We start from the raw sequence: 56,560 nt of genomic DNA on the forward strand, positions 1-56,560 counted from the left end.
GTCGAGGATGATCTGCCGTGCCYTGTGAATCACGAGAGCCGCACCGTGCTACAAGAGTTGGTGCACCGTGCGGCTCTCGTGATTCACARGGCACGGCAGATCATCCTCGACTTCGGGCAGGATATCGGGCGCATGACGGTGCTCAAGACGCTGCGGAGCCGACTGCGTTATCCACGAGGGACGCCATGCTGACCGTCAATCGGCGACACTCTATCCACAAGCAGTTCCAAGCGACACGCGATCGCCAGATATGTCGTGCCTGGCGGGTGGAAAGGCATGACAAAACGGGCCGTCAGCACCGATCAGCACGGTGGGTTTTGGCAATAACGGGCTTGCGAAAGCCAACTTGCACGGGGCGAATGATCAAAAAGTGCTCGCTGGCGGTGATAGGGAAAGTGTCGGCGCCGGCTTCACGGATTCAGGATATAGTGCATCATGGAAGATTAGCACTCATATGATCGGTCATGCTACTGATCGGGGGGGAGCTGAAACTCTATTAATCCGGGTAATAGAAAAGGTAATGCACAGTGATTAACACCAAAATTTACAAGGCGGTTTACGAACTGGCGGAAAAGCTGATGAAGGCTGCCGCCAAGGATGACAGAGAAACATTTGATGCGCTGTATGCCGAGTTGCAGGCAATCTGCATCGATAACGAGAACACCGATAAAGACCACCCGGAACAATGGGAAACCCTGGCGGATTTTACCGAAGAGCTGGAAGACGCGCTTGCGGGATACGAAAAAGCTCTGGAAAAAGCCAACGCCATTGATTCCAACGACCATTGCGCTTCCATTGGTTTTTCCATGGCGATGTTGCAAGCTGAGGCAGGCCAGACCGACGCAGCTATCGCCAGTTTACGACAGGCAGAAATCAGCGCGCAGGGCATTGAAGATGACGAGCTGAAAGCCGACATCGATGAACTGCTTGAGAAACTAACTACCGGCCAGGAACCCCATTTTGACCAATAACGATATTTTTCGCCGCATCCGCTACACCTTCGATTTAAAAGACAGCACCATTGTGGATATCTTCGCGCTGGCAGAAGTGCCCGTTACCCAGCCGCAGGTGACGGCCTGGCTGAAAAAGGATGACGACGATGCCTTTGTCACGATGAGGAACAAGGAGCTGGCGGCGTTCTTGAACGGGTTTATCAGCTTCAAGCGTGGCAAGCGCGAAGGCCCGCAACCCGAGCTAGAAGCGCAACTGAACAATAATATGGTGTTCCAGAAACTGCGCATTGCGCTGAACATGAAAGCGGATGATGTGCTGGACGTTTTTGAGTTGGTCGGACTGCCGTTGAGCCACCATGAACTCAGCGCCTTTTTCCGCAAGCCAAGCCACAAGAATTACCGTGAATGCAAGGACCAGATGCTGCGCAATTTCCTGCTCGGCATTCAGCGCCAGTTACGGCCAGCCCAGGAAGGCTCAGGCTCAAACGCCTGAAGGGCAGGTGGCGCGGAGAGCCAGCCCAGGCACTGGGCTTTGTTCCACTTCGTCACGATAGCTTGTGCTTTCAGGCCTATCCTTGCGGGAGGACTTGTGGGAGGAATAAGTGAGACAACGCATGATGATTGCCGTTATGGGGGCGTTGCTGGCGATGTCGACAGGTGCAAACGCGAACAGCCTTGATTTTGAAGCGCTGGCCTCTGCGCAAGCATCACGCCCGCTGCCCGCGCTGCAAACGTATGAAGCGCGGGACGGAACATCGCTCGCGTATCGCCACTATCCAAGTGACGCTCGTACTGCACTGATCCTCGTGCATGGCTCTGGAACCGACAGCAGGTACCTGGCAACGCTCGCTCATGAATTAGCCGCGTCAGGTGCTGCCAGTGTTTACACGCCGGATGTGCGCGGGCATGGTCCTTCGCCGGTGCGCCGTGGCGATATCGACTACATTGAGCAGCTTGAAGGTGACCTGGCGGACCTCATTGCCCATATCAAAGACACCAACACCGATGTCTCAAGGGTGGTCGTTGGCGGTCATTCATCCGGGGGCGGGCTCGCGGTACGCTTTGCCGGTGGGCAGCATGGTCACCTTGCCTCGGCGTATCTGCTGCTGGCGCCTTACCTTGGGCACGATGCGCCCACTGTGCGGGATAATTCCGGTGGTTGGGCCGAGCCAAGTGTCGCCAGGATTGTGGCGATCTCGATGCTCAACGCGATTGGCATCACGCATTTCAACGGGACGGATGTATTGCGGTTCAACTTGCCACCTGAATACTGCGATGGCTCAGAGACGCTCGCCTATTCATACCGGTTGATGAGCGGTTTTAGTCCGGCTGATTTTCGTCAGGCGCTGGGCTCAGTGCAGGTGCCCGTTCTGGTGGTCACCGGTGCTGAGGACGAGGCGTTGTATGCGGCTCAATTTGAGCCCGTGCTACGTCCGCTTGTGCCCCATGCGGACATCACCACGGTGGAAGGCGCATCGCACCTGGGACTAGTGGTCAGTGAAGAGGGTATCGCGACCGTTCGCCAGTGGCTTCAGGGATTATAGTGGGCAACAACAAGTGCGGGCGCTGCCCATAGATATTGGCGGATCTTTCAAATCCCCTAAAGAAACCTCGCCAGTTTCCGATATCTCTTTATATCGGACGAACGTTATCGAACCAATTTGTTCGACCGTCCTCAATGTATCGAGAATCAGCCATGCCCAAAAAACTCAGTTGCATCATCACGGCGGCACTGCTGTCTTTCAGTGCGCATGCCATGGCCCATACTGCCAATGAGGCGGAGGCCGCTGCGCTTGCCTGGTTGAACGCGATTGATAACGGTGACTACGAGCAAGCCTGGGAGACCTCATCGCCTATACTAAAAGCGCCGCTGTCACAGGGAATGCTGGCCCGCACCATTGAGCTTGTGCGCCGGGACTTTGGCGAAGTGGCCTCGCGCAAGCGCGTTCGTACCAGCCACCAGACGTCCATGCCGGGTGCGCCGAGCGGCGACTATATCGTCTTCACCTTCCAAACCGGCTTCGAGAACAGCGGACGTCGGCTCGAAACCGTTACCCCCCACCTTGAAAACGGCACCTGGCGGGTGAGCAGCTATTACGTGGAAACGCCATGATTTGCCCGCTACCAGCGCTGCATGCCTGGCGCATCAGCTTGCCCAGGTTTATTTCCCGATAGGGATAAAAATGCCAGGTTGGCACTAAATCGAGTCAATTTTTCCCGGTAAGGAAGTAAACGCTCCGCACCATCACCAATCCCGCCACAACTGCTATGTTGAAAGTACACCAACGCGGCAATATTACTTGTTCAGTAAATATACAGGGTGTAGCTTCTGTATATGTTGATTCCGATAGTGGATGTGCTGACATAACGGCTGCTTAACTAGGTAGCCAGGTAATGTTTCAGGACGCGAGGCGCGGGGAGAGTTGATATGCGAAGCCTTTCTCACAAATCCCCTTGGCTGTGGTTATCGCTGGCAGGTGTGCTGATGCTAGCGCTGTCGTTCGCCTGGCAGGCCACGGCGCAGACCTCATCGCCTAACGCCCTGGTCATGAACATTGAAGGGCCCATTGGCCCCGCCACCAAAGATTATCTTGAGCGCGGTCTGCGCAAGGCCCGCGAGCAGAACAGTGAGGTGATTGTCGTTGAGCTGGATACGCCAGGCGGCCTGGTCGACACGACGCGCGACATGATCCGTGAAATGCTGAATACCGACATTCCTGTGGCGATGTATGTCTCCCCCAGTGGCGCTCGGGCGGCCAGTGCGGGCACTTACCTGCTGTATGGCAGCCACGTTGCTGCCATGGCGCCAGCGACCCATCTGGGGTCTGCCACGCCGGTGCAGGTGGGCGGTTCCGGCTTTCCCGGCAGCGCTGATGAAGCGGATGACAACGCCGAAGGCCAACCGGAAGGCGAGAGTGAAGGCGCCTCTGGAGGCGAGAGCAGCGCCATGGAACGCAAGGTCATGGAAGACGCAGTGAGCTTTATCCGCAGCTTGGCCGAGCGTCACGACCGGAACGCTGATTGGGCCGAAGCGGCGGTGCGCGAGGCGGTCAACCTCACTGCCAATGAGGCACTGGAGCAGAACGTCATCGACGTGATTGCGCGGGACCTGAATGATCTGCTTTCGCAAATAGACGGCATGTCGGTGGTCATGGAGCGGGGTGACCGGACGCTGGAGACAGCCGACCTTGCCGTTGAACGCTTTGATCCGGATTGGCGCACTGAGCTGCTTTCGCTGATTACGAACCCCAATATTGCTTACTTCCTGCTGATCATCGGCTTTTACGGGCTGATCTTCGAGCTTTCGAGCCCCGGCAGCCTGTTCCCTGGCACCATCGGGGTTATTTCGCTGCTGTTGGCGCTCTTTGCCTTTCAGATGCTGCCGATCAATTACGCGGGCCTGGCGCTGATCATCGTCGGTTTGGCGCTGATGGTGGGCGAAGCGTTAATGCCCAGTTTCGGCGTGCTGGGGGTCGGCGGTATTGTGGCCTTTGTGCTGGGGTCGGTCATGCTGATGGATGCCGAGTACCTGGCCATTTCGTTGCCGTTGATTGGCGGCGTGGCGCTGGTATCCGGCGGGCTGATGCTGTGGACCTTGACGCGTTTTGCAACGCTGCGCCGACGCCCGGCCCATACAGGCGTGGAGCAGTTGATTGGCGCAAGCGCCATTGCCCTGGAAGATTTTGAGACTCGCGGCCATGTGCAACTGCACGGCGAGCGCTGGAACGCGGTGAGTAACGTGCCAATCAAGCAGGGAGACGAGGTGAAAGTGGAGCGCCTTGACGGCTTGACGGTTTACGTATCACCCCCGTAACGCCTGGCTGACCCTGCGTTACTCATCAATCACTGATCAATCGCTAGACGAGGTGTCCCATGTTGCTATCGTATTTAGTGCCTGTCGTGCTGGTGGTGCTGCTGATCGCCGCCTCCATTCGCATTTTGCCGGAATATAAACGGGGTGTGGTGTTCTTCCTGGGCCGTTTCCAGACAGTGAAGGGTCCGGGTCTGGTGATCGTGATCCCCGCCATTCAAAAGATGCAGGTGGTCGATCTGCGCGTTATCACCATGGACGTGCCCGAGCAGGACGTCATCTCTCAGGACAACGTCACGGTGAAGGTCAACGCCGTGCTTTACTTCCGCGTGATCGACCCGGAAAAGGCGATTATTCAGGTCGAGAACTTCTCACAGGCCACCAGCCAGCTTGCTCAGACCACGCTGCGTTCGGTGCTGGGTAAGCATGACCTTGATGAAATGCTTTCCGAACGCGATAAGCTCAACGACGACATCCAGGAAATCATCGATGCTCAGACCGATGCCTGGGGTATCAAGGTGGCAAATGTTGAGATCAAGCACGTGGATCTTGATGAGAGCATGATCCGCGCCATTGCCCGTCAGGCCGAGGCAGAACGCGAGCGGCGCGCCAAGGTGATTCATGCCGAGGGCGAGCTGCAGGCCTCGAGGAAGCTGGTCGAGGCCGCCAACGTGATGCAGGAAAACTCCGCCGCGTTGCAGCTACGCTACCTGCAGACCATGAGCGACATGAGCAACAAGAACGCCTCGACGATCGTCTTCCCGCTACCCATGGACATCATGGAGGCCTTCAAGGACATGAAAGCCAAGCATATGCCGCCTGCATCGGGTACGCCAAAAGACGACGCTTAAACGTCCCAGCTGGTGCTATAGAGAAGGGTCGACGCGGCGGTAAACGGCGGCAAGTACGCTATAGCACCCAAACGCTAGCAGGCCGGTGGCGACAAACCCAAAAAGCCATTGCCCGAAGGCCTGGCGCCGCAAGGTGTTAAACGCTTCCGCCGTGCCGCCTGCGGCGTTGGGGTCGAACTGGTAAGCGGCGATCATGAATAAACTACCCACGATCACAAAGACGAGCCCGCGGACCACCAGGCCGAAACGGCATATCGGGTAGGCCCAGGCTTGGGTGCGCGAAGGCATGGCGAAGTGTTTGTCAAATTTTGCCTTGTAGCCTTTGACGGCGTGGGCGATACCCGCACCGATGATGGCGATGCCGACAGCAGCCACCAACCAGCGGCCAAAGGGTTGCTGAATCAGCCAACTGACCATGCCTTCCGAGCCACCGCTTGAGCCACTGGAGGAACCGGACGAGAGAAAACGGAAGACAAGGCTGGCGGCAAAAAATGCCAGCAAGGTGTGGGTAATCGCACTGACAAACAAGCCTGCGCGAATCACCAGCCCTTTGGCACTGGTGCCGTGACGGTCGGGGTCCTTGAAAACTTGTATACAGCGCCACATGGCGTATCCAAGCAGCCCTACGGCGATAATGCCCAGCATCACCTTACCAAACGGCGCACCCAGCACGGCTTCCAGCGCGCCGCGGCTGCCTTCCGCCTGGCCGCCCTGATCTATGGCGGTGAGCGCCGCCAATCCCCCCACCAACACGTAAACCACGCCGCGTGCGGCATAGCCCATGCGGGCGAAGGCGCTGATGGCGTCGCGGTGGTCTGGCGTGGGCGTAGAGCTTGCCATGGTGTCCTCCTGACCGATAAGGCTGTTGCCAATTATCCATAAGCAACTTGAATGAGCGGCATCTATACTGTGTCTGCACTGTGTGATTGTCCAGCGTAGGCGCATCAGACCTTGGTGACCAGTTGAGCGGGGAGGCCTACCTATTTGCTTTTTTCATTGTTTGAGTAGCGCATGAATCCATCGTCTTCTCCAGTTTTCTGGCGCGATCAACGTATGCCCCATGTGGAACTGCGTAAAATCAGCGATGCGCGGCAAGTTTGCTATGCGCCTCACAGTCACGTGCACTGGTCGCTGGGCGCCGTTACGGAAGGCAGAAGTACCTTTAGTTACCGCGATACGACGTATCAGATTAACGCGGGTGACCTGGTGATGATGAACCCGCATTGGGTACATGCCTGTAACCCCATCGAGGATCAGCCCTGGGCGTACCTGATGCTCTACGTCGATACTGCGTGGCTGAGTAACTTGCGCTATCAGTTGGGGCTGCTTGAAGCGCCTAATTGGCAAGATATTGCCACCGCTGTGCTTACCCAACCTGCGCTTTTTGCAGCGTATTGCGATATGACGTCCTGCCTGCTGGATGAGCGGCAAGCGATTGACGATAAGCAAGCAGTACTAACTGAATACCTGTCTAGACTTATGCAGGTTCTTGCCCAATCGCCTCCAGCGGCATTGCCGGAAGCGCCCAGCACGCTAGAGCAGGTTGCCGCCTATTTACGAAGTCATTGCACCGCCGACATTTCGCTTGAAAGCTTATGCCAGCAGTCTGGCTACAGTGCGGGTCATCTAATCCGCGCGTTCAAACAGCAGTACGGGCTAACGCCCCATGCCTACTTGATTAATCAACGCATCCAGATCGGGCAAGAGGCACTAAAGCAAGGGCAACCGATTGTCGAGGCGGCGCTGAACGCTGGCTTTAATGACCAACCCCACTTTCAGCGGACCTTTAAGCGGCTGGTGGCAGCAACACCCAACCAGTACCGCTCTCCGCTAATCGATTAATAAGTAGATAGCGCTGGCGGCTAAACATCCTGCCAACAAGCGGTTAGCCGATAACAGAATGATAGGGCGGTGAACATAGCGTTTGAGGAAAGCGCCTGCGTATACCCAACTGGCAAGCGATAGCCAACAAATGGGTAGATAGAGCCCCGCGAATAGCCAAAGTTGGTAGGGGTCGTTACCGCTGGTATAGGCACCAATGCCAGCGGCAGACGCCAGCCATGCCTTGGGATTAAGCCACTGCATCATCGCGCCGGACATGAATCCTGGCGCTTTCTCGGCGCCTTGCTCATGCAAGCGTCCATCGTGCTGGAAAAGTTGATAGCTGAGGTAAAGCAAAAACAGGATGCCCGCCCAGCGTAAAATATCCTCCAGCAGCGGCACCACTTGCAGCAGCGAGTAAAGCCCTGCACCAATCCCTAAAAACAGGGCGATGAAACCTAGTGTGGCACCCGTTACAAAGACAAGGCCCTGGCGAATGGGGTGGTTCGTGCCGCTACTCAAGCAAACGATATTGACCGGCCCTGGCGAAATGGAGGCGGCAAGGGCAAATGCGGACATGGGTAGCAGCAAGGGCAGTAGTGAAGCGTTCATTATCGTCCTCCTTGGTAGTACAAGGAGTTTGCAGTGGCGTATGGCGAGTATATTGAACAAAATTGATCTGCAAATAGCTTTTTAGCTATTGTTAAGTATCTTTAAAGCTGGCAAGGGCGCTTTAAATTTATCGAAGGGAGGCAAAAACCATCGGCTTGCTGGGGGGCATGAGCTGGGAGTCCACGCAGACCTATTACCGTATGCTCAATCAAGGCGTGGCGGAGAAGCTGGGGGGCTTTCACTCGGCGAAAATAGTGCTCTATAGCGTGGATTTTGCCGAGATCGAAACGCTTCAACGCCAGGGCGACTGGGAGGCGATGGCGGACATCCTGGCGAATGCGGCTTGTTCGCTGGCGGCAGCGGGGGCGGATTTTCTGGTGATCGGCACGAATACCATGCATAAAGTAGCTGCCGAGGTGGAGGCCGCGTCAGGCCTGCCCCTTTTGCATATTGCCGAGGCAACCGCCGATATTCTGGCCCAGCAGGGGATAGACCGCGTTGGCCTTCTAGGTACCCAGTTCACCATGGAGCAGCCTTTTTACCGGCAGCGACTGGAGGCGCGGGGGATCGAAGTTATCGCGCCTGAGCCCGAGCAGCGTGAGGTCATTCATCGCGTGATTTACCAGGAACTCTGCCGGGGGACGATTAACCCCGCCTCGAAAGAGGCTTATCTGGACGTGGTGGCGACGCTTTCAGCGCGGGGCGCGCAAGGCGTGATTCTAGGCTGCACCGAGATTGGTTTGCTGATTAACCAGAGCGATACCCCGGTTGCGCTTTTTGACACCACCGAGATTCACGCCCAGCGTGCGGTGGCCTGGGCACTGGGTGATGGGGTGGCCTCCTGAACGCTTGCCGTTAGTGGCCAAACATCGACCAGCCGGTTTTCTGGACAAACATTTCGAGTGCCTGGGTGCCTAGCAGACTATTGCCGTAGGCATCGAGCCCCGGTGACCAGACGGCGATCGCCCCGTGGCCTGGCGCGATGGCCAAAATACCGCCCCCTACGCCGCTTTTTCCGGGGAGCCCGACGCGGAAGGCGAATTCCCCCGAGGCGTCGTAATGGCCGCACATCATCATCAACGAGTTGATCCGGCGGGCTCGCTGGGGGGCCACCACCCGAATACCGCTGGGTTTGTTGATACCATCTGACGCCAGAAATAGCCCCGCATGAGCGAGCTGCTCGCAGCTCATGGCAATGGCGCACTGGTGGAAGTAGGTGCCCAGCACTTTATCGACGTCATGGCGTAGATGCCCAAAGGCTTTCATGAAATGCGCGAGTGAGGCGTTGCGGTCACGGTGGGCCATCTCTGAGGCAGCTACCGCGTGGTCGAAGTAGATGCTGTCGTCATCGGCGATATAGCGCACAAAGCTGAGAATCTCGCCCAGGGTCTCTTTGGGTTCGTGCCCCATCATGATCGCATCGACCACTGCAATGGCGCCGGCATTGATGAACGGGTTACGCGGCTTGCCGCTTTCATGCTCTAACTGGACGATGGAGTTGAACGGATCGCCCGATGGCTCGCGGCCCACTTTCGACCACAGCGAATCACCCTCTTGCCCCAGCGCAATGGTCAGCGTGAATACCTTGGAGATACTCTGGATGGAAAAGGGCGTGGTCGCGCACCCCGCCGAGTACACCTTGCCGTCCACAGTGGCTAGCGAAATGGCAAACTGCTGCGGGTCGACGTGGCTAAGCTCGGGGATATAATCCGCTACTTTGCCACGCTCCTGTGCTTTCGCCATGGTGGCGGCAATGTCGTCGATCAAGGCTTGCATGGGCGTATCGTGACCGTCAGTTGAGGCGGGCAATAACCCTAGCGAAAAATCCCGGCGCTGTCTGCTGTTGCAGTCAGCAAGATTCGGGTCGGCAACTCGCCTGTGAGCGCTTAGGCTGTGAAGGTAACGTTTAGCGGTTGATCATAAGACAACGTGAGAGACGACAATGAACGACTATGAGCGTATCGAGAAAGCCATGGATTACATGGTGGCCCATGCGGCAACGCAGCCCAAGCTGGAAGCGGTGGCCGCCCACGTTCATTTGAGCGCCTTTCACTTTCAGCGGTTGTTCTGCCGTTATGCCGGGATCAGTCCCAAGCGCTTTTTGCAGGCACTTACGCTGGAGCGCGGCAAGCAACTGATGCAGTCTTCTACCTCGCTGCTGGATATTGCTCATACGTTGGGGCTTAGCGGCGGCTCGCGGCTTTATGATCACTTTGTGCAGCTGGACGCGGTCACACCGGGAGAGCACAAGCGCCAGGGGCAGGGCGTCGAGATTGCTTACGGCGTTCATGCCACGCCGCTGGGCAGCCTGTTCGTAGCGGTCACGCCGCGGGGTATCTGCCGTATGGGGTTTGTGGATGCCACCAGTGCCGACGAGTTACGGGCACGGCTTGCCAAAGAGTGGCCACTTTCCACGCTTCATCACGATCCTGACGCCACGCGTTTTGCGGTGGAAGCGCTTTTCAACAGGTCAGGCGATGTCTCTGCCACGTTGTCGCTGCATGTGACCGGTACCAACTTTCAAATCGCCGTATGGCGGGCGCTGCTGACCATTCCCGAGGGCCAGCTGGCCAGCTATTCGCACATTGCACATGCGCTGGGCACGCCCAAGTCGTCGCGGGCGGTAGGCAATGCCGTGGGCGCCAACCCCATCGCGCTATGGATACCCTGTCACCGGGTGATCCAACAAAGCGGCGCGCTAGGCGGCTACCGCTGGGGCCCCACGAAAAAGCAGATGGTGCAGGCCTGGGAGTTGGCGCAGCTGAATACGGCGGCGCATGAGTTTGAAGTGAGTTAACCAACCCCTTCGTTGCTTGGCCCCGTTGCGCTAGCTAACCCCTCCCGCTACAGTTTCGCTCTTATCCAACTGGGCGAGACATCTGCTATGGCCACATTGATGATCCAGGGCACCACCTCGGATGCTGGGAAGAGTACCGTGGTGGCCGGGCTGTGCCGTGCGCTGAAGCGCCGCGGTATCTCGGTGGCGCCATTCAAGCCCCAGAACATGGCGCTCAATAGCGCCGTTACCGAAGATGGTGGCGAAATTGGCCGTTCCACCGCGTTGCAGGCACAGGCCGCTGGCGTTAAGCCACACAGTGATATGAACCCGGTGTTGCTCAAGCCGGAAACCGACCGTGGCGCCCAGGTGATTTTACGCGGCAAGGTGCATGGGCATATGGATGCCATGGATTACCATGCCTTCAAGCGCACCGCCAAAGAGAGCGTGATGGCCGCGTGGCAGGCGCTGGAAACCCGCTTCGATGTGATTATCGCTGAAGGCGCGGGCAGCCCTGCCGAAATCAACCTGCGCCAGGGTGACATCGCCAATATGGGCTTTGCCGAAGCGGCTGACTGCCCGGTGATACTGGTGGGCGATATTGAGCGAGGCGGGGTGTTTGCTCAGTTGGTGGGGACGCTTGCACTGCTGAGCGAAAGCGAGCAGGCGCGTATGAAAGGGTTTGTGATCAACCGCTTTCGTGGCGACATGAGCTTGTTAACCCCAGGCATTGACTGGCTGACGGCACACACCGGCAAGCCGGTATTGGGCACCTTGCCCTACCTTCAAGGGTTGCTGCTGGATGCCGAAGACAGCATCGGCCTGACCCACGCGCCCACCCAGGGAGAATCGCTCAACGTGGTGGTGCCTGCGTTGCCCCGCATCAGCAATCACACCGATTTTGATCCATTGCGTTTGCACCCTCAGGTCAATCTCACCTTTGTCGGCGCAGACGAGCCGATTCCTGCGGCCGATGTGATTATCCTGCCGGGCAGTAAAAGTACGGCGAGTGATCTGGCATGGTTAAAGCGCCAGGGGTGGGATAGGGCAATTCAGCGCCACCTGCGCTACGGCGGCAAGGTGCTGGGTATTTGCGGTGGTTTTCAAATGCTCGGCGAATGGGTGGAGGACCCTGACGGCCTGGAAGGCAAGGCCGAGCGTGTCATGGGATTGGGGCTACTATCGCTCACCACGCGCATGGTGGCGGGCAAACAGCTACGCAATGTGGGTGGTGTAACAGTGGCTGAAGGGGCGAGCGTCACGGGCTACGAGATCCACAATGGCGTTAGCGAGGGCGCTGCGCTGGCGCAGCCGCTTTTTGATCTAGGCACCCACCTTGATGGCGCCGTCAGTGACGATGGGCAGGTGATGGGGACTTACCTGCACGGCCTGTTTGATCATTCCGAGGCTTGCCAGGCGCTATTAGCGCGCCTGGGCTTGTCAGCAGCCCAGCGTCTGGATTATCGCGCCCATCGCGAGCGAGAATTGGACCGTTTGGCCGATACGTTAGAGGCGCACCTGGATATCGAGGCGCTCATTGCTCTTTTGGGAGCTGGCGCGTCGCCATTACGGTAATCTCGACGTGGCAGCCACCACAGATATTGGGCGATTCGGTACAGGTTCTCGCAGGGTAGCGGCCCGGCTCGAAGAACTCGGCATAGACGCTGTCCATATCGTTGATAGTCATCAGGTCAGTCAGGTGAACGTCCACGCGTAGCGCGTCTGCCAGGCTGCCGCCTTCCATTTCCAGCATGCGTGAAATGGCGCGCATCACTAACCGGGTTTCTTCCTTGACGTCGCCCTTGGCCGCATGGCCGTTCGATAGGTCAGAAACCGTTAGCCCTGAAATAAACACATAGCGATCATCCATCACCATATGACTACCGGGGAAGCTCGGCGTTGGCATGGTGGGGTCGTTCATAAATTTCGTCATAATCATCCTTCTATGGTGCCTGGTAAACAATCCGACACGTTAACACTTGCTAGGTTCATGTTGCGTGGCGCTGTTAAAATAGCCGTGTTTACACTAGGCTTGCCGCTTTTGGCGAGCGGGGGACCTCATGAAAGTAATCCAAATAGACCAGGCAGCACAGCAGGATGCCTGCCTGGCACGGCTGTGTGCAGAGGTTTATGGCCAATCCGCCGGGCTGACGCCGCTCGTGGTATTTACCGGTACACGCAATGTACTTCTGGCCGAAGAAGCCGCGCGCTTGGTGGCGGCGGTCGACGGCGAAGGCAAGCCCCAGGCTCTCGCGCTGCTCGTGTTGGACGAAGAGGGCGAAGGGATGGCGCTTACCCACGCCTGCGATCTGGAGGCTCACCAGGCAAAGGCGTGGCTGGTAAATGAGTTGGCGCTAAAAGCGCCGCTGCGTGTTGATGCTAGCGACGCTGCACAGGAAGCGTTTTATCAGCAGTGCGGCATTAAGCGCTGGCTGGACGGTGCCGAGGGTCAGCGGATCGGGTTAGGCGCTCGTCACCCGGCCAATACCATCGAGCAGCTCACCGCGACGGTCACCCTCGACGAGGCGCTGATTTTACGCCGCTTCAAGCATGACCCGACAGCGTTTGAGCAGGCTAAACAGTTATTTGTCGATGGCCTGGCCCATTTCCCCGAAGCCTTTTAAAGGCCAATCACGCAGTGACCAGGCGGCTACTTTTTCGCCAGCTCGCGCATGGCGGTTTCCAGCCCTTCCATGGTCATGGGGTACATGCGGTCATCAATGATTTCGCGGATTAGTTGGGTCGAGTAGGTGTACTCCCATGCCCGGGGTGGCATCGGGTTAAGCCACGCCAGGCGCGGAAACGTTTCGCATAAACGCTTCAGCCACACGCCGCCCGCTTCGTCGTTAAAGTGCTCTACGCTACCGCCGGGGTGGGTGACCTCATAGGGCGACATGGCCGCGTCACCGACAATCACGACCTGGTAATCCGCGCCGTAGGTGTGCAAAACATCCATGGTCGGAATCCGCTCGTTACCCCGACGCATGTTGTTTCGCCAAACCCCTTCGTAAAGGCAGTTATGAAAGTAGTAGTGCTCCAGGTGCTTGAACTCTGAACGGGCGGCAGAGAAGAGTTCTTCGCAGACGCGAATATGATCATCCATCGAGCCGCCCACATCCAGAAACAGCAGCACCTTCACCGCGTTATGACGTTCTGGGCGCATCTGGACGTTGAGTAGCCCGGCGTCCTTGGCGGTTTCGCGAATGGTGCTATCCACGTCGAATTCTTCAAGCGCTCCCTGGCGGGCAAACTTGCGCAATCGACGCAGCGCCATTTTGATATTGCGCGTGCCCAGCTCCAGCGAGTCATCGTAGTCGCGAAAGCGCCGCTCGTCCCATACCTTGGTGGCGCGCCGGTGGCGTGAACCGTCCTGACCGATGCGAATGCCTTCGGGGTTATAGCCGTAGGCGCCAAATGGGCTGGTGCCGCCGGTGCCAATCCATTTGTTACCGCCCGCGTGGCGTTCTTTCTGCTCTTCCAGGCGTTTTTTAAATGTCTCAATCAGCTCTTCGAGGCCGCCCAGGGATTCGATCTTGGCTTTCTCTTCGTCCGTCAGTTGCTTCTCGAACTCACGGCGCAGCCAATCGTCGGGGATCAGCGCTTCAATGGCGGCGTCCATGTCCTCAAGGCCTTTAAACCAGGCGGCAAAGGCACGGTCAAAGCGGTCGAAGTAGCGCTCGTCCTTGACCATCACCGTACGGGCCACCTGATAAAACGCTTCCATATCGGCAAATACCACGCCGCGCTCTACCACGGCGTGAAGGTCGAGCAGCTCGCGCAGCGAGACCGGCACGCCTGAGCGTTTTAATGTTTCAAACAAGCCGATAAACATGGCTTAGCGGCCTCTGCCTTTCTGGCGACGGATCATGAACGCCAGGCGTTCAAGCAACTGAGTATCCTGCTCGTTCTTGACCAGCGCACCGGCCATGGGCGGCAGCGCTTTTGCCGGGTCGCGGTTATAAAGCGCTTCCTGAGCCAGCTCATCAGCCATCAGCAGTTTCAGCCAGTCCACCAGTTCCGAGGTTGAGGGCTTTTTCTTCAGTCCCGAAGCATCACGCAGGTCGAAAAAGACTTCCAGGGCTTCGCTGACCAGCCGGGGAGCGATGTCCGGAAAGTGCACATCGACAATTGCCTGCATGGTCTCGCGGTCGGGGAATTCGATATAGTGAAAAAAGCAGCGGCGCAGGAACGCATCCGGCAGCTCTTTTTCGTTGTTGGAGGTGATAACGATGATCGGGCGATACTCGGCGCGGATGGTTTCGCCGGTCTCGTAAACGTGAAACTCCATCCGATCCAGCTCCTGGAGCAGGTCGTTGGGGAATTCGATATCGGCCTTGTCGATCTCGTCGATCAGCAACACCACCCGCTCACCAGTGCTGAACGCTTCCCAAAGCTTGCCGGGCTTGATGTAGTTGGCGACGTTCTCGACCCCTTCCACACCCAGCTGTGAATCGCGCAGGCGGCTGACGGCATCGTACTCATAAAGCCCCTGGGCTGCCTTGGTGCTGGATTTGATGTGCCATGTGATCAACTGGGTACCGAGCGACTCTGCCAGTTCTTCGGCCAGCAGGGTTTTGCCGGTGCCCGGTTCGCCCTTGATCAACAGCGGACGCTCTAGCACCACGGCAGCATTGACTGCCTGCTTGAGCGCATCAGTGGCAATATAGGAAGAGGTGGAATCAAACGCCATGGAAGGAGCCTCGGCTTGTCGAATGCGTGTTAAAGGATTCAAACAAGTGTACGTGAGGGCTATCCCAAGGCCAACAGCCTTCTCTGGCGTGTTTTTGTTTACCCTTGCCAATTCGGCGGCACGATGCCTTGGCGCTGCATTTGCCGGTAGATCGTGGGCCGAGAAACCCCTAGCGCGCGAGCCACGGCGCTTATGTTCCAGTGCTGCTCCTTGAGAGTTGTCAGCAACGTGGGATCGGTGTCGTGATTCATTTCCGAAGCCGGGGGAGATGCCTGCCGTGTTATGCGTTGGCTAAGGCACTGATCGGGCAGATCATGAACGGTGATTTCGTCGCTTTCCGAGGTGGCCAGGGCAAACGCCAGTGCATTTTTTAGCTGGCGGATATTGCCCGGCCAGGCGTAGGCGAGCAGGGCGCTGATGGCATCGGCCCTTAGCCTGGGTGAGGCGTTGCCGCCGCGTTCGCTGACCACGTCGTTAAACACCTGGCGAATCACGTAGAGCTTATCGGCACGTTCACGCAGCGCGGGCAGGCGCAGTTGAGCCCCGTTTAGGCGGTAGTAGAGGTCTTCGCGGAACTCGCCCTGCTGAATCATTGACTCGATATTGCGGTGGGTGGCGGTAATGACCCGAATATCCACCTTCACAGGGGTATTGGCACCCAGCGGCATGACCTCCCGTTCTGCCAGTACGCGCAGCAGCCGGGTTTGTAGGGCCAGCGGCATATCGCCGATTTCATCCAGAAACAGTGTGCCGCCGTGGGCCTGGGGAATCAGCCCGCGCATTCCCTTGGCGCGCCCGCCGGTAAAGGCGCCGGGTTCGTAACCAAACAGCTCGCTTTCGATGAGCGCTTCCGGGATTGCGGCGCAGTTCACCGCAATAAACGGATAGTTGGCGCGGTTACCGCTTTCGTGGAGGGCGCGGGCGATGACCTCTTTGCCGGTGCCGGTTTCTCCGCTAATCAGTACATTGACACTGGTTTCATTACGCAAACGTTCAGCGAGCTTCTGTACCTTGCGCATGGCAGGGTCATCCGCGCCTAAGCGTGCCAGCGATTCTGGCAGTGAGGCACTGGCCGGTTTGGCCGGCTGACTCGAGCGGGGGCGCTTGGGTTCCAGCAGGCTAATAAAGTATATGGTGTTGCTGGCGCGGGCCCGAAAAGCGCGGAGCTGGTCGTCGGTGGCGCTGTTGATGCTCAAGACATCGGTAATTTCGCACTCGAATAATTCGCCTAGCATGGGCGTAGGGTTTGTCGACCAGGGTGGCCAGCGACGCTGGTGTTCGGCGATCAACTCACGGCCTATCGCATTGGCGGCAATCACTTGCCCGTTCTCTTCAATGGCGATGAGCCCGCGTCCGTTAACGTGCACAAATTCCCGCGACGTATCCAGACGCACCATCAGACAGTCTCGATAGCGCTGTAAAAAGTAAGCGTCTTCAATCATGCGTGCGTAGAGCGTCACCAGCGAAAGGCTGAAATTCTGGCTCTCACGCTGAGTAGGCGATTGCAGTGCGGATATATCCAGCACGGCCATTACATTGCCCTGGGGGTCGGCAATGGGCGCGGCGGTGCAGGTGAGCGAAATATGCGAGGCGTCGAAGTGTTCCTGGCGGTGACAGATGATCGCCTGGCGGTCGTGCAGGCAGGTGCCTACGGCGCAGGTGCCTGCAAAGCGCTCGTCCCAGTCAGCGCCCAAGTAGAGCCCGGCCTTGCGCAATTGCTGATCCTGGCGTGGGTCGCCGCGAAACTCGACCGTGATACCGCGTTGGTCGGTTAGCAGCAGGACATAGCCAAGCTGGGAAATTTGTCCATAAAGCTGTTCAACGCCCGCCCGGGCCACGTGCAGCAATTCATCCACCGATTCACGATGTTCCAGCAATGTCTGTTGTGGCACGACGCGCGCGGGTCGTGGTTGAGTCGGGTCCAACTGGTATTCGTTCAAGCAGCGCAGCCAAGAATGGCGAATCATTTCCTGGGCGGGTGTATGGGGCGAATCCAGGCCTTCGCCGAGCTGAAACACATGCTCAATATGCTGGCGCTGAACGGATCGTAGCTGCGCAGGCAGGGGCGAGTTGGTCGGCATGGTATTCCTCACGTCGCGCTTTGTTGTTGTCCTTCCAGACTATGCGCTTTGGGTAAGGTGTCAACGCGGCTGAATTACACCGTTAGTCGCTAGTTACACCTGTAACGCCCGGGTGTAAAGGGTGTGACAGGTGTACACCTCTGCGGTGTTTTATAACTGCCTTTTATTTCTCGATTTATCAGTGTCTTAGGTGGTCTGTAAGGGACTTGGCACGGCGGGTGCTTAGGAATTGTTGAATCATGGCTGATTCAACAATAACAAACCTGACCTGGAGTACCGATATGACACAGCCAACCGCCACGGCCATTGTACAAGCATGGCTGACCAACGTTGACGCCGCTCTGCAAGCCAAGAATATTCAGCAGGTAGTCTCTCTATTTGGCGATGAGTGCTATTGGCGCGATTTCCTTACCTTTACCTGGAATTTAAAAACCTGTGAAGGTAAAGACGAGATTCAGGCCATGCTGAACGCAACGTTGGATAATGCGCGTCCGTCCAACTGGCAGCTTGAAGGCGAAGCAACCCAAAATGGCGATATCGCCGAGGCGTGGTTCACCTTTGAGACCGCGGTCGCCAGCGGCAAAGGCTACCTGCGGCTGAAAGAGGGGAAGTGCTGGACACTGCTCACCACGATGCAGTCCCTGCACGACTTCCCTGAACCCCGCAATCACAACCGCCCCAAAGGCACTGAGCACGGCGCCAATAAGCAGCGTGAAACCTGGCTGGAAGCACGACAGCGCGAAGAAGCGGAACTTGGCTACACACAGCAGCCTTACTGCGTGATTATTGGCGGCGGCCAGGGCGGTATCGGCTTGGGCGCGCGACTGAAGCAGATGGGCGTGCCGACCATTATTATCGAGCGCAACGAACGTGCCGGGGACTCCTGGCGAAATCGCTATAAGTCGCTCTGCCTGCATGATCCCGTCTGGTACGACCACCTTCCCTATATTCCTTTTCCTGAAAACTGGCCGGTGTTTGCGCCCAAAGACAAGGTGGGTGATTGGCTGGAGATGTACACAAAGGTGATGGAGCTCAATTATTGGAGTTCCACCGAGTGTCAGAATGCACACTTCGACGAAACCGCAGGCGAGTGGGTGGTAAACGTGAAGCGCAACGGCGAAGCGATCACTTTGCGACCCAAACAGCTCGTCATGGCCACCGGGATGTCGGGGATGCCCAATGTGCCGACATTTACCGGTGCAGAAAGCTTTAAAGGCGAGCAGCAGCACTCCAGCCAGCATCCGGGGCCAGACGCTTACACTGGTAAAAAGTGCGTCATTGTGGGGTCGAATAACTCCGCCCACGATATTGCCGCGGCACTTTGGGAGCACGACGCCGATGTGACCATGCTGCAACGCTCATCCACCCATATTGTGAAGTCGGATTCGCTGATGGAGGAAGTGCTGGGGCCGCTCTACTCCGAAGAGGCGGTGGCGAGTGGCTTAACCCATGACAAGGCTGATCTGATTTTTGCTTCGATTCCCTACAAGGTGCTGCCGGACTTTCAGCGCCCGGCGTTTGAGGCGATCAAACAGCGCGACGCCGAGTTCTATCAGAAACTCGAAGATGCGGGCTTTATGCTCGATTTTGGTGACGACGACTCGGGTCTGTTCTTGAAGTACCTGCGCCGGGGCTCGGGTTACTACATCGATGTGGGCGCCTGTGATCTGGTCGCCAGTGGCGATATCAAACTGCGCAGCGGCGTAGGGATAGAGCGCATCAACCCGCACTCCATCACGCTTACCGATGGCAGTGAGCTAGCAGCAGATTTGATCGTTTATGCCACCGGCTATGGCTCCATGAACGGCTGGGCAGCCAGACTTATCTCCCAGGAGGTGGCGGATAAAGTCGGCAAGTGCTGGGGCTTGGGCTCCGACACCACCAAAGACCCCGGCCCCTGGGAGGGTGAGCTGCGCAACATGTGGAAACCCACCCAGCAGGAGGCGCTGTGGTTCCACGGCGGCAATCTGCACCAGTCGCGGCACTACTCACACTATCTGGCGCTGCAGTTGAAAGCCCGCATGGAGGGGCTGGCAACGCCTGTCTACGGCCTGCAGCCGGTGCATCACACGTCTTAACAGGAAGGGAAAGCCATGCGCCAGTCAAGCATGCAAGCAGCATTTCAGAGCAAGAGTGTGCACTGCATCATCATGACTCGCTTGACGGAAAAATTGATCGTTAGTGGTGCGCATAAGTTCTGGAAAAAAGGTGAGCGACAGAGGATAGTAGAGCTTTTATTTTATAACTAATTGATTGTTAATGATTTTTAAAATAGTGGCACGCTTGTCGCTATATAGTTGGGTGTAAGGCAATTGAAAAGAGTCGAGCACGATTGACGTTGTGATTGAAACCGACTTTCCCTTCATTGCCTATATCGCAGCCGTTTGGCTTGCGATACACCGAGTGAGCTGGCGTGCTCCACCTGGGTCCCCTTCGGGGGACTTTTTTTTGCGTGTAATTCAGCCCTCTCTCTTCTCTGCATATTTTGTGCTTAATATTATAACAAAATGTTACGTGACGTTTAGAAACAGTGTTCGTATACTCATTACTGTACAAGTTATCGAAGCGTCGCCGATGGTATGAACGTAGACGTTGTAGACGTGAGTGATATGTGACGCTTGATAACGGACTCCAAGCGAAAGTTGAGAGGATGACCCTGATGAGCCAATTCAAAATTGTAACAGCCGCTGTGATTACCGCTGGCTTTGCCATGGCAAGCCAAGCCGCGCTTGCGTACACCGCGGGTGATGTTTTTGTTCGCGGTGGGGTCGCTAAAACGGACATCGCTTCCGACGACACCAATGCAGGGGGAGCAGACTTCGACGTTGAAAGTGAAAACGGCTATAGCTACGGCGTTGGTTATCTGTTCCATGACAAGTTCGGCATCGAGCTTAACAGCGGTGAAGGCTTTGAGCATGACCTGACGACGGCCGCCGGTAATGCCGGTAGCGTCGAGCGTCTTCCGGTTAATGCGCTGTTCAACTACTACCCGATGGGCGGTGTCGATTCGCGTATTCAGCCTTACGTAGGTGTGGGTCTTAACTACACCAACTTCTACAGCGAAGACATTGGCCCCGGTGTCAAAGTCGACGACAGCTTTGGTGCCATTGGCCAGGCGGGTCTTGATCTGGCCGTGACCAACAACATCATGCTTAATGGCTATGTCAGCTATGCTGATGTGGACGCCGACATTACATCCAACGGTAACAACGTTGGTGCTGTTGACATTGATCCGGTGACCGTTGGTGGTGGTGTTACCTACCGCTTCTAATCGGCCATATCGAACGCCCATCGTTGCGTTAGCCTAGCTAGAACAAACGCCCAGCTCAGCTGGGCGTTTTTGTATCGGGCGTATACGAGTATTGGCTAAGGGGTCAAGTTATCCGGCCCCTGGTCGGTCACGGCAATATTGTCTTCAATACGAATACCACCGCAGGGCATGCAGTGATCCACCAGCGTCCAGTTGATGGGCAGCGATGTCTCTCGCAGAGGGGCTAACAGCATGGGAATGAAATAAAGCCCGGGCTCGATGGTCACGACCATGCCGCTGGAAAGCGTACGCGTGAGACGAAGCGCCGGATGTCCGTTGGGCGCCGGAGCTGCAGTGCCGTCTGGATGGCGTAAACCGGCCACGTCATGCACCTGTAATCCCAGCGAGTGGCCCAACCCATGCGGGCAGAACGCGCGCGTCACGCCTTCATCGATAGCCTGTTCGCGGCTGCCTCGGAAGAGGTCATGGGTAATGAGAATATCGCCCAGCCGCTGGTGCATTTGCTCGTGCAGCGCGATGAAATCCGTACCCGCTGTAACACCTTGAACTAGCTCGTCTTTAAGGTCGTGCACGGCGCCCACCAGCTCGCCGAATAGCGCCGGGGCATCTGGTCCGGCGTGGGTGCGGGTAATATCCGCGCAGTAACCACGAAAGCGTCTTCCGGCATCGACGAGCAGGCTATGGCGTCGCCTGGGCGGGCTTGTGTCGTAGTGTTGGTAGTGGAGGACGCCCGCGTGGTCGTTCAGGCCGATAATATTCTGGTAGGGAACCGCCGACTCGCGCTGGCGGCTAGCTGCCAGGTAGGCAAGTTGGATATCCAGCTCGCCGGACGCGCCCAGGAAGGCTGCCTGGGCGGCCTCGTGTCCGGCGATCGCGAGCCGGTTGGCTTCACGTAGGCAGGCGATTTCATAGTCAGACTTGACGATGCGAAGCTCGTCCAGGCGATTCAACAAGGTGGCAGGGTTCAGTTGCGCCTTCAGGCTGGCGCTGGGTAACTGTGCCACATCGCCAATAATTGCGGCGTGGCCATCCAGCGCGGGGCTGACGTGGTCGCTGCAGAGGTGGATATCGAATTCGTCGACCCAGGGTTCTTCGGGAAGCCGGGTCGGCAGGTGCCAAAAGTCCGCCGGGGCATAGAGGTAAAGTTGTGGCCGCTGATGAGGGCGTATCACCAGCCAGCTATGTTGCACGTCGGCCAGTGGCACCCAGTGCATGAAATGACCGTAGGTCTGGAAGGGGGGTGCCTGATCGTCGGCAAAGTAGGCGTTGGTGTGCCCGCTGTATATGGCCAGGCTGTCGAGCTGGTGCTCGTCAAGCAAGGCAGTATAGTCGCGCTGCAGGCGTGTCAGGTGCTCTTGCTGTAACCGATGTAGTTGCGATGACATGCAGGGTCTCTAGTAAGTGCGAAAGTGTGGGAGTTCACTCCAGAAGGCGTCCAGCTCTCCATGGTGCTGGCCCTGATGGCGGTAGAGGCGAAGCTCCATGGGGACATCCCAGCGGCTGTCGCCGGCGCGGACCAGACTGCCCTGGCGAAGCTCAGCCTCGACGTTGCGTTCGGGCAGCCAACTCATTCCGTAGCCGAGCAGCACCAGTTCCTTGATACCTGCCGCATAGAGGTTTTCGCTCTGGGCATTTAAATAGCTGCTCTGGGGTAATCGCGCCAGGTGGGCGGTCACCGCTGAGCCTAGCAGGCCTCGTTGTGGGTAGGCGAGCCAGGGAAGTGGCTGCTGGCGGCTGCCTGGCAATAACGCTCTTGGCGCCGAGTGATCGTCAACACCGGTCACCGGAATCAGGCGTTCATGGCCGATCACACGGTAGGTGCAGGAACTGGTGTCGATGTCCAGGTCGCAGCGCCCAATCGGCCAGTAGCAAATCGCCAGGTCGCATTCGCCGCGCTGTAGCGCCTGGAAATAGTCGCTGGCCACCCAGCCGGTGGCGCGCAGATAGGGTTGAACACGCTCCTGCCAGCCGGTTGTGGCCAGCCACTCGGGTAGAAATTGCCCCAACAGGCTCTGTGGAGCAGCCACCATGATGCGTCGTTTCTGCCCCGCGCTGATTTCCCGAACGCGGTCTCGCGTCAGGCGAACGCGGTCAGTTACCTGCTCGCACAGCAGCAAGAACTCGTCTCCCGCCGGGGTCAAGGAAAGCGGCAGTGTTTGCCGGTTGATCAGCGTCACACCCATTTCCTCTTCCAGCAGCTTGATACGCCGGGAAAAAGTAGGTTGGGTGACGTTCTGTTCATCAGCAGCTCGGGAGAAGTGTCGCGTTCTGGCCAGGGCGATAAAGTCTTCTAGCCAGCGAATTTCCATGCTTTACCTCTCCATGCATAGCGCCATCTAAGGTTCGACGACCGCCTCATAGGCGGCCTTCTTCAACAGCGTGGCACGCAACCCGCGTGCCGTCATCCTGTGTCTGCAGGACAGGGATTTCCTGTTTACAGCGCGCATTGGCATGGGGGCAACGGCCATGAAACACGCAGCCGGTGGGCAGGTTAACCGGTGTAGGTACTTCGCCGGAGAGCCGGATGTGCTGGGGACGGTCGTCTTCAAGCCGTGGAATCGCCGACAGCAACGCCTGAGTATAAGGATGGCGAGGCTTGGCGAATAATGTCGAGGTGGTAGCAATTTCACATACCGTGCCCAGGTACATGACGGCAACACGGGTCCCGAAATGCTCGACGACTGCCAGGTCGTGGGTGATAAACAGATAGGTCAGGTTGCGCTCTTGCTGAGCTTCCATGAGCAGATTGAGTACCTGCGCCTGAATGGAGACGTCCAGCGCGGAAATGGGCTCATCGGCGACGATAAACTCGGGGTCAACGGCCAGGGCGCGGGCAATGGCAATACGCTGGCGCTGGCCGCCGGAAAATTCGTGGCCGAAGCGCTTGCCCCAGTCCGGGTCAATGCCCACCGACCGCATTACATCTTCGACCTTCTGTTCAATTTTTTCACGGTCCCAGTCGGTGTGGTGAAGACGCAGCGGCTCCTCCAGCGTTTGCTGGATGGTCATGCGGGGGTTGAGCGACGCATAGGGGTTCTGAAAAATCATCTGCATGCGCTTGCGGTAGGGCAGCAGTTGCCGCGAACTCAGGTTGTCAATGCGCTCGCCTGCGTAGCGAATCTCGCCTTCCGAAGGGGTAATCAGCCCCATTACCATGCGTGCAACGGTGGATTTGCCGCAGCCGGACTCGCCCACTACGCAAAGCGCTTCGCCGCGTTTTATGTCGAGATCGACGCCGTTGATGGCGTGCACATATTCCTGGTGGCGAACCAGCTTGCCACCCTTGAAGCGTAATTGTTCAAGAAAATCGCCCGACAAAGAAAAGCGCTTGTTCAAGCCTCGAATCTGCAACAGCGAGTCGTCACTTTTCTCGTTCTGGGTCGGCGTCGGGTGGGCCGCCTTGGCCTCAGCGGGCGCGGTCATGAGGTTTCCTCCTTCAAGCGGCGGTCTTCAATCATTTCAGCGACCATGTGGCACGCCACGCGGCAGTTGCCGGACTCGACAAAGCCTGGAACCTGCTCGGTGCAGGCGGGGCGGGGCTTTCCGTCTGCGCGATTGATAAAGTTACAGCGCGGGTGAAACGCGCAGCCGCTGGGCAGGTTTGAAAGCGATGGCATGCTGCCGCGGATTTGATTGAGCTTTTCGCCGGGGGTGGCCATCTGCGGCAGGGCGTTAATCAGCCCTTGGGTGTAGGGGTGCTGCGGGTCGTTTATGATTTCCCGCGTGGGCCCTTGTTCGATCACACGGCCGGCGTACATGACCAGCATGCGCTGAGTCACCTGGCTGACCACACCCAGGTCGTGGGTGATCAGAATCAAGCCGACGTTGTGCTGCTCGCAGAGTTCCAGAAGCAACGCCATGATTTCGGCCTGAATGGTCACGTCCAACGCCGTGGTGGGCTCGTCGGCAATGATGATATCCGGGTCCAGCAGTAGTGCGATGGCAATGATCACCCGCTGGCGCATGCCACCGGAAAGCTCGTGGGGGTACTGATCCAGGCGGGTTTCCGGCGATGGGATCTGTACCTGGCGCAGTTTATCCAGACAAATCGCGCGTGCCTCCTTGCCGGAAATACGCCGGTGAGCCTTCAGGCACTCGACCATCTGTTCACCGATGGAGAGCACCGGGTTCAGCGTCATCATCGGGTCCTGGAAAATCATCGAGATGCGGTTGCCACGTACCTTGCGCAGGCCACGCTCGGACATGGTGTTGAGCGTCTTGCCCTCGAAGTTGATGCTGCCCCCGGCAATAAAGCCGGGCTTGGCAATCAGGTTGAGCAGTGAAAACGCGGCCACGGATTTACCGGCGCCAGATTCGCCGACAATGCCTAAGCGCTCGCCACGTTCAAGGGTAAAATTGACGTCGCGCAGTGCGCGCACTTCGCCCTGGCGCAGGCCGAAGCGCACGTCCAGATTTGTCACTTCCAGTAGTGCCATGGTGTCCTCAGCCTTTGTAGAGTCGCGGGTTCATAACGTCACGGAGCCAGTCGCCCAGCAGGTTGATGGACAAGACCAGTACCACCAGTAACGCCCCGGGAATGAGCGTGATCCACCACGAACCCGACTGGATATAGTCGAACCCGGATTTGATCAGCGAGCCAAGCGACGGGTGGGTTTCGGGCATACCCAGGCCGAGAAACGACAGGGCGGCTTCTGAAATGATGGCGTTGGCAATCTGTACCGTCGAAATGACGAAGATCGGCGACAGGGTGTTGGGCAGCACATGGCGGAACATGATGCGTTTGCTTCTGAGCCCCATGACGCGGGCGGCGTCGACGTATTCCTTGTTCTTCTCGGCGAGCACCGAAGCGCGCACGGTACGCGCATATTGGGGCCACTCGGCAAGGCCGATAATCAGCACCAGCAGCGGCACGGCGTAGGCGCTGAACGTCTCGCCGCCAAAAATCGCCTTGACCAGCGCGCCGACGATAATCGCGACCATCAGGGTCGAGAATGACAGCTGGATATCGGCGAGACGCATCAGGAAAGCATCGATACGACCACCCAGATAGCCGGCGAGCAGGCCAAAACAGACGCCGATCAGCGCCTGAAGAGCCACGGCGCCAAAACCGATAATCAGCGACACGCGCGCGCCGTACAGAATCGTCGAGAGCATATCCCGGCCCTGGGCGTCGGTGCCCAGCAGGTACTGGGCGTCGCTACCCTCGACCCAGAACGGCGGCAGTTCCGAAGCGAGAATATCGATTTGTGCCAGGTCATAGGGGTTCATGGGCGAAAGCCACGGCGCGAGTACGGCGACGGCGACCAGCGCGATGAATACCACCAGACTGACCTGAGCGACCATGTCGCGTTTGAAGCTGTAAAACAGATACGAGTCGCGGAAGCGTTCCCAGCGGCTGGGAAGCGCGGAAGAAGATGCATTCATGCGGGCTTTCCGGTGAGTTTGATAGTGGGGTTAACCAGGCCATAAATCAGGTCGACGATCGTATTGGTGATCACGAATATCAGGCCCACGATCATGAGATAGGTCACGATGAGCGGAATATCAGAACGCTCGATGGCATCCAGGAACATCAGCCCCATGCCGGGCCACTGGAAGACGGTTTCGGTCAGGATGGTGTAGGCGACCAGCGTACCAATCTGCACGCCGCCGACGGTGATGACCGGCAGCATGGTATTTTTCAAGGCGTGCAGAAAATAGATGCGACGCATGGAAATGCCCTTGGCCCGCGCAAACTTGACGTAGTCCGACTGCATCACCTCGAGCATTTCGGCACGGATCAGGCGAATAAACAGCGGCAGCATGATGGAGGCCAGTGAAACGGCGGGGAGTACCAGGTAGGTCAGCCCCTCCAGGCTTGCAAAGTTGGTTTCCCAGGTGCCAAACACGGGGACCGGATCACCTCGGCCGTAAGCAGGCATGCCACCCTCGGTGGATATCACGCCGTTGAGCCAACTGCCCCAGGCGGTATCGACGGGAAAAGGGGTCCAACTGACGCCGATGGCAAACAGTTGAATCAGCATGATCGCGGTAAGAAATACCGGGATCGAGATGCCGACAATCGAGACGCCCATAAAAAAGCGGGAAAGCCAGGCGCGAGGTTTGATGGCGCTATAAACGCCAATCGGCACCGACAGGGTGATGATTAAAAAGGTAGCCGCGGCCACGAGCTCCAGCGTCGCCGGTAGGTGGCGCGCAATGACCTCGGTGGTGGGCTGGTTGAAAACGTATGAATAGCCGAAATCAAACTGCGCTGCATTAACTGCAAAGCGCGCGTACTGCACCAGGAAAGGATCGTTGAGCCCAAGCTCTTCACGAAGTTCGGCACGTTCGCTCTCCGGTACCGACTGGCCGACCATCTGTTGAATCGGGTCGCCCAGGTTATCTTGTATAGCGAAGGCAATGATGCTGATGACAAACATCACCAGCAGCGCATGGAAGAGGCGCTTAACCAAAAAGGCGATCATGAAAACGTTTCCGTCAGTAAAACAGGTAGGGCTCGCCCCGAAGCGGATAACCTCGGGGCGAGCTTTTCGAATGACGCTGGGTTAATTCACTGGCGCCTTATTCGGCGTCCATGACCAGGTCACCCAGGTAGGGGAAGTTCATCACGTTGACCACCGGCTCGATGTTGACGTGATTGGCCGACGCCCAGGCCAGGTCCTGCCAGTGCAGCGGTATAATCGCAGCTTCGTCGTAAAGAGTTTGCTCGACTTCCTGAAGCATGGCCGCCCGCTTGGCGCGATCCACTTCCACGTTGGCCTCGGCCACCAGTGCATCAAGCTCTGGATTGCAGTAGTTACCTGCATTGTACTGTCCGGCGCCGGTGTCCGGATCCGGGCAGGCCGTCAAGTATTCGTGGAAATTGGCGCTGTCTTCGGTGTCTGCGTGCCAGCCGATCAGCATCATGTCGGCGGCGCGGTCATCGTACTCGCCCCAGTATTGTGCTTTGGGAAGCGTGCTCAGATCCACGTTGACGTTGATGCGAGCCAGCATCGCTGCCACGGCCTGGGCAATCTTGGCATCGTTCACGTAGCGATTGTTGGGCGCCATCATCGTGATGTCAAAGCCGTCTTCATAGCCTGCTTCGGCCATCAGTTCCTTGGCACGCTCCAGGTCGTGGCGAAGCTCAAGGCTTTCGATATGACCAGCGTAACCTTCCGGAGAAAACTGCGCGGCAGGCGTGGCAAAGCCTTTCATCAACCGGTCAGCAATTGCTTCCTGATTAACGGCGTAGGCAAAGGCTTGACGTACGCGTGGATCCTGGAACGCCTCGACACGCTCCTGGTTCATGTGGAAGAAGATGATTCGCGTGCCCGACATCGTTACGAGCTGGGCGTCTTCGCTTTCGCGAACGCGTTCCAGGTCATTGGGCGGTACCGGGGCGATGAAATCAACGTCGCCGGAAAGCAGTGCCGCCACGCGGGTCGCGTTTTCACTGATGGGCGTGAGGATGATGTTATCGACATTGCCCGGTGATTCGGTGTCCCAATAGTTAGGGTTGCGCTCGAACTCGGTACGAACACCCTGCTGACGATCGGCGACGGTATAAGGGCCGGTGCCTGACACGTTACGTGAGGCAAAGGAGTTGCCGTTTTTGACGATTTCGTCTTTCGGGTCACCGTCCTCGGCTTCTCCTGAATAGAAGGCGCTATCCATGGGGAAGACGTAAGTCGCCAGGTTCAACAGCAGCGGGTAGGGTGTCTTGGTGGTGATTTCTACCGTGTAGTCGTCAACGGCAGTGACGCTTTCGATGGGGTCAAAAATCGCTTTGAAGTCAGGACTGCGCTGGAGACGCTCGATAGTCCAGACGACATCGTCGGCAGTGAAGGCGTTTCCGCTGTGAAATTCAACCCCTTCGCGCAGCGACATACGCATGGTGGTGTCGTCGATGCGTTCCCAGTCAGAGGCCAGGCGCGGCTCGAATTCAAGCGCATCATTCCAGCGCACGAGCGGGTCGTGGGTCATGTGCGACAGCTGCAGGATCCCGCCCGACAGCTGTTCGTGAATATCCAGCGATACCGGGTCGGCATCGTAGGCCATACGCAGCGTGTTTTCGGCCTGTGCGGCAGTGGACAGGAGGGCTGTGCTGGCAAGCGTTGCGCCAATCACGGAAGCTAGTAGCGTTTTTTTAAACGTCATCATTATTCCTAATCGTTGTTCCCAAGAAGGATTATTGTTTGTTCGCTTTGCTGCTCTGCCACGCACCCTTGATGCTTCAGGGGGCGCATAACGGCAACAAAACAGACACGGTCAGCTCGAAAGCTATGCGTCTAACATAGTGAGAGGCGAGGGTTCTCTACAATCGAAATAATGACTGACCTCATTCAGCATATGAATGAGGCAGGCGGTGGCGAGCGTTACGGAGAGGAATTGAGACGAAAGGAGTAGTTGGAAACGTCACCCAGGCAGGCTTTCAAATTATCCAAACCGTTGATGTAGCCAGCGATTGATCTCATCAGATTCATACAGCCATTCTTCGCGTCCATCATCGTGGGCAATTTTCAAGCACGGCACTTTGACGCGGCCGCCACCTTCCTGCAGTGCCTTTTTGTGGTCAGGGTCCAACTGGGCATCACGTTTTTCAATCGTCAGCCCCAGGCGGGCCATTTCCTTGCGCACCTTGATACAAAACGGGCAGGTGCGGAACTGATACAACGCCAGGCTGTTACATGCTTCGTCTACCCTGGCCTGTTCCTCAGGCGAGCGCTTTACTGCCTGGGGTGTCGAAAGTTTCTCGGATATCAGCATGATAGGTGCAAGCAATACGCGTAGACCGCGGAAAAAATAGCGTACCAGTATGCGCATAAAGTAACCCTCATCGTAATCATGCTTGCCGTCTCGATTAGAGTAGCGGGAAGCGTAGGCGTATGGACTGACCGGGCATCGTGCAATATCTGAGAGACGTTGTCACTGGAGGATGGTTCCCTTGTGGTATGGCCACCGCTCAAGACAGGTGAGCCCAAAGGCTGGGCGTGCTAGGCTTGCGGGCTGTTTAGGGGTTGTTTAGAGGCGTAGCGATGCATCTGCATATTATCGGAATTTGCGGCACTTTTATGGGCAGTTTGGCGCTGCTCGCCCGGGAGTTGGGTCATCAGGTGAGTGGTTCTGACGCCAATGTCTATCCGCCGATGAGCACCCAGCTGGAAGAAGCGGGAATCAGCCTGATGGAAGGCTACCGGGCCGCGCACCTGCAGCCAGCCCCCGACATGGTGGTGGTAGGCAATGCGCTTTCCCGGGGCAATGAGGAAGTCGAAGCCTTGCTGAACAGCGGCCTCCCGTATACGTCCGGCGCCCAGTGGCTGGCAGAGCACGTGTTGCCGGGGCGGCGGGTAATCGCCGTGGCGGGCACACATGGTAAAACCACCACCGCCAGCCTGTTAGCCTGGTTACTGGAAAGTGCAGGGCTATCGCCGGGGTTTCTGATTGGTGGCCTGCCACGCAACTTTAACGTCTCGGCCCGGCTGGGGGCACTGGATGCGCCTTTCGTGGTGGAGGCCGACGAGTACGACACGGCGTTTTTCGATAAGCGATCCAAGTTTGTTCACTATCGCCCTGATATTGCGGTACTGCATAACCTGGAATACGACCACGCGGATATTTTTCCAGACCTGGCCGCCATCGAGCGTCAATTCCATCATCTGGTGCGAACCGTGCCCAGCCAGGGGCGTCTCTTGGTTGCCGATGGGCAGCCAGCGCTTGAGCGGGTGCTGGAGCAGGGCGTTTGGACGCCCGTTGACTATGTGGGCGACCACCCGGATAGCGCTTGGCAGTTGCGCAGCGAGCGCGCCGATGCAAGCCGTTTCCAGGTCATCTACCGCGATCCTGAAAGTACGATTGAAGAAGATGGCGTGGTGGAGTGGGCCTTGACCGGCGAACACAATGCACGCAATGCCTTGGCCGCATTGGCCGCTGCCTGGCAGTGTGGCGTCGACCTGGCGCGAGGCTGCGCAGCCCTGGCGCGCTTTGAAACCCCACGCCGTCGTCAGGAGGTGCGCGGGGAGGTCAGTGGTATTCAGGTCATCGATGATTTTGCCCATCACCCCACCGCCATTGCGGCGACGCTGCAGGGCCTCAGGGCGGCAACCCCGAAGGGGCGCCTGCTGGCGGTTATCGAGCCGCGTTCCAATACCATGCGATTGGGGGCAATGCGTGAACGCCTGATGGAAAGCGTAGCGGAAGCCGATGCGATTTTCTGGTTTCAGCCGCCCAGTGTGGCCTGGTCGATGGAGGCGCTAGTAGACGCTCAGGCGCATTCGACGCTTTACGATGATATTGACGTGCTGGTGAGCGCCGTCGTCACCCAGGCATCACCTCAGGATCGTATTGTGGTGATGTCGAACGGCAGCTTTGAGGGCGTTCACGAGCGCTTGATAAGCGCATTAGCCGCCAGGAAGGAGGCGTAATGGCAAACCCGATGACAGCGACTTTCAAACCACCGGTCACCGTCGCGCTGACCGGTGCCTCGGGGGCACAGTACGGGCTTCGGCTGATTGAGGTGCTGGTGGCCGCCAACCATGAAGTCTGGGTGATGATCTCCAAGGCCGCCCATATGGTGATCGCCACCGAAACCGAGATTACCCTGCCCGCACAGCCAGAAAGGCTTGCCGCGGCGCTGAGCGAGCGCAGCGGCGCGGCTGACGGGCAAGTTCGCTGTTTTGGTCGTGAAGACTGGATGGCGCCTGTGGCGTCAGGGTCGGGCGCGCCTTCTGCCATGGTGATCTGTCCGTGCTCGACGGGCACGCTGTCGGCCGTGGCCACCGGTGCCAGCAACAACCTGATCGAGCGCGCGGCTGACGTGGCTGTGAAGGAGCGACGCACGCTGGTGATGGTGCCGCGGGAGAGCCCGTTTTCCCCGATTCATCTCGAGCATATGCTGGCCCTGAGTCGGCTTGGCGTGGTCATCCTGCCTGCAGCGCCCGGTTTCTACCATCGTCCTCAATCCATTGATGATTTGATCGATTTTATTGTGGCGCGCATTCTCAATCAGTTGGGCATCGATCACCAATTGATGCCGCGCTGGGGGGAAAAACAATCGACTGCTTCAACAACCAAGGATGGATAGCCAATGATGTCGTGGGCCACGCTCTCGGTATTTGTGCCGACTTTTTTGCTGGTGTCGTTAACGCCGGGTATGTGCATGACGCTGGCGATGGTTCTGGGTATGACCCAGGGCGTCAAGCGCGCCCTCTGGATGATGGTCGGCGAATTAATCGGGGTCGGGCTGGTAGCCGCGGCGGCGGGCGCAGGTGTGGCAGCACTGATGCTGCGCCAGCCAGCGCTTTTTATGGCGTTCAAATGGGTAGGCGGTGCGTACCTGGCCTATATCGGCATCATGATGTGGCGCTCGAGAGGGCGTATGGCGATCCCCAATGAGCTTGAAGCTGGCCCACCGGCAGGGCGGTGGCAATTGGCACTCCAGGGATTTTTAACGGCCGTCGCCAACCCCAAAGGATGGGCGTTTTTCATGGTGCTGCTGCCGCCTTTCCTGGATAGCAGCCGACCTCTCGGCCAGCAACTGATTACGTTGATCGCCGTCATATTGACCATCGAGTTTGCCAGTATGCTGGTCTATGCCACCGGCGGAAAAACCCTGCGTCGTGTGCTGGGTAAAAGCGGCAATGTTCGCCTGTTGAACCGTATTGCCGGGACGTTGATGATTGGTGTGGGGGTGTGGCTGGCGCTGGGATAAGGCCAAGTCGATACGGTCTGGTTGTCTGTCAGGGGGTCGCCAGTGCGTTGCCCCGGTTTTCCAGGCGTTGCAGATAGTGTTCAAAATCTTCTTTGGGGCAGGGCAGGCACGCGGCGATGCGCGCCTCGCACTGTCCGGTTTCGACCAATACACGCCTTGAAAGCGCGCGCTGAAGCCGGTCCCGGACCAGTAGTGCTCCGCTTTCGCTGGTGTCGGGCAATACCAGCCAAAAGGTTGCATTGTCGGCACGCCCCAGCAGGTCGTGGTCGCGGCAGCAGCTATATACCTCGGTGCACAAGGCGCCGAGCAATGCCTGGGCGGCGCGGGCGCCGAACTGCTCTTCCGCCATGTCACGTTGAGGTAAGTGGATGACCAGCACTGCCAAGCGCTGGTTGAGCATATCGGCCCGCTGGTATTCACTGTGCAAACGTTCCTTCAGTGTGTCGATATGGTAGGCGTCGCACTCGCTGTCATTGGGATCGGTGGCTCGCAGCAGTGCGCGACGTCTTGCATGCTCCCAGCGTGGTAGTGCAAGCAAAAGCGCCAGCGCCACGTAACCCATCACCAGGGTAGGCGATGCTTGGGCTAGCGCAGGCATCAACCACCACAGTGGAATTAATACCATATGCAATAAGACCGCGCTCAGCAGGGGAAGCAGCAGGAAAGCGGCGGTCATCGGCAAACCGATCCAGATCAGTGGGGTTTCGGGTTGGTAATAAAGCGCGGCAATGACGCTTGTATAGGTGCAAAAAAGCAGCACCAGCCTCGGCAGGTGAGCGCGCATGTCCTGGCCCAGATGGAGCAGAAAGGCGGCCAGCAGGAGCAGGATCATGAAGCTGGGCATGACGAGGTCGCGATATTCGCCCATGGCATAAAGCCAAACAGTATAGCTGCCCATCAAGGCGATACTGGCTATATACGCCAGCGTCACCAGTTGCCGAGGGAAATGATGCTGAGTCATGGCTGGCCTCGCAATTCGCCTGCCTCTCGTCGGGTCAGCGTTTGAAGCGTTGAGGGGGTAGGGGGCACATCCATTAACTCGATTGGGTTGGCGATAGTGTTGTCGGGTAACGCGTTGATTAATGACTGGTAACGCTCATGCGCTTCGAGTGCCGAGCGAGACAGCATTAACGTTGCCAGGGTCGTGCCATCGAGACGATACACATTCTCGAAGTCGTGGGTAAGTTCGCAGAGTTTTTTGGCTGTTGGCCACAGTTGATGGCGCTTTACATGCAGGACTATTAGTTCGCCATAAATGCCTTCCCGCGCGCAACGCGTCTGTTCCCGCTGGATGTCCCTCACCAACTGCTCGCCAGCCCACAGGTTCAAGCCTGGAACGAGTCGCAACCGTTGGCGAATCGCTCCGTTCATGTCGATCAGCTGTTGTGCACGGGCCAATGCCAGAACGCACAGGATCGCCAGTGAAATAACCATCAATAGCCAGGCGGGTGTCGATAACTGCGGGGCCACCAGCACACTGCTGAGCAGGGCAGCGCTTATGTTGAACGCGGCTACCCAGCTCATTTGCGGTAACATGAACAAGGCCGCCCAGGCCCAGATCAACAGACCGTGGCGTTCCGGAGCGGCGGCAATCAGCCCGAGTAGAAGCGCCCCGGGCAGCAGCTGCCACGGACGGCCACGCGGGTAGCGGTGGCTGAAGTCCAGTAAAAGGGCGGTAATAAATAGCCAGCCTACTGAAAGCCATAGCACCAACGCTGCCGACGGCGGTGCGGAGGGTGTCCATAGGGCAAGCGCTACGGCCGCCGCCAGCAGGTTGGCTCTTAATAGACGTATTTTGTATTTATTTTGCATGGTGGCTTACTATCAACCCTTGGACAGATGCGTGATGGTGAGCGTGATATGCGTAAAATCGTCATTAGAAAGGTGGCGAGAAGTGTTAAATAAGCCCTTAGTATAGCGCTAAAATAGCTTAGCACGCCGCTTAACTTACAGGCTAAATATGACCGAGTGGCTTATGCCCACCGAGAAATTTATGGAGATCGCATGAGCGTTTCAACATCGTTCGACGCCGATGCAAAGCTATCCCTTGAGGCTGGCGATGTCGCGGCCTACATGCAATCACTTGGCAAAGCCGCTCGTCAGGCGGCGAGTGAGCTGCGTCGCGCTGATTCGGGCCAGAAAAACCGAGCGCTGTATGCCATGGCCGCCCGCCTGGATGCGGCCCGTGAGGATGTGCTGGCGGCCAACAGCGAAGACCTGTCAAGAGGGCAGGAAAACGGCCTTGATGCGGCGTTGCTGGATCGTCTGGCCCTCAGCGATGCGCGTATCGACGCCATGATCGAGGGGTTGAGCCAGGTGGCCGCACTGCCCGACCCGGTGGGTGAGATCAGTGACATGCGCTATCGCCCCAGCGGTATTCAGGTGGGAAAAATGCGCGTTCCCCTGGGCGTGATCGGCATCATCTACGAGTCGCGTCCTAACGTGACCCTTGAAGCCGCGAGTTTATGTCTTAAAGCGGGTAATGCCTGTGTGCTGCGGGGTGGCTCCGAGGCGCGTGCGTCCAATGCAGCCATTAGCCGCTGTATCCAGGAAGGGCTTGGCGATGCAGGGCTGCCAGCCGGTAGTGTTCAGGTGGTGGCCACGAGTGACCGCGCAGCGGTCGGGGCAATGATTACCATGCCTGATTATATCGACGTGATCATTCCCCGCGGTGGCAAGTCGCTTATCGAGCGTATTTCCCGCGAAGCGAAGGTGCCGGTCATCAAGCACCTTGACGGTGTCTGTCATGTCTATATCCACAGTCTGGCCGATCCGGCCAAGGCGCTGTCGATTGCGATCAATGCCAAGACTCACCGCTATGGCACCTGCAATACCATGGAAACGCTGCTGGTGGATGCGGCGATTGCCGACCTCCTGCTGCCCGAACTCGCCCGTCAATATGCCGAGCATGAGGTCGAATTGCGTGGCTGCGAGCAAACCCAGGCGCTGCTTCCTCAGGCGCTTCCGGCAAGCGACGATGACTGGAGTGCCGAATATCTGGCGCCGATACTCGCAATCAAGGTGGTCGACGACATTGATGAGGCGATCGCCCATATTGAACGCTATGGTTCGCATCACACCGACGCCATCGTGACTGAAGACTACTCGCTAGCCCGCCGTTTTATGGCCGAAGTGGACTCAAGCTCGGTGGTCGTTAACGCCTCGACTCGTTTCGCCGATGGGTTCGAATATGGCCTGGGGGCTGAAATCGGCATCTCCACGGATAAGTTGCATGCCCGAGGGCCGGTTGGGCTTGAAGGCTTGACCACTCAGAAGTACGTGGTCATGGGTAGTGGCCAGGTTCGCGAATGACCCGGCCGGCACGTATCGCCATGCTCGGCGGCACCTTTGATCCGGTGCATAATGGTCATTTGCGCAGCGCGGTGGAGTTGCGTGATGCGCTAGGGCTGGACACAGTCCACATGATACCCGCACCGCAGCCGCCCTTGCGCGATACGCCTCAGGTATCGCCGCAACAGCGCCTTGAACTGTTACAAACGGCCATTGGTGATACGCCAGGTCTCAAGGCCGATGGGCGTGAGCTTGAGCGTGATGGTCCTTCCTATAGCGTGGATACGCTGCGTTCGCTTCGCCATGAGTACGGTGAACAGGCGCGACTGGTCATGGCCATAGGCTGGGACGCGTTTTTGCGGCTTGACCAATGGCACAAGCCTGAGCAGCTGTTTGCGTTTGCCCACCTGGTGGTGATCGCCCGACCAGGCCATGCCGATGCACCGTCGAGGCCTCTTATGGAACTGCTGGACGAGCGTGAAGTCGATAGCGTGTCCCGTTTAATGGCCTCGCCTCACGGGCAGGTATTACGTGTCACCTTGCCTTCCACGATGGCCATTTCAGCAACCCACATTCGCCAGTGGCTGGGGCAGGGCAAAAGCGTACGTTTTCTGGTCCCCGAGGCGGTGGAAAGTACCATTTTACGCGAAGGGCTGTATCAGCGCTGGCAGTCCGCTTATTAGTCGTTACAATGGCCCGCTTCAAAAAGCGCATTACATGGGGTTATCGTTAGGAGATATGCACATCGATACATTGAAGAGCGTAGCGCTTGATGCGCTGGAAGAATTGAAGGCTCGAGACATCGCTCAGTTGGACGTCACTGGGCTGACCGACGTTGCCGATATCATGTTGATTGCCAGCGGTACGTCAACCCGCCATGTTGCTGCCCTGGCCCAGAACGTGGTTGAAAAAGCCAAAGCTGCCGGGCTATCCCCGCGGGGTGTCGAGGGGGGTGACAACGCCGACTGGGTGCTTGTCGATCTGAGCGACGTGATTGTTCACATCATGCTGCCTGAAGCACGCGCCCTGTATGACCTGGAACGTTTATGGGCCGATTTGCCCAGCGACACCGGGCGGCGTGAGCTTTCTCTAAGTGACGAGCCGGCCAGCATGTCATGAAAATCCGCCTGTTGGCGGTGGGCAGTAAAATGCCCGCCTGGGTGGAAGAGGGCGTAGAAACCTACCGCAAGCGCCTGCCGAAAGATTTCAGCCTGGATATCGAAGAGGTGGCGCTGGGCCAGCGTGGTAAAAATGCGGATATAGCCCGGGCTCGGGAACAAGAGGCGGAGCGCATTCGCAGCAAGCTACGTGGCAACGAGCATGTGGTCGCGCTGGAGGTTGATGGCAAGGCCTGGACCACCGAGCAGCTCGCCCGGCAGGCCGATGGCTGGCGACTGCAAGGTCAGGACGTGGTGCTGCTGGTTGGCGGCCCGGACGGGCTTGATCCTGCTGTGTCGGCGATGGCTCAGCAGCGCTGGTCGTTATCGCCACTTACCTTACCTCATCCATTGGTGCGTATCATGCTCGCCGAGCAGCTTTATCGTGCCTGGACGCTGCTGGTGGGGCATCCCTACCATCGTTGAGTTATTCAGACAGCTGGATGCCCTTCATCGATTGAATGAGAGTTAGTCATCGCTATGCCACCGCGCTCCGACAAGCTTAAGAACACCGAGCAAGAACTTCGGATTTTTCGTGCCAGAGCCTTACTGGCCTTTGTGGTTGTGGTGGCCTTGACGAGCCTGCTGGTTGGACGTCTGGCTTATCTGCAGGTTGCTCAGCATGATGTTTACAGCACACGCTCTGAAAAAAATCGTGTTCGCGTTGAACCCTTGCCGCCTAACCGTGGGTTGATATACGACCGCAACGGGGTGCTACTGGCGGAAAACCGGCCCACCTACAACCTGACACTGGTGCGCGAGCGATCGGAAGACGTCGATGAAACCCTGGAGCTTCTGGTCGAGCTTCTTGAACTCAAAGGTGAAGAAATCAGCACCTTCTATGAGCGCTCCCAGCAATGGCAGCGCCCATTTCAGCCCGTTCTTCTGGCGAGCGACCTCAGTGAGGAGCAGATTGCCCGGTTAGCCGTTAATCGTCATCAGTTACCCGGAGTGGAGGTCGAGGCTCAATTACTGCGTTATTACCCCAATGCTGAGGTGATGGCGCATGCGCTGGGTTATGTCGGACGCATCAACGCCGAAGAGTTGGCTAACCTGGATGCGACCCGCTATGCCGGAACGCACTTTATCGGCAAGACGGGTATCGAGCGGTTTTACGAGGATGAACTGCACGGCCAGGCAGGCTTGCGAAGGGTTGAAACCAACGCGCGGGGGCGTGTGCTGCGTGAGCTTGGACGCACCGACCCAGTGCCCGGCAAGGATTTGACGTTGACCCTTGATTCGTCGCTGCAGATGCTCGCCTACGAGTTGATGGATGGCCGCCGGGGTTCCATCGTCGCCATCGAGCCAGACAGTGGCGAGATACTTGCCATGGTCTCGACGCCCGGTTTTGACAGTAATCAGTTTGTCACCGGTATCGACAGGGCCTCGTATCAAGCACTCCAGGAAAATCTTAACTTGCCGTTGTTCAACCGGGCAACTCGTGGTCACTATCCGCCCGGCTCGACGATCAAGCCTTTCCTGGCGCTTGGCGGACTTGTCGATGGAGCGATCACGCCCGATACCACCATCAACGACCCCGGCTATTATCAATTGCCCAATGATTCAAGGCGTTATCGAAACTGGCTGCGTTGGGGGCACGGTCGCGTGGATCTGGAACGCGCGCTGGCGGTGTCCAACAATACCTTTTATTACTCGCTGGCACACGAAATGGGCATTGATAGTCTCCATGAGCAAATGACCAACTTCGGTTTTGGTCAGCGTGTTGCGCATGATGTCCAGAGCCAGAGCTCAGGCTTGATGCCATCGCGTGAATGGAAGCGCGAACGTTTTAACCAGCCCTGGTATCCAGGTGAGACACTATCCGTGGGCATCGGTCAGGGGTACTGGCAGGTTACACCGCTGCAGTTGGCCACCGTCACGGCCACATTGGCCAACCGTGGTGATTGGGTGAAGCCTCGTATGGCGCGAAAAATTGGTGATAAGCCGCTGGAACGGGACCTGCCCGATACCCCGGAGGATATCAACCTGGCACAAGACGACTGGTGGGACAGTGTGTTCAGCGGCATGGAAAAGGTGGTGAGCGGCAGAGAAGGGACCGCGCGGCGTACTGGTGTGGGTCTTGAGTATCGCATGGGGGGCAAATCGGGCACGGCACAAGTGTTTTCGCTGGGCCAGGACCAGCGCTACGATGCCGACGAGCTCGAAGAGCGCCTGCGTGACCATGCGCTGTTCATTGCCTTTGCGCCTATCGAAGACCCGCAAATTGCCGTTTCGGTCATCGTTGAAAATGCTGGTGGCGGGAGTACCCACGCCGCCCATCTTGCCAGGGCGATGACCGATGAATGGTTGCTGGACGACGATGCCCCCGAAGTCGACGAGGTGCGCGAGACCCTGGAAACCGATACCAGCAACGTGGAGGGCAACTGATCATGCCATGGCAGGCCATAACCCGATCACTACGCGGCCATCCGGTGCGTCCCAGCGGTGGTATCCCCAAGCGTCGCAGTATCTGGGAGCGCATTCATCTTGACCCCTGGCTACTGGGCCTCCTTCTGATCCTGATGAGCAGTGGCCTGCTGGTGATCTATAGCGCCTCTGGCCAGAGCATGAACGTGGTCATTGCCCAAGCTATTCGCTTTGGTGTCGCGCTGGTGGCAATGGTGGTGGTGGCCCAGTTTTCACCGATCTTTTTCATGCGCTGGGCACCCGTAGCCTACGGGGTCGGCGTGCTGATGCTGGTAGCTGTAGAACTGGTCGGTGATTTTGGCATGGGCGCTCAACGCTGGCTGGAAATCCCAGGTGTCATCCGCTTTCAGCCCTCGGAAATGATGAAGCTGGCCGTTCCCATGATGGTCGCGGCCTATCTCTACCGCTGTGAACTGCCCCCCAAGCTGAAAGATATTGTGGTCTGCGCATTCATTATTGGTCTTCCGGTCGCATTGATTGCCGCCCAGCCCGATTTGGGCACGTCACTGTTGGTTGCCAGTGCGGCGATCATCGTCGTGTTGCTGGCCGGTTTGTCGTGGCGACTGATCGGATTGGTGTCTGTGCTATTGATTTCAGGCTTTCCCTTGCTGTGGATGAACCTGCATAACTATCAGCGCCAGCGCATACTGACGTTTCTGAATCCGGAGACGGATCCGCTCGGCTCAGGCTGGAATATCATCCAGTCAACGACCGCCATTGGTAGCGGCGGTGTTTTTGGTAAGGGGTGGCTTGAGGGAACGCAATCACAGTTGGAGTTTCTGCCTGAGCGTCATACTGACTTTATCGTTGCGGTGCTGGGCGAAGAAGTTGGGCTTATCGGTATGGTGGTACTGATTTTTCTGTACCTGCTCATTGTGAGTCGCGGGCTGTGGTTGGCTAGCGAGTCGCAGAATACCTTTGGCCGTCTAGTCGCCGGCAGCATCATTCTGACGTTTTTTATCTATGTATTTGTCAATATCGGTATGGTGAGTGGAATATTGCCGGTCGTTGGGGTGCCGTTGCCGCTGGTCAGCTACGGCGGCACCTCAAGCGTGACCTTGCTGGTGGGTTTCGGTATTCTCATGTCGATTCACGCGCATCGTCGGCTTCTTCCACGCTAGCGGTAGCGATAGAAAATCACAGCGCAGCCCACAGGAGCAGTGAGTGAATGAATAGAGCCAAACGGATGGCGGTTGTCGGCGTTTTGGGGGTTATGGTCGGCGGCCTGGCGTTTCCTCTAATGGCGGAGGATGACGGTGCCCAGAATTTCGACCCTGAGCACCATGAAGGCGCGCGTGCATTGGTGAAAAGTCTTGAGGACGAAGGATTGCCGAGCGACTGGTTAAACCGACAGTTGCGTCAGGCCAGACTGCGTCAGTCGGTGCTGGATGCCATGGCGGGGGCCGCCGAGCGTCATCTTGAATGGCACGAATACCGCGATATTTTCATGACCCAGCAGCGTATTGAAGAAGGCGTCGAGTTTCAGCAGGCCCATCAGGATGCGTTTGCCAAAGCGGAAGACGTTTACGGTGTTCCCCGCGACATCATTACCGCGATTATCGGCGTCGAGACCTACTATGGTCGCTACCGGGGTAGCCATCCGGTACTGGATTCCTTGGCGACGTTGGCCTTTGAGCATCCCACGCGGGGGAGTTTTTTTAGTCGTGAGCTAGAGGCCTTTCTGCAGATTGCGTACGAGCAGCAAGTTGACCCTTCGGCCCTAAAGGGCTCCTATGCCGGGGCAATGGGCTACCCCCAGTTTATTCCGACAAGCTATCAAGCCTATGCCGTTGACTTCGATGATGACGGGCAGCGCGATCTTTGGAACAACCCGGTTGACGCGATTGGCAGCGTTGCCAATTATTTTGCGGAGCACGGCTGGCAGGAAGGGCGTGCGGTCTATTACCCGGCGGAGGGGCCTGAAACGATGCCCTCTGATCTGTCCGTCAACCAGATAACACCCCCCGATACGTCGTTGGAGGCCTTGCAACGCGCAGGTATCACGCCGGATGTGGCGCTGGATGAAAGCGCCTCGGTCACGCCGCTGGTGCTTACTCTGAGCGATGGTCAACTGACGTATCGGCTCGGTGATCACAATTTTTACGTAATTACCCGCTACAATCACAGCCATCTTTATGCCATGGCCGTTGCCGAGTTGGCAGAAGCCATCTCCGCTGAGGCGCAAGCGGTGGGCGTAAAAAGTCTCCAGGGTGAGGATGACGCATGAAGTATTACGTTAACGTCTGGCAGCAATTAGGTTGTGCTGCCTTGATTCTGGTGGTTGTCAGCGGCTGTGCAAGTCACGAGCCGATGAGTGGCTCAAGCCAGTCAGCGCAAAATCGCACAGGAGCAAGTGCCGAGCCGAGCAATGATCGTGATACTGCCGGCGGGCGTTACGCCATGAGCGGGGATGCCTATCCGCTCGAGCCGCCGGATGTCTCCAGCGTGCCGGATGCAGTGCCCCGCGATGAACCGCTTTCACGGGCAGGCAACCGATCAACCTACGAGGTTTGGGGTAAGACCTATCATGTCTTGCCCGATGCCGACGGGTACACCAAGCAGGGGCTGGCCTCCTGGTACGGCGAAAAGTTTCACGGCTACGCAACGTCGAACGGTGAAATCTATGACATGTACAAAATGTCGGCGGCGCATCGTTCGCTCCCGCTGCCCACCTATGCACGTGTGACCAGTGAACGTAACGGACAGTCGGTGATTGTCAGGGTCAATGACCGTGGTCCTTTCCACAGTGACCGCGAAATTGATCTTTCCTACGCGGCAGCTGCCAGGCTGGGTATTCTGGATGAAGGGACTGGCGCGGTGACGGTCGAGGCGATAAATCCCGAACAGTGGCAGGCGCAGCGTTCGCGTAACACGTCTCGGTCAACGCCTGTGCCCGACACGGCAACGGCAAGTGCACCGGTAACGCCCGAGCGCAACAGAGATAATCCGCCGAGCGAGCCAAGTGGTGGGGTCGTCTATTTACAAATAGCCGCGTTAGGCGATTCCCAAAACGCTCAGAAAATGCGTTCAGAATTGAGCAATACCATTTCTCACGATGTGCGTGTGAACCAGGACGACGACATTTATCGCGTTCAGGTGGGGCCGGTCGCTGCTGATCAAGAGAGTGACGCTCGCAAAGCGTTACACGATGCGGGCTTTACCGATGTGTTTATCGTGCGATAATTGTTAATCGATATTTTAGACGCGCGCTACTGAGCGCGTTTTTTTCAAGTCAATGAGAATGTGATCATGAAAGTGTTAAGTGCTTTGTTTTCTTCTGCGCGGCTTTGTGTGTTTGCGGCGGCCATTGTGGTCGCCCCTGCTGTCAGTGCTCAAGAGACGCCCCAGCCGCAAACGATTATTCCCGCACCGCCGCAGTTGGCCGCCAGCTCGTGGATATTAATGGATGCCGATAGCGGCAAAGTACTGGCACAGCATGATGCGGATGAGCGCTTACCGCCCGCCAGTTTGACCAAGTTAATGACCGCCTATCTGGTAGAGCGTGAGCTGGATCGGGGTAGCATTGCCCTTGATGATCAGGTGAGCATCAGCGAAAAAGCGTGGCGTACGGGCGGTTCTAAAATGTTCGTCGAAGTCGGCGACCAGGTCGCGGTTGAAGACCTGCTGCATGGCATCATCATTGTGTCTGGCAACGACGCCAGTGTGGCGATGGCCGAGCACCTGGCGGGCGGTGAAGCCCCGTTTGCCGATTTGATGAACCAGCATGCGGCGCGACTGGGCATGGAAAATTCCAATTTTGAAAACCCGACCGGGCTGCCGGGAGAAAACCACTACTCATCTGCCCGCGATATGGCCCTGTTGACTCAACATATCGTCAATGACTATCCAGAGCATTACGCCATCTACTCTGAGCGTGAGTTTACCTTCGGCGGTATTTCGCAACCGAACCGTAACCGCCTGCTGTGGCGAGACCCAACGGTGGATGGTCTGAAAACCGGCTGGACCTCCGAGGCCGGTTATTGCCTGGTGTCCTCGGCTAAACGAGACGACATGCGGTTGATTTCCGTGGTCATGGGGACCGATTCTGAAGAGGCCCGTGCTCAGGAAACTCAAAAACTGCTCAGCTACGGCTTCCGGTTTTTTGAAACCATGAGCCTTTACGAACGTGGTGCCGTGCTGGCCACGCCGCGTGTCTGGGGTGGTGATATCAATGAGGTTCGCGTCGGAGTGGATGAAGCCGTCACCATGACATTGCCGCGTAACCGCAATGACGAGCTGCGTGCACGCCTGAATCTCAACGCTGAGCTCCAGGCGCCCCTCAGTGTCGGCGACGAGGTGGGTACGCTCGAGATTCACATGGGTGACGATGTCGTCGGTGAACGGCAGCTAGTGGCACTGGAAGACGTTGAAGAGGGCGGCTTTTTCAAGCAGTTGCTTGATCAGGTTCGCCGCTTTTTCTCTAACCTGATCAGTAATTTTACTGATTGATGGTCAGCTGTCTTGCCGTCAAAGCAGGAATATCATTTGCAAAACCAGTGAGTTTGTCATGTCAAAAGGTGGACAAAACAGCTTTCGCGATCTGCGTCAGCCGGCGGCACAAGAAGCGCCCAAGATCAGCTTTCCTTGCCCCTATCCGTTAAAAGTAGTGGGTGACGCCACGGAGGATTTCCCGGCACGGGTTTGCCAGGTGATTGTCCGCCACGATCCCGACTTTGATGAGGCGACGATGCAAGTCATTGATAGCCGCAACGGACGCTTTCAATCGGTGAGGGTCACCATCACGGCAACCGGTGAACAACAGCTGAAGCAATTGTTCGACGAGCTGAAGGCCACTGGCCTCGTGCATATGGTGGTGTAATGACAACACCGCCCATCGAACTGCATGTGTTGGGCCGCAAGCCCTATCTGCCGGTTTGGCAGGCCATGCGTTCGTTGACGGATCATCGAGATCCACAGACGCCTGATCAGTTCTGGCTGGTCGAGCACGACCCGGTGTTTACCCAAGGCCAGGCCGGTAAGCCCGAGCATGTGCTGATGCCGGGCGACATTCCGGTCGTGCAGACCGACCGCGGCGGGCAGGTCACCTACCATGGACCCGGCCAGGTGGTGTTGTATCCGTTGCTCGACGTGCGGCGGGGTAAACTGGGCGTGCGTACGCTGGTGACCGCGCTTGAAAATGCGGTGATCAGCGTGCTGGCAGACTACGGTGTGTCGGCAAGGGCGCGTCCCGATGCGCCGGGCGTCTACGTGAAGGGCGACGCAGGGGAAGCCAAGATCGCGTCTCTAGGTCTGCGTATTCGCCGCGGAGCGAGCTTTCACGGTGTGGCGCTAAATGTCGACGGGGATCTGACGCCTTTTTCCTACATCAATCCCTGTGGCTATGCGGGCATGCCGATGACACGCTTGGCCGATTGGGTAACCTTGCCAAGCGACCATCGGGTAGGCGAGCAGTTGGCTGAAGCGCTGGCCGTCCAGTTGGATCGTTCACTGGTAACAGGCGTGCAACCGCCACCGCTGAATGCATAGCGGTGGCCGGTGGGGCTGATTAGCCGACATTGAGGGCCGGAATGATATTGGGATCCGGTTCTTCCTGGCCTGGCACGGCTGCCGGCGAAGCCAGCCCGAGGTTGTTCTTCTCGAAGACGCGGTCAGCACGGTAGCTTGAGCGAACAAGTGGGCCAGATGGCACTTCCATAAAGCCTTTCTCAAGCCCGATTTCGCGGTAGCGGTCGAACTCTTCAGGCGTTACCCAGCGCTCCACTGGCAGGTGATTCTTGGTCGGACGCAGATATTGTCCCAGGGTCACGATATCGACGCCGATTTCGCGAAGATCGTCGAATGTCTTGAGAATCTCTTCGTCTGTTTCACCCAGGCCAAGCATCAGGCTGGTTTTGGTGATCACGTCAGGACGGTAACGTTTTGCGTGGGCCAGGACGTCAAGGGTCTTGCGGTAGCCTGCACGCGGGTCACGAACCCGGCTGGTCAGGCGCTCAACCGTTTCGACGTTTTGGGCAAAGACTTCCAGACCTGAATCGGCAACTTGCTCGATGGCCGCGGGCGCCCCGTCAAAATCCGGGGTCAGTGCTTCAACCACCACGTGGGGGGTGCGTGCCTTGATGGCGCGAATGCAGTTGGCGTAGTGGCTGGCCCCCCCATCGTCTAGGTCGTCACGGTCCACCGAGGTAAGCACGATATAGCGCAGGCCCATCAACTCGACTGATTTTGCCGTGTTGTCTGGCTCTTCATGGTCGAGCCAGCCTTTCGGGTTGCCTGTGTCGACTGCACAGAAACGGCAGGCGCGGGTGCACACCGACCCCATCAGCATGATCGTCGCCGTGCCGTTGCTCCAGCACTCGCCCATGTTAGGGCAGTGGGACTCGGCGCACACCGTGCTAAGCCGATGGGTGGCAACGTTCTTTTTGACCGCCTCAAAGCGCTCGCCACCAGGGATTTGAGCGCGAAGCCATTTGGGCTTGCGATCCAGAGAAGGGGCATCGGCGTCTGCTTTGCGCTGCTTCATGCCATCTTTAATCACCGTCATGCCGTGTTCATTGCGGAATTTTTCACCGCTGGGGACACGTGGCGAGGTGTTATTGCTCATAGCGAGAGAGCCTCTCTACTGGGCGGCAGGCAATGTCATGCGGCGATGTAAGCCATGTCCGACTGCATGCCGATTGATACGTAGGTAGTAAGACATAATGTAACATAGGTTGGCTTTTGCATGACACCGCAGGGTGGATACCTGTCATGGGTAACCTGTGCACCGGTAATAGATTATACCAATGAGTCTGCGTTAGGCATCGACGTGATGCGGGGAAAGGCCTAAACTATATTGCGTTGCAGCATCATTGCTTTCGGGTTCGATGCTACCGCATCAACCCAATGGGAGATCCTATGAATTTCTTCGCTAACCCTTTATCGCCGACTCATAAAAACCAGGATAAAGCGACGGCATCTGTCAGTGATGCCATGGCCACGCTGTTCGATCCTTTCGGATTTGGCCGCGCCGCCTTTGATTACTGGCGAGATAGCGTTGAGCGTAGCGTGCTTTACCTGGACGTGATGCGTGAGCGCGGGAATCAATACCTGGCACATATGGAACAGACCAAACCCAGTGTGCTGGGGTTTGACACCGAAGTGTTGGTGGATGGGCGTACATTGCCGCAGCCTACCAACTATGAATTGCTGCGCGTGATACCGCCGGAAGGCATTGAAACAGATCCTGAAAGCCGTCCTTTTGTAGTGGTCGACCCGCGAGCCGGTCATGGACCCGGTATCGGTGGTTTCAAGCCCGACAGCGAGCTTGGTGTCGCATTAAAAGCGGGTCATCCTTGTTACTTTATCGGCTTTCTACCGTTTCCCGAGCCCGGACAAACGGTTGAAGATGTGGTCGAGTCTGAAGTGGCGTTTCTGCGTCATGTGATCGAGCGTCATCCTGAAACCAGCGAAAAGCCCATGGTGGTGGGGAATTGCCAGGCGGGCTGGCAGATCATGATGGCGGCGGCCCTGGAGCCTGAGGTGTTCGGCCCGATTCTGATCGCCGGTGCGCCGCTTTCGTATTGGGCAGGCGAGCATGGCAAGGCCCCCATGCGTTATACCGGGGGCATGACCGGCGGTAGCTGGATAACCGCGATGACCAGCGACCTGGGTAATGGCCTATTCGACGGTGCCTGGCTGGTGCAGAATTTCGAGCGTCTCAACCCGGCGAACACCTATTGGAAAAAGCAGTACCACCTGTTTGACAATATTGATACTGAGGCAAATCGATACCTCGAGTTTGAGCGCTGGTGGGGTGGTCACGTAGTCCTTGGTGGCGAAGAGATTCAATATATCGTCGACAACCTGTTTGTCGGCAACCGGCTATCCACCGCACAGTTGGTCACGCGTGATGGTCGCCGCATCGACCTGCGCAACGTGCGCTCGCCGGTGGTGGTATTCTGCTCGCGGGGTGACGATATTACGCCGCCGCCACAGGCGCTGGGTTGGATCCGTGATCTTTACGAAGATGAAAAAGATATCATTGCCAATGAACAGACCATTGTTTATTGCCAGCATGATACAACCGGTCACCTGGGTATCTTCGTGTCGAGCAGCGTGTCGCGCAAGGAGCATACCGAGTTCACGGCCAACATGGATTATATCGATGTGATGCCGCCGGGGCTTTACGAAACCACGATTACACACGCCGATGAACGCCACGACGGCGAGAGCCTTGAGCGGGACTACCTGCTTGAATTTTCGCCGCGTAACTTTGACGAGCTTGATCGTGAAGTCATGCACAAGCCCGAAGATGACCGGCGTTTCGCGACCGTGGCGCGTATTTCCGAAATCAACCTGGGTCTTTATCGACTTTATATGCAGCCCTGGCTTCAGGCGGTCATGACCCCTGAAGCCGCCCGCTGGATCCGCCGGATGCACCCGATTCGTTTGGGCTACAAGCTGCTTTCTGACCGTAACCCGATGAGTGTGCCGCTACCCGTGATGGCAGAGCAGGTTCGCCAGTCGCGTCACCCGGTGGGCAAGGACAACCTGTTCAAGGCATTTGAAACCATGACCTCTGATCAGATCGTGGCAGGGCTCAATGCCTGGCGCGATGCCCGTGACGGTGCCACCGAGCGGTTGTTCATGGATATCTACGGGCAACCCCTGTTACAGGCCGCTGTTGGGCTTTACGGTGACGCCCACGTGCACCGCCGTCGCCCCGGCGACGAGCCGGAACACCGCCGCTTTCTGGAGCAGCGCGAGAACGAACTGCTTGCCAAGATTGCCCAGGGTGGGCCTCACGAAGCGGTCATGCGTGCCGTTATTTACGTGCTGGGTGGCGCACCCGCGACGGACGAGCGCAACTTCAAGCGGCTGCGCGCTTCCAGAGCGGCGTTGGAGCCCAGCGCCAATTTAAGCGACTTCAAGAGCCTGGTGCGTGAGCAGTTCTTTATCCTGAAGCTGGATCGGGAGCAAGCGCTTAACACCTTGCCAACACTGCTAGAAGGCCAGACCAACGACGAGATTGATGCTCATCTTTCGCATCTGGAGGATGTGCTGTCGGCCAGTGGTGAGCTCTCTGAGCATGCTGCATCGCGCTTTGCACAGGCCAAGGAGTTGTTTAATCAGGCCCGGCCTGTTGAAAAAGCCGTTGCGGCAAGTCCACAGACGCCTCAGCAGGCTCCCCAGGCGTCGCCCGCCAAGGCATCGACGGCGAGTAAGACGTCCGCGACGTCACGGCGCAAATCGCCGCCTAAGCAGTAGCGGTTCCATCGAGTGCTACACGCCCCTGCCCAATGGCAGGGGCGTTTGCGTTGGTATCTGCATTGTGCGGCGTTGATTTTTGGGTTGCCGTTGCGCAATCGGCAGTCTAGTGTCTAGCTACAAATTAGTTGAAAAGTGTGATGTTCATCATCATTGAATCGACTGCATCCTCGTGCTCACCACTGGCGCTTCGTTATGGGCTGGGGTAGGGTAGGCGCATTTTTTCGCCCGCACGGTTTTGATGGCTGTTGCGGCATCGTATTCATCGCACCTCAGCGTGTGCACTCAGAAAGTGGAGCACTATGGGTAAGTCACTGGTCATCGTCGAGTCGCCCGCCAAAGCGAAGACGATCAATAAATACCTCGGCAACGATTTCATCGTAAAGTCGAGCGTGGGTCACATCCGTGACCTGCCGACCAGCGGCTCAGGCAAGACAGCCTCTGACCCCAAGGAGCGCGCTCGCCAAGCCGCGGCTACACGTAAAATGTCGGCGGACGATAAAGCCGAATATAAAAAGCGCAAGGCACAGGACCAGCTGATAAGACGAATGGGCATCGACCCCAATAACGGCTGGGAAGCACACTACGAAGTACTTCCCGGCAAGGAAAAAGTCGTAGCCGAACTCAAGAAGCTGGCCGAGAAGGCTGATGCCGTCTATCTGGCAACGGATTTGGATCGCGAGGGGGAAGCCATTGCCTGGCACCTGCGCGAAACCATCGGCGGGGACGACAGCCGCTATAAGCGCGTGGTGTTCAACGAAATCACCAAAAACGCCATTCAGGACGCTTTTAAAGCCCCTGGGGCACTGAATATTCCGCGTGTTGAAGCCCAGCAGGCCCGGCGTTTTCTTGATCGTGTGGTGGGCTTCATGTTGTCGCCGTTGCTTTGGGCCAAGATTGCCCGGGGGCTCTCGGCTGGCCGCGTGCAGTCCGTTGCCGTGCGCTTGATCGTCGAGCGGGAGCGGGAGATACGGGCATTCATTCCCGAAGAGTTTTGGGATGTGCACGCTGACCTTGCCTCGCCGGATGGCGAACAGGTGCGCTTCGTGCTGGCCCGTCAGGACGGCAAGGCCTTCCGCCCGACGTCTGAAAAGGACACCCTGGCGCGTATCGAGCGGCTCAGGAGCGCGTCGCTTTCGATCACCTCGCGGGAAGATAAACCCACCAGTTCGAAGCCAACACCCCCCTTTATCACCTCGACATTGCAACAGGCGGCCAGCGGGCGGTTAGGCTTCTCGGTCAAAAAGACCATGACCATGGCTCAGCGTCTGTACGAGGCGGGCTATATCACCTATATGCGTACCGATTCGACCAATCTGTCCAAAGATGCGGTGGACAACGTGCGGACATTTATCGGTGAAGAATACGGGCCGCGCTATTTACCCGAGTCAGCCAACCGCTATACCAGCAAGGAAAGCGCCCAGGAGGCTCACGAGGCTATACGTCCGTCGAGCGTTGACCGTCAGGCGACCGACCTGGTGGGCATGGAGCGTGACGCCGAGCGCCTTTACGAGCTTATCTGGCGTCAGTTCGTGGCTTGTCAGATGACGCCTGCCGAGTACCTCTCAAGCACATTGAGTATCGACGTTGACGGTTATGAGCTGCGTGCCAAAGGTCGTGTGCTGAAGTTCGACGGCTACACTCGGGTAATGAAACCCAGTGGTAAGAATGAAGACCAGCGTCTGCCGGATCTGCCAACCGGTACGCCCATGTCGCTTGAAACCCTTGACCCGCAGCAGCACTTTACCAAGCCGCCCGCACGTTATACGGAGGCAAGCCTGGTCAAGGAACTTGAAAAGCAGGGTATCGGGCGTCCGTCGACCTACGCCTCGATCATCTCGACGATCCAGGATCGCGGCTACGTAAAGCTCGAGAGCCGGCGGTTCTACGCCGAAAAACTCGGCGATATCGTGACGGAGCGTCTAAAAGAGTCCTTCCCTGATTTGATGGACTTTTCGTTCACCGCCCGCATGGAAGACAGCCTGGATGAAGTCGCCGAAGGTGAGCGTAACTGGCAGGCCCTGCTGGATGCCTTCTATGAAGAATTTCGGGAAGAGCTGGTCCAGGCTGAAAGCGAAGACGGCATGCGGCCCAATCAACCGGTGCCCACCGATATCGACTGCCCCGCCTGCGGTCGTCAGATGCAGATACGTACAGCCTCGACGGGGGTTTTCCTCGGCTGCAGTGGTTATAACCTGCCGCCCAAAGAGCGCTGCAAGACCACCATCGACCTGATTCCCGGTGAAGAGGCCGTGGCCGCTGATGCGGGTGAAGAGGCTGAAACCGACGCGCTGCGTGCCAAGCGTCGTTGCCCGGTCTGCAGCACGGCGATGGATAACTATCTGATCGACGAAACCCGGAAGCTGCATATCTGTGGCAATAGCCCGGATTGCGAAGGTTATGAGGTTGAAACCGGCAAGTTCAAGATTAAAGGCTATGATGGGCCGCTTATCGAATGCGATAAGTGTGGTGCGGACATGCAGCTGAAGTCCGGGCGCTTTGGCAAGTACTTTGGTTGTACCAACAGTGAATGTAAAAATACCCGCAAGCTGTTGAAGAGCGGCGAAGTGGCACCGCCGAAGATGGACCCCATTGATATGCCGGAACTGGCCTGTCAGAAAGTCGATGACCACTACGTACTGCGCGACGGTGCCAGCGGACTGTTTCTGGCAGCGAGCAAGTTTCCCAAAAACCGTGAAACACGTCCGCCGCTTGTCAAAGAACTCAAGGCCCATGCCGATGAGTTGCCTGAAAAGTACCATTTCATCCTCAAGGCGCCCAGCGAAGACCCGGACGGGCGGCCTGCGCAGATTCGCTACTCGCGCAAGTTCAAAGAGCAGTACGTGATGACCGACGAGGAGGGCAAGGCGACAGGCTGGAAAGCGACCTTTGAAGGCGGTAAATGGCACGTGGAGGACAAGCGTAAAAAATGAGTGATCGTGCGCGCACCAATCAGTTGCTCTACCAGGCTGAACTACTGGCGACTTCAACGACCGATGATAATGAGCATGCCGTTGCGCAAGGTATGGCACAGGAAGAGGGGGCGCTTGCACTGTTTGAGCTGGCGCTGACGTCGTTGCTGCGCGAAGTGACAGAGCACGCTCGTTTGGCCCAGCACGATTGGCGCTATCTGTTGTCTGAGGAAGGGCCGGCGATGGCAGAGCTTCAGCGCCTGCGTGACTTGGCCCACCATCCGGATTCTTGGCTAAACTGGCTGGTAGTACAGCTGGATAAACTGCATAGCAGTGAAGGCGTGGCCAAGCGCCGAGCTTCCCAGCCCGGAATGATTGCGGTTGGCGATCAAGCCAGCTTGCGCGAGCAACTTCGGGACCATCTCGAGTCGGCCAAGCGAGAAGTCGCCGCGCTGCGCGAAACCAGTCAAGAGTGGTAATGAGCAGAGTGGTAATGAGCGTAGTACTGAGAGTGGTGCTGAGAGTGGTAATGGGAAGTTAACTAGACCGCGTTGCTCTATGAAACCGCGATGTAGGAAGGGAGAAACAATGCGCTACAACCAAGTAAAAGATTTGATTGTCTGGGTCGAGGCCTACCATGGGCGTTTAGCGGAACAGTACCGCGCCAAAGCTGGTGCTGCCGAGAGCGAAAGACTGCAGATGGTGCTCAATTATCTGGCGGACCATGAAACGCGCATGCAGGCAGGCTTGCGCGCTATCTTCGATGAGTCACATGAAAAGCGCGACGTGCTGGATACATGGTTTGATGATCCCAATGACTTTCCGCAGCCGCCGCAACTGGAGCAACTGGCCGATAAGCCCGTTGGCAACTCCATTGAGTCGGTAATGGAATCGGCCGTCGAAGCGCATCGCACCCTTGAGGCGCTGTACCGCCACCGGGTTGATCGGGCTGTGATTGAACCCGAAGCCGAATTTTTTAACGCCCTGGCGGAAGGCCACAATGCCGAACTCCGTCGCATCGTAGCCGGCATTGAAGAGTTGCAGGGCGTTTAGTGTTGTATCCTCGTTACCACCATCTTGATGAGAGTACTGAATGAAGCCGGTAACCCGTCGCCGTTTTCTGGCCTTAGCCCTTGGTTGGCCAGTAGCTGCCAGTGCAGCGGCCAGCGTCACCTTGTCGTCCGAAGTCTACCCCGACCTGGTTGCCAATCAGCTTGAGCGTGCCGCATCCCCCCGGGAGCCCTATGAACAATGGGTGCTGATCGATGATGAAGCATCAACGTTGACCGTGTTTCGCGGATACACGGTGGTAGAGGAGTTTAAGCCTGTCTCACTTGGCCGTGGTGGTGCCAGAACTCAGCGGCTGCGGGGTGACAACACTACGCCTCTGGGCGAGTTCCGGGTTAACCGCTTCAATCACGACAGCAAGTGGCATATTTTCATGGGGGTCGATTATCCGACCCCCGCTCACGCGCGGATGGCGCTACAGCAGGGTATTTATTCCCAAGCGGATTACGACGCCTATTTTGATTATTATCGCCGCCACCGCCAGCCGCCCCAGAATACCGTGCTCGGCGGGGCCATTGGCATTCATGGGTTAGGCGAGGCGGATCCCGATATTCATGAACGTTATAATTGGACCCAGGGCTGCGTGGCAGTGACTAATTCTCAAATTGAACGCCTGGCCGAGCTCGTCAAGGTTGGCACTCGCGTAGTGATCCGCTAAGCTGGTGTCGTAGAAGGAAGTTCGAGGTTTTAAACACGTGGCTATAGACAACCGTTGTAGATTGTAATAAAACAGCGTTTGACTTACGTGCTTCGCGGCACAAGTCACGGTCAAGAACCTGCACCGCAGGTAGACAAATTTAGGCTCATCTCGTAAGCTTATGTTTGTCATACCCTTAACGTTGTACCCAAGGAAGATTCAAGGAGAACACTATGACTTTCAAGACGACTCTGAAGATGTCTGCTGCTGCTGCTTCACTGGCCATTCTGGCCGGTTGTGCCTCTACTGGCGCGCTGGAAGAAGTACGCATGACAGCTGAATCAGCACAAGCTGACGCCGCTGAAGCACGTAGCATGGCTTCTCAAGCTCTGAACACTGCAAACCAAGCTCAGCGCGACGCGCAAGCTGCCCTGCAGATGTCTGAGCAGAACCGTGCAGAAATGGAGCGCATGTTCGAGCGCTCTATGCAGAAGTAATATGACTAACGGTTGCGAAGGTTAAGTTCTTCGCAGCCATTAGGCATAAAAAACCCCGCCTCGGCGGGGTTTTTTTGTGGCCAGTCGTTGGGCCTTGACCGTTATACCTCGTCATCAGCCCGGCCGCTGTCGCTTAGCTCAATCTGCTTGAAGATGCCTTGCTCCAGAGGGTCGGGCTTGTTTTCTTCAGCAGGCTCCTCAGGCTCTGGGGCAGGCGCTTGCGGACCATACAGGGCGACGAAACGACCGTTGGGCGATTCAACTGCGCTGCGAACCTGAGCATAGTCTACCTGGATGTTGTCTTCCGTTAGCTCCGAAATGCGTTTGAGAGCTTCAAGCAGCGGTTCAAAGTCGTCCATATTTTCTTCGAGCTGCGGGTAAGACTGAACAAACAGGGTGCCATCAGAAGCCCAGCCGGCCTTGAAAGGGGCGTCAATCAAATTAACCGGGGTGCCGCTGGGTACACGCTCGTAAAGTGACTCGATATCCTCGGGGTACATGCGGATGCAGCCGCGACTGACACGCATGCCGACCCCGTCAGGGCGGTTTGTGCCGTGGATCAGGTAGCTGGGCAGCCCCAGCAGGATTGCGTGTTCGCCTAGCGGGTTGTCAGGGCCGGGTGGCACGATTGAAGGAGCTGGTTCGCCGCGTGCGGCGGCTTCGCGTCGCATGGAGGCGGGGGGTGACCAGGCCGGGTCCTTAACCTTGATCGTGGTCTTGGTCTTGCCAACGGGTGTCGCGAATTCCTCGCGGCCTACGCTGACCGGGTAGGTCTCAACGATACCCGGCTTGTCAGCGGGGTAGTAGTAAAGCCGCAACTCGGACAGATTGATCACGATGCCTTCGCGTTCTACCGGTGGCAATATGTAGCGGGATGGAATAACGACTTCGGTGCCTTCGCCAGGCACCCATATGCTGACATCAGGATTGGCCATGCGAATTTCTTCATAGCCAATGTTGTGTCGCCGGGCCACATCGATAAGTGTGTCTTTCGGATTGTCGATCGTGATGGTATAGCGTTCGCCAATAATGTCGCCTTCATCGGGAATGCGGAATTCCCCGCGTGGCAGGTCGTTTGGCGACTTCTGCGAAACGAGTTCTGCGCTTTCAATGGCGATGTCGCTCAGTTCGGGCGTGTTCTGACTTGCCTGCTCGCCGTCGGCAGACTGAGCCATCACCGGGGCTGAAAGGCTTGCCGTTAGCAGAACCGCAAGGCTGGTAGGGCCCCAGCGAAGAAAAGTATGACGAATGTTCATGAGTAATCCTAATCAGTGAATACATCGCACGCAGGCGATGACAACAGGTTCAGTTTGCCGCAACCGTCAGGCCGCCGCCACTTTTTGATTGAGTGTGGCTAACAGTGACTCGATATGTTCAAACCGCTGGTCGATTTTTTCCATATCGAGTTCAAAACGTAACGTATCCGAACCGTCCAGACGGTAGTGTTTTGGTGAGCTTTGAATAAGCGTGACCAGTGTGTAGGGGTCCACCTGGGTATGCTGGTCAAAGATGATTCGACCGCGCTTCTCACCTGCCTCTAACCGCTTGATACCAAGCTGCTCGGCTCGCTGGCGTAGTCGCGTTTGGCGTATCAGGTGCTTTAGCGGTGCTGGCAATAAGCCAAAGCGGTCAATCAGTTCCACCTGCAGTTCTTTAAGCTCCGCGTCGCTTTGGGTGTTAGCAATGCGTTTGTACATGACGAGCCGCTGCTGGACGTCGTGAATGTAGTCGTCGGGAATCAGTGCAGGCAGGTTAAGGCTGATTTCAACGCCGCTATCGAAGGGCGCATCGATATTCGGCGTCTTGCCGGCACGAATGGCTTTCACGGCACGATCAAGCATTTCCATATAAAGGGTATAGCCGATGGTTTCCATTTGGCCACTCTGCTCATCACCGAGCAGTTCCCCCGCGCCGCGGATTTCCATGTCGTGGCTCGCCAGGGTGAAACCAGCGCCCAGGTCATCCGAGGCACTAATCGCCTCGAGACGCTTGACGGCGTCCCGGGTCATGGCCTTGGGCGTCGGGGTGAGCAGGTAAGCATACGCCTGGTGGTGGCTGCGGCCCACACGTCCGCGCAGTTGATGCAGTTGTGCCAGGCCAAACTTGTCGGCCCGCTCGATGATAATGGTATTGGCGCTGGGTACGTCGATGCCGGTTTCAATGATGGTCGAGCAGACAAGCACGTTGAAGCGGCGGTGGTAGAAATCGGACATGACCCGTTCGAGGTTTCGCTCCGGGAGCTGGCCATGGGCGACGGCGACCCGGGCCTCAGGAATCAACGAGCGAATACGCTCGGCCGTATTCTCAATGGTCTTGACTTCGTTGTGCAGAAAGTAGACCTGGCCACCACGCAGAATCTCGCGCAACAGCGCCTCTTTGATAACACCGTCCTGATGCTTCTGAACAAAGGTTTTGACCGATAGCCGACGGGGCGGCGGTGTCGCGATGATCGACAGATCGCGAATACCGCTCATCGCCATGTTAAGCGTCCGGGGAATGGGCGTGGCCGTCAATGTCAGGATATCGATCTGGGCGCGCAGGGTTTTGAGCTTTTCCTTCTGGGCGACGCCAAAGCGGTGCTCCTCGTCTATGATCAACAGGCCCATCTTGGGCAGTTCAACGCTATTGCCGAGAAGCTTGTGGGTGCCAATCACGATATCGGTCTGGCCGTTCTTGATATCGTCCAGCGTCTTTTTCATCTCCTTGCCATGGGTAAAGCGCGAGATGAGGCCGATATTGACCGCAGTGTCGGCAAACCGGTCGCGGAAGTTCTCAAAATGCTGGCGGGCCAGCAGAGTGGTGGGAACCAGTACCACAACCTGACGGCCCGACTGAACCGCCAGAA

53 protein-coding genes and 1 pseudogene (1 of these 54 cut by a window edge) are annotated in these 56,560 nt (G+C 57.4%); 34 read left to right on the forward strand and 20 right to left on the reverse strand.

Annotated features, from left to right (window positions below; translation table 11 throughout):
* From B7L15_RS19690 to B7L15_RS12205, 7 genes and pseudogenes are all read left to right on the forward strand, one after another.
* Positions 1 to 192: pseudogene (locus B7L15_RS19690) on the forward strand (hypothetical protein); the annotation flags it as partial.
* A 335-nt stretch (positions 193 to 527) separates the two neighbouring features.
* Positions 528 to 971 carry a Replicative DNA helicase gene (locus B7L15_RS12180; RefSeq protein ID WP_085919236.1) on the forward strand — a complete coding sequence of 148 codons (444 nt, stop codon included), beginning with the start codon at positions 528 to 530 and terminating at the stop codon, positions 969 to 971.
* Positions 961 to 1,446, forward strand: coding sequence for a DUF1456 family protein (locus B7L15_RS12185; protein ID WP_085919237.1), 486 nt, complete (start codon positions 961 to 963; stop codon positions 1,444 to 1,446). Before B7L15_RS12180 ends, B7L15_RS12185 begins: the two co-directional genes overlap by 11 nt.
* Positions 1,447 to 1,567: 121 nt before the next feature.
* On the forward strand, positions 1,568 to 2,497 hold the full coding sequence (locus B7L15_RS12190) for an alpha/beta hydrolase (protein ID WP_085919238.1): 930 nt from the start codon (positions 1,568 to 1,570) through the stop codon (positions 2,495 to 2,497).
* Positions 2,498 to 2,649: 152 nt separating this feature from the next.
* Positions 2,650 to 3,066, forward strand: coding sequence for a DUF4019 domain-containing protein (locus B7L15_RS12195; protein WP_085919239.1), 417 nt, complete (start codon positions 2,650 to 2,652; stop codon positions 3,064 to 3,066).
* 315 nt (positions 3,067 to 3,381) lie between these two features.
* Positions 3,382 to 4,767 carry an NfeD family protein gene (locus tag B7L15_RS12200; protein WP_085919240.1) on the forward strand — a complete coding sequence of 462 codons (1,386 nt, stop codon included), beginning with the start codon at positions 3,382 to 3,384 and terminating at the stop codon, positions 4,765 to 4,767.
* Between the two features lie 59 nt (positions 4,768 to 4,826).
* Positions 4,827 to 5,615: a slipin family protein gene (locus B7L15_RS12205; protein WP_085919241.1), complete on the forward strand. Its 789-nt coding sequence runs from the start codon at positions 4,827 to 4,829 to the stop codon at positions 5,613 to 5,615.
* Between the two features lie 15 nt (positions 5,616 to 5,630).
* On the opposite strand, the gene B7L15_RS12210 is transcribed toward B7L15_RS12205, so the two are convergent.
* Positions 5,631 to 6,455: a DUF1206 domain-containing protein gene (locus B7L15_RS12210; protein WP_085919242.1), complete on the reverse strand. Its 825-nt coding sequence runs from the start codon at positions 6,453 to 6,455 to the stop codon at positions 5,631 to 5,633.
* 171 nt (positions 6,456 to 6,626) lie between these two features.
* Between B7L15_RS12210 and B7L15_RS12215 the strand changes: the two genes are divergently transcribed.
* On the forward strand, positions 6,627 to 7,457 hold the full coding sequence (locus B7L15_RS12215; RefSeq protein WP_085919243.1) for an AraC family transcriptional regulator: 831 nt from the start codon (positions 6,627 to 6,629) through the stop codon (positions 7,455 to 7,457).
* On the opposite strand, the gene B7L15_RS12220 is transcribed toward B7L15_RS12215, so the two are convergent.
* Positions 7,446 to 8,048 (reverse strand): LysE family translocator, encoded by a 603-nt coding sequence (locus B7L15_RS12220; protein ID WP_176243683.1) that lies wholly within the window; start codon positions 8,046 to 8,048, stop codon positions 7,446 to 7,448. The genes B7L15_RS12215 and B7L15_RS12220 overlap by 12 nt on opposite strands.
* Positions 8,049 to 8,173: 125 nt before the next feature.
* Here B7L15_RS12220 and B7L15_RS12225 point away from each other — a divergent pair, with 125 nt between their 5' ends.
* Complete coding sequence (locus tag B7L15_RS12225; RefSeq protein WP_254902937.1) at positions 8,174 to 8,893, forward strand: aspartate/glutamate racemase family protein; 720 nt, start codon at positions 8,174 to 8,176, stop codon at positions 8,891 to 8,893.
* A 10-nt stretch (positions 8,894 to 8,903) separates the two neighbouring features.
* On the opposite strand, the gene B7L15_RS12230 is transcribed toward B7L15_RS12225, so the two are convergent.
* The gene (locus tag B7L15_RS12230) at positions 8,904 to 9,824 is read right to left on the reverse strand and encodes a glutaminase (RefSeq protein ID WP_085919245.1); all 921 of its coding nucleotides are present in this window, start codon (positions 9,822 to 9,824) and stop codon (positions 8,904 to 8,906) included.
* A 166-nt stretch (positions 9,825 to 9,990) separates the two neighbouring features.
* Between B7L15_RS12230 and B7L15_RS12235 the strand changes: the two genes are divergently transcribed.
* A complete protein-coding gene (locus B7L15_RS12235; protein WP_085919246.1) occupies positions 9,991 to 10,845 on the forward strand; it encodes a bifunctional transcriptional activator/DNA repair enzyme AdaA in 855 nt (284 codons plus the stop codon).
* Between the two features lie 87 nt (positions 10,846 to 10,932).
* On the forward strand, positions 10,933 to 12,399 hold the full coding sequence (locus B7L15_RS12240; protein WP_085919247.1) for a cobyric acid synthase: 1,467 nt from the start codon (positions 10,933 to 10,935) through the stop codon (positions 12,397 to 12,399).
* Here the strand turns inward: B7L15_RS12240 and B7L15_RS12245 are convergent.
* Complete coding sequence (locus tag B7L15_RS12245) at positions 12,359 to 12,757, reverse strand: RidA family protein (RefSeq protein WP_085919248.1); 399 nt, start codon at positions 12,755 to 12,757, stop codon at positions 12,359 to 12,361. The genes B7L15_RS12240 and B7L15_RS12245 overlap by 41 nt on opposite strands.
* 127 nt (positions 12,758 to 12,884) lie before the next feature.
* On the opposite strand from B7L15_RS12245, the gene B7L15_RS12250 reads away from it, so the two are divergent.
* Positions 12,885 to 13,448 carry a hypothetical protein gene (locus tag B7L15_RS12250; protein WP_085919249.1) on the forward strand — a complete coding sequence of 188 codons (564 nt, stop codon included), beginning with the start codon at positions 12,885 to 12,887 and terminating at the stop codon, positions 13,446 to 13,448.
* A gap of 26 nt (positions 13,449 to 13,474) precedes the next feature.
* Here B7L15_RS12250 and B7L15_RS12255 read toward each other — a convergent pair whose 3' ends face one another.
* The 3 genes from B7L15_RS12255 to B7L15_RS12265 all read right to left on the reverse strand — a co-directional run bounded on the left by B7L15_RS12255 (position 13,475) and on the right by B7L15_RS12265 (position 17,595).
* Entirely contained in the window at positions 13,475 to 14,656 is a 1,182-nt protein-coding gene (locus tag B7L15_RS12255; RefSeq protein ID WP_085919250.1) for a vWA domain-containing protein, read from the reverse strand.
* A gap of 3 nt (positions 14,657 to 14,659) precedes the next feature.
* Entirely contained in the window at positions 14,660 to 15,514 is an 855-nt protein-coding gene (locus B7L15_RS12260; protein WP_085919251.1) for an AAA family ATPase, read from the reverse strand.
* Between the two features lie 98 nt (positions 15,515 to 15,612).
* Positions 15,613 to 17,595 carry a sigma-54-dependent Fis family transcriptional regulator gene (locus tag B7L15_RS12265; RefSeq protein WP_085919252.1) on the reverse strand — a complete coding sequence of 661 codons (1,983 nt, stop codon included), beginning with the start codon at positions 17,593 to 17,595 and terminating at the stop codon, positions 15,613 to 15,615.
* Between the two features lie 281 nt (positions 17,596 to 17,876).
* Here B7L15_RS12265 and B7L15_RS12270 point away from each other — a divergent pair, with 281 nt between their 5' ends.
* Positions 17,877 to 19,673, forward strand: coding sequence for an NAD(P)/FAD-dependent oxidoreductase (locus B7L15_RS12270; protein WP_085919253.1), 1,797 nt, complete (start codon positions 17,877 to 17,879; stop codon positions 19,671 to 19,673).
* Between the two features lie 581 nt (positions 19,674 to 20,254).
* Entirely contained in the window at positions 20,255 to 20,866 is a 612-nt protein-coding gene (locus tag B7L15_RS12275) for an OmpW/AlkL family protein (protein ID WP_176243684.1), read from the forward strand.
* A gap of 95 nt (positions 20,867 to 20,961) precedes the next feature.
* Here B7L15_RS12275 and pepQ read toward each other — a convergent pair whose 3' ends face one another.
* From pepQ to B7L15_RS12315, 8 genes are all read right to left on the reverse strand, one after another.
* Positions 20,962 to 22,251, reverse strand: a complete 1,290-nt coding sequence (pepQ, locus tag B7L15_RS12280; protein WP_085919255.1) for a Xaa-Pro dipeptidase — start codon at positions 22,249 to 22,251, stop codon at positions 20,962 to 20,964.
* Positions 22,252 to 22,260: 9 nt separating this feature from the next.
* Positions 22,261 to 23,175: a LysR family transcriptional regulator gene (locus B7L15_RS12285; RefSeq protein ID WP_085919256.1), complete on the reverse strand. Its 915-nt coding sequence runs from the start codon at positions 23,173 to 23,175 to the stop codon at positions 22,261 to 22,263.
* 46 nt (positions 23,176 to 23,221) lie between these two features.
* A complete protein-coding gene (locus tag B7L15_RS12290) occupies positions 23,222 to 24,289 on the reverse strand; it encodes an ABC transporter ATP-binding protein (protein WP_085919257.1) in 1,068 nt (355 codons plus the stop codon).
* Positions 24,286 to 25,302, reverse strand: coding sequence for an ABC transporter ATP-binding protein (locus B7L15_RS12295; protein WP_085919258.1), 1,017 nt, complete (start codon positions 25,300 to 25,302; stop codon positions 24,286 to 24,288). Before B7L15_RS12295 ends, B7L15_RS12290 begins: the two co-directional genes overlap by 4 nt.
* Positions 25,303 to 25,309: 7 nt before the next feature.
* Positions 25,310 to 26,251, reverse strand: a complete 942-nt coding sequence (locus tag B7L15_RS12300) for an ABC transporter permease (protein WP_085919259.1) — start codon at positions 26,249 to 26,251, stop codon at positions 25,310 to 25,312.
* Complete coding sequence (locus B7L15_RS12305) at positions 26,248 to 27,294, reverse strand: ABC transporter permease (protein WP_085919260.1); 1,047 nt, start codon at positions 27,292 to 27,294, stop codon at positions 26,248 to 26,250. The genes B7L15_RS12300 and B7L15_RS12305 overlap by 4 nt, the downstream gene beginning before the upstream one ends.
* Positions 27,295 to 27,391: 97 nt before the next feature.
* Positions 27,392 to 28,969, reverse strand: coding sequence for an ABC transporter substrate-binding protein (locus tag B7L15_RS12310; RefSeq protein ID WP_085919261.1), 1,578 nt, complete (start codon positions 28,967 to 28,969; stop codon positions 27,392 to 27,394).
* Between the two features lie 279 nt (positions 28,970 to 29,248).
* A complete protein-coding gene (locus tag B7L15_RS12315) occupies positions 29,249 to 29,635 on the reverse strand; it encodes a glutaredoxin family protein (protein WP_085919262.1) in 387 nt (128 codons plus the stop codon).
* A 212-nt stretch (positions 29,636 to 29,847) separates the two neighbouring features.
* Between B7L15_RS12315 and mpl the strand changes: the two genes are divergently transcribed.
* From mpl to B7L15_RS12330, 3 genes are read left to right on the forward strand one after another with little or no spacing between them, the layout of a single operon-like run.
* Entirely contained in the window at positions 29,848 to 31,233 is a 1,386-nt protein-coding gene (mpl, locus tag B7L15_RS12320) for a UDP-N-acetylmuramate:L-alanyl-gamma-D-glutamyl-meso-diaminopimelate ligase (RefSeq protein WP_085919263.1), read from the forward strand.
* A complete protein-coding gene (locus B7L15_RS12325) occupies positions 31,233 to 31,892 on the forward strand; it encodes a flavin prenyltransferase UbiX (RefSeq protein ID WP_085919264.1) in 660 nt (219 codons plus the stop codon). The genes mpl and B7L15_RS12325 overlap by 1 nt, the downstream gene beginning before the upstream one ends.
* Before the next feature lie 3 nt (positions 31,893 to 31,895).
* The gene (locus B7L15_RS12330) at positions 31,896 to 32,519 is read left to right on the forward strand and encodes a LysE family translocator (RefSeq protein WP_176243685.1); all 624 of its coding nucleotides are present in this window, start codon (positions 31,896 to 31,898) and stop codon (positions 32,517 to 32,519) included.
* A 28-nt stretch (positions 32,520 to 32,547) separates the two neighbouring features.
* Here the strand turns inward: B7L15_RS12330 and B7L15_RS12335 are convergent, their stop codons facing one another.
* Positions 32,548 to 33,480 carry a diguanylate cyclase domain-containing protein gene (locus B7L15_RS12335; protein ID WP_085919265.1) on the reverse strand — a complete coding sequence of 311 codons (933 nt, stop codon included), beginning with the start codon at positions 33,478 to 33,480 and terminating at the stop codon, positions 32,548 to 32,550.
* Positions 33,477 to 34,331, reverse strand: a complete 855-nt coding sequence (locus tag B7L15_RS12340) for a hypothetical protein (RefSeq protein ID WP_085919266.1) — start codon at positions 34,329 to 34,331, stop codon at positions 33,477 to 33,479. The genes B7L15_RS12335 and B7L15_RS12340 overlap by 4 nt, the downstream gene beginning before the upstream one ends.
* Positions 34,332 to 34,523: 192 nt before the next feature.
* Here B7L15_RS12340 and B7L15_RS12345 point away from each other — a divergent pair, with 192 nt between their 5' ends.
* From B7L15_RS12345 to lipB, 11 genes are all read left to right on the forward strand, one after another.
* Positions 34,524 to 35,831, forward strand: a complete 1,308-nt coding sequence (locus B7L15_RS12345; protein WP_085919267.1) for a glutamate-5-semialdehyde dehydrogenase — start codon at positions 34,524 to 34,526, stop codon at positions 35,829 to 35,831.
* Positions 35,828 to 36,493 carry a nicotinate-nucleotide adenylyltransferase gene (gene nadD / locus B7L15_RS12350; RefSeq protein WP_085919268.1) on the forward strand — a complete coding sequence of 222 codons (666 nt, stop codon included), beginning with the start codon at positions 35,828 to 35,830 and terminating at the stop codon, positions 36,491 to 36,493. Before B7L15_RS12345 ends, nadD begins: the two co-directional genes overlap by 4 nt.
* Before the next feature lie 55 nt (positions 36,494 to 36,548).
* Positions 36,549 to 36,929, forward strand: a complete 381-nt coding sequence (gene rsfS, locus B7L15_RS12355; RefSeq protein ID WP_085919269.1) for a ribosome silencing factor — start codon at positions 36,549 to 36,551, stop codon at positions 36,927 to 36,929.
* Positions 36,926 to 37,393: a 23S rRNA (pseudouridine(1915)-N(3))-methyltransferase RlmH gene (gene rlmH / locus B7L15_RS12360; protein ID WP_085919270.1), complete on the forward strand. Its 468-nt coding sequence runs from the start codon at positions 36,926 to 36,928 to the stop codon at positions 37,391 to 37,393. Before rsfS ends, rlmH begins: the two co-directional genes overlap by 4 nt.
* A 54-nt stretch (positions 37,394 to 37,447) precedes the next feature.
* Positions 37,448 to 39,355, forward strand: coding sequence for a penicillin-binding protein 2 (gene mrdA / locus B7L15_RS12365; RefSeq protein WP_085919271.1), 1,908 nt, complete (start codon positions 37,448 to 37,450; stop codon positions 39,353 to 39,355).
* Positions 39,356 to 39,357: 2 nt separating this feature from the next.
* Entirely contained in the window at positions 39,358 to 40,515 is a 1,158-nt protein-coding gene (gene rodA / locus B7L15_RS12370; protein WP_085919272.1) for a rod shape-determining protein RodA, read from the forward strand.
* A 47-nt stretch (positions 40,516 to 40,562) separates the two neighbouring features.
* Positions 40,563 to 41,621 carry a lytic murein transglycosylase B gene (gene mltB, locus B7L15_RS12375; protein ID WP_085919273.1) on the forward strand — a complete coding sequence of 353 codons (1,059 nt, stop codon included), beginning with the start codon at positions 40,563 to 40,565 and terminating at the stop codon, positions 41,619 to 41,621.
* Positions 41,618 to 42,577: a septal ring lytic transglycosylase RlpA family protein gene (locus tag B7L15_RS12380; protein ID WP_085919274.1), complete on the forward strand. Its 960-nt coding sequence runs from the start codon at positions 41,618 to 41,620 to the stop codon at positions 42,575 to 42,577. Before mltB ends, B7L15_RS12380 begins: the two co-directional genes overlap by 4 nt.
* 66 nt (positions 42,578 to 42,643) lie before the next feature.
* Positions 42,644 to 43,843, forward strand: a complete 1,200-nt coding sequence (locus tag B7L15_RS12385) for a D-alanyl-D-alanine carboxypeptidase family protein (protein ID WP_085919275.1) — start codon at positions 42,644 to 42,646, stop codon at positions 43,841 to 43,843.
* A 58-nt stretch (positions 43,844 to 43,901) separates the two neighbouring features.
* Positions 43,902 to 44,213 carry an HP0495 family protein gene (locus tag B7L15_RS12390; protein ID WP_085919276.1) on the forward strand — a complete coding sequence of 104 codons (312 nt, stop codon included), beginning with the start codon at positions 43,902 to 43,904 and terminating at the stop codon, positions 44,211 to 44,213.
* Positions 44,213 to 44,881: a lipoyl(octanoyl) transferase LipB gene (gene lipB, locus B7L15_RS12395; protein WP_085919277.1), complete on the forward strand. Its 669-nt coding sequence runs from the start codon at positions 44,213 to 44,215 to the stop codon at positions 44,879 to 44,881. Before B7L15_RS12390 ends, lipB begins: the two co-directional genes overlap by 1 nt.
* A 19-nt stretch (positions 44,882 to 44,900) precedes the next feature.
* Here the strand turns inward: lipB and lipA are convergent, their stop codons facing one another.
* Positions 44,901 to 45,956: a lipoyl synthase gene (gene lipA / locus B7L15_RS12400; protein ID WP_085919278.1), complete on the reverse strand. Its 1,056-nt coding sequence runs from the start codon at positions 45,954 to 45,956 to the stop codon at positions 44,901 to 44,903.
* Positions 45,957 to 46,249: 293 nt separating this feature from the next.
* Here lipA and B7L15_RS12405 point away from each other — a divergent pair, with 293 nt between their 5' ends.
* From B7L15_RS12405 to B7L15_RS12430, 6 genes are all read left to right on the forward strand, one after another.
* The gene (locus B7L15_RS12405; RefSeq protein ID WP_085919279.1) at positions 46,250 to 48,601 is read left to right on the forward strand and encodes a DUF3141 domain-containing protein; all 2,352 of its coding nucleotides are present in this window, start codon (positions 46,250 to 46,252) and stop codon (positions 48,599 to 48,601) included.
* Between the two features lie 302 nt (positions 48,602 to 48,903).
* A complete protein-coding gene (topA, locus tag B7L15_RS12410; RefSeq protein WP_085919280.1) occupies positions 48,904 to 51,534 on the forward strand; it encodes a type I DNA topoisomerase in 2,631 nt (876 codons plus the stop codon).
* On the forward strand, positions 51,531 to 51,992 hold the full coding sequence (locus B7L15_RS12415; protein WP_085919281.1) for a DUF6586 family protein: 462 nt from the start codon (positions 51,531 to 51,533) through the stop codon (positions 51,990 to 51,992). The genes topA and B7L15_RS12415 overlap by 4 nt, the downstream gene beginning before the upstream one ends.
* Positions 51,993 to 52,101: 109 nt before the next feature.
* Positions 52,102 to 52,566 carry a hypothetical protein gene (locus tag B7L15_RS12420; protein WP_085919282.1) on the forward strand — a complete coding sequence of 155 codons (465 nt, stop codon included), beginning with the start codon at positions 52,102 to 52,104 and terminating at the stop codon, positions 52,564 to 52,566.
* 40 nt (positions 52,567 to 52,606) lie between these two features.
* A complete protein-coding gene (locus B7L15_RS12425) occupies positions 52,607 to 53,239 on the forward strand; it encodes a L,D-transpeptidase family protein (RefSeq protein ID WP_085919283.1) in 633 nt (210 codons plus the stop codon).
* A gap of 212 nt (positions 53,240 to 53,451) precedes the next feature.
* Complete coding sequence (locus tag B7L15_RS12430; RefSeq protein WP_085919284.1) at positions 53,452 to 53,715, forward strand: Lpp/OprI family alanine-zipper lipoprotein; 264 nt, start codon at positions 53,452 to 53,454, stop codon at positions 53,713 to 53,715.
* A gap of 101 nt (positions 53,716 to 53,816) precedes the next feature.
* Here the strand turns inward: B7L15_RS12430 and B7L15_RS12435 are convergent, their stop codons facing one another.
* Together B7L15_RS12435 and mfd are read right to left on the reverse strand one after the other, a co-directional pair.
* Entirely contained in the window at positions 53,817 to 54,971 is a 1,155-nt protein-coding gene (locus tag B7L15_RS12435) for a L,D-transpeptidase family protein (protein ID WP_085919285.1), read from the reverse strand.
* A 66-nt stretch (positions 54,972 to 55,037) separates the two neighbouring features.
* Positions 55,038 to 56,560, reverse strand: the end of a protein-coding gene (gene mfd / locus B7L15_RS12440) for a transcription-repair coupling factor (protein ID WP_176243686.1). It continues 1,927 nt past the right edge of the window; the window shows 1,523 of its 3,450 coding nt (coding positions 1,928-3,450); its start codon lies beyond the right edge, outside the window; the stop codon is at positions 55,038 to 55,040.

The sequence above is a fragment of the Halomonas sp. CSM-2 genome (genome assembly GCF_002119345.1).
Taxonomy (GTDB): domain Bacteria; phylum Pseudomonadota; class Gammaproteobacteria; order Pseudomonadales; family Halomonadaceae; genus Vreelandella; species Vreelandella janggokensis.

What these genes read in the sequence shown, in the direction of transcription:
- B7L15_RS12190 (WP_085919238.1), top strand. Translation starts at nt 1,568, where the DNA reads ATGATGATTGCCGTTATGGGGGCGTTGCTGGCGATGTCGACAGGTGCA.
- B7L15_RS12195 (WP_085919239.1), top strand. Translation starts at nt 2,650, where the DNA reads ATGCCCAAAAAACTCAGTTGCATCATCACGGCGGCACTGCTGTCTTTC.
- B7L15_RS12200 (WP_085919240.1), top strand. Translation starts at nt 3,382, where the DNA reads ATGCGAAGCCTTTCTCACAAATCCCCTTGGCTGTGGTTATCGCTGGCA.
- B7L15_RS12205 (WP_085919241.1), top strand. Translation starts at nt 4,827, where the DNA reads ATGTTGCTATCGTATTTAGTGCCTGTCGTGCTGGTGGTGCTGCTGATC.
- B7L15_RS12210 (WP_085919242.1), bottom strand. Translation starts at nt 6,455, where the DNA reads ATGGCAAGCTCTACGCCCACGCCAGACCACCGCGACGCCATCAGCGCC.
- B7L15_RS12215 (WP_085919243.1), top strand. Translation starts at nt 6,627, where the DNA reads ATGAATCCATCGTCTTCTCCAGTTTTCTGGCGCGATCAACGTATGCCC.
- B7L15_RS12220 (WP_176243683.1), bottom strand. Translation starts at nt 8,048, where the DNA reads ATGAACGCTTCACTACTGCCCTTGCTGCTACCCATGTCCGCATTTGCC.
- B7L15_RS12230 (WP_085919245.1), bottom strand. Translation starts at nt 9,824, where the DNA reads ATGCAAGCCTTGATCGACGACATTGCCGCCACCATGGCGAAAGCACAG.
- B7L15_RS12235 (WP_085919246.1), top strand. Translation starts at nt 9,991, where the DNA reads ATGAACGACTATGAGCGTATCGAGAAAGCCATGGATTACATGGTGGCC.
- B7L15_RS12240 (WP_085919247.1), top strand. Translation starts at nt 10,933, where the DNA reads ATGGCCACATTGATGATCCAGGGCACCACCTCGGATGCTGGGAAGAGT.
- B7L15_RS12245 (WP_085919248.1), bottom strand. Translation starts at nt 12,757, where the DNA reads ATGACGAAATTTATGAACGACCCCACCATGCCAACGCCGAGCTTCCCC.
- B7L15_RS12250 (WP_085919249.1), top strand. Translation starts at nt 12,885, where the DNA reads ATGAAAGTAATCCAAATAGACCAGGCAGCACAGCAGGATGCCTGCCTG.
- B7L15_RS12255 (WP_085919250.1), bottom strand. Translation starts at nt 14,656, where the DNA reads ATGTTTATCGGCTTGTTTGAAACATTAAAACGCTCAGGCGTGCCGGTC.
- B7L15_RS12260 (WP_085919251.1), bottom strand. Translation starts at nt 15,514, where the DNA reads ATGGCGTTTGATTCCACCTCTTCCTATATTGCCACTGATGCGCTCAAG.
- B7L15_RS12265 (WP_085919252.1), bottom strand. Translation starts at nt 17,595, where the DNA reads ATGCCGACCAACTCGCCCCTGCCTGCGCAGCTACGATCCGTTCAGCGC.
- B7L15_RS12270 (WP_085919253.1), top strand. Translation starts at nt 17,877, where the DNA reads ATGACACAGCCAACCGCCACGGCCATTGTACAAGCATGGCTGACCAAC.
- B7L15_RS12275 (WP_176243684.1), top strand. Translation starts at nt 20,255, where the DNA reads ATGAGCCAATTCAAAATTGTAACAGCCGCTGTGATTACCGCTGGCTTT.
- pepQ (WP_085919255.1), bottom strand. Translation starts at nt 22,251, where the DNA reads ATGTCATCGCAACTACATCGGTTACAGCAAGAGCACCTGACACGCCTG.
- B7L15_RS12285 (WP_085919256.1), bottom strand. Translation starts at nt 23,175, where the DNA reads ATGGAAATTCGCTGGCTAGAAGACTTTATCGCCCTGGCCAGAACGCGA.
- B7L15_RS12290 (WP_085919257.1), bottom strand. Translation starts at nt 24,289, where the DNA reads ATGACCGCGCCCGCTGAGGCCAAGGCGGCCCACCCGACGCCGACCCAG.
- B7L15_RS12295 (WP_085919258.1), bottom strand. Translation starts at nt 25,302, where the DNA reads ATGGCACTACTGGAAGTGACAAATCTGGACGTGCGCTTCGGCCTGCGC.
- B7L15_RS12300 (WP_085919259.1), bottom strand. Translation starts at nt 26,251, where the DNA reads ATGAATGCATCTTCTTCCGCGCTTCCCAGCCGCTGGGAACGCTTCCGC.
- B7L15_RS12305 (WP_085919260.1), bottom strand. Translation starts at nt 27,294, where the DNA reads ATGATCGCCTTTTTGGTTAAGCGCCTCTTCCATGCGCTGCTGGTGATG.
- B7L15_RS12310 (WP_085919261.1), bottom strand. Translation starts at nt 28,969, where the DNA reads ATGACGTTTAAAAAAACGCTACTAGCTTCCGTGATTGGCGCAACGCTT.
- B7L15_RS12315 (WP_085919262.1), bottom strand. Translation starts at nt 29,635, where the DNA reads ATGCGCATACTGGTACGCTATTTTTTCCGCGGTCTACGCGTATTGCTT.
- mpl (WP_085919263.1), top strand. Translation starts at nt 29,848, where the DNA reads ATGCATCTGCATATTATCGGAATTTGCGGCACTTTTATGGGCAGTTTG.
- B7L15_RS12325 (WP_085919264.1), top strand. Translation starts at nt 31,233, where the DNA reads ATGGCAAACCCGATGACAGCGACTTTCAAACCACCGGTCACCGTCGCG.
- B7L15_RS12330 (WP_176243685.1), top strand. Translation starts at nt 31,896, where the DNA reads ATGATGTCGTGGGCCACGCTCTCGGTATTTGTGCCGACTTTTTTGCTG.
- B7L15_RS12335 (WP_085919265.1), bottom strand. Translation starts at nt 33,480, where the DNA reads ATGACTCAGCATCATTTCCCTCGGCAACTGGTGACGCTGGCGTATATA.
- B7L15_RS12340 (WP_085919266.1), bottom strand. Translation starts at nt 34,331, where the DNA reads ATGCAAAATAAATACAAAATACGTCTATTAAGAGCCAACCTGCTGGCG.
- B7L15_RS12345 (WP_085919267.1), top strand. Translation starts at nt 34,524, where the DNA reads ATGAGCGTTTCAACATCGTTCGACGCCGATGCAAAGCTATCCCTTGAG.
- nadD (WP_085919268.1), top strand. Translation starts at nt 35,828, where the DNA reads ATGACCCGGCCGGCACGTATCGCCATGCTCGGCGGCACCTTTGATCCG.
- rsfS (WP_085919269.1), top strand. Translation starts at nt 36,549, where the DNA reads ATGCACATCGATACATTGAAGAGCGTAGCGCTTGATGCGCTGGAAGAA.
- rlmH (WP_085919270.1), top strand. Translation starts at nt 36,926, where the DNA reads ATGAAAATCCGCCTGTTGGCGGTGGGCAGTAAAATGCCCGCCTGGGTG.
- mrdA (WP_085919271.1), top strand. Translation starts at nt 37,448, where the DNA reads ATGCCACCGCGCTCCGACAAGCTTAAGAACACCGAGCAAGAACTTCGG.
- rodA (WP_085919272.1), top strand. Translation starts at nt 39,358, where the DNA reads ATGCCATGGCAGGCCATAACCCGATCACTACGCGGCCATCCGGTGCGT.
- mltB (WP_085919273.1), top strand. Translation starts at nt 40,563, where the DNA reads ATGAATAGAGCCAAACGGATGGCGGTTGTCGGCGTTTTGGGGGTTATG.
- B7L15_RS12380 (WP_085919274.1), top strand. Translation starts at nt 41,618, where the DNA reads ATGAAGTATTACGTTAACGTCTGGCAGCAATTAGGTTGTGCTGCCTTG.
- B7L15_RS12385 (WP_085919275.1), top strand. Translation starts at nt 42,644, where the DNA reads ATGAAAGTGTTAAGTGCTTTGTTTTCTTCTGCGCGGCTTTGTGTGTTT.
- B7L15_RS12390 (WP_085919276.1), top strand. Translation starts at nt 43,902, where the DNA reads ATGTCAAAAGGTGGACAAAACAGCTTTCGCGATCTGCGTCAGCCGGCG.
- lipB (WP_085919277.1), top strand. Translation starts at nt 44,213, where the DNA reads ATGACAACACCGCCCATCGAACTGCATGTGTTGGGCCGCAAGCCCTAT.
- lipA (WP_085919278.1), bottom strand. Translation starts at nt 45,956, where the DNA reads ATGAGCAATAACACCTCGCCACGTGTCCCCAGCGGTGAAAAATTCCGC.
- B7L15_RS12405 (WP_085919279.1), top strand. Translation starts at nt 46,250, where the DNA reads ATGAATTTCTTCGCTAACCCTTTATCGCCGACTCATAAAAACCAGGAT.
- topA (WP_085919280.1), top strand. Translation starts at nt 48,904, where the DNA reads ATGGGTAAGTCACTGGTCATCGTCGAGTCGCCCGCCAAAGCGAAGACG.
- B7L15_RS12415 (WP_085919281.1), top strand. Translation starts at nt 51,531, where the DNA reads ATGAGTGATCGTGCGCGCACCAATCAGTTGCTCTACCAGGCTGAACTA.
- B7L15_RS12420 (WP_085919282.1), top strand. Translation starts at nt 52,102, where the DNA reads ATGCGCTACAACCAAGTAAAAGATTTGATTGTCTGGGTCGAGGCCTAC.
- B7L15_RS12425 (WP_085919283.1), top strand. Translation starts at nt 52,607, where the DNA reads ATGAAGCCGGTAACCCGTCGCCGTTTTCTGGCCTTAGCCCTTGGTTGG.
- B7L15_RS12430 (WP_085919284.1), top strand. Translation starts at nt 53,452, where the DNA reads ATGACTTTCAAGACGACTCTGAAGATGTCTGCTGCTGCTGCTTCACTG.
- B7L15_RS12435 (WP_085919285.1), bottom strand. Translation starts at nt 54,971, where the DNA reads ATGAACATTCGTCATACTTTTCTTCGCTGGGGCCCTACCAGCCTTGCG.